The sequence below is a fragment of the Streptomyces sp. NPDC051738 genome (assembly GCF_044453205.1).
Classification (GTDB): domain Bacteria; phylum Actinomycetota; class Actinomycetes; order Streptomycetales; family Streptomycetaceae; genus Streptomyces.
In genome coordinates this window covers 1-54,687 of sequence record NZ_JBITCM010000035.1, presented here as the reverse complement: position 1 = coordinate 54,687, position 54,687 = coordinate 1, and the positions used below count along the sequence as shown (strand labels likewise).

Sequence of the window (54,687 nt, the reverse complement as noted above, 5' to 3'; positions counted from 1 at the left end):
GCCCTCCGGCACCCCGTGATGACCGCACGCATCGGAGGCACCCCATGGCTTCGCCCGACCAGGACCTCGCTCCCCTGCTCGACAAGAACGGCGTACGGCTCACCGTCGACGGCGCGATCGCCACGGTGACCCTGACCAACCCGGCCAAGCGCAACGCGCAGAGCCCCGCCCTGTGGCGGACGCTCGGCGAGGCCGGGCGGGCTCTGCCGGGCAGCGTGCGGGTGGTCGTGCTGCGCGGTGAGGGCAAGTCCTTCTCCGCCGGGCTCGACCGGCAGATGTTCACGCCCGACGGGATCGAGGGCGAGCCCTCCTTCATCGAACTCGCGCGGAGCAGCGACGGCGAACTCGACGCTGCCATCGCCGAGTTCCAGGAGGGCTTCACCTGGTGGCGGCGCAACGACATCGTGTCGATCGCCGCCGTCCAGGGGCATGCCATCGGGGCGGGCTTCCAGCTCGCGCTCGCCTGTGACGTGCGCGTCGTCGCCGACGACGTGCAGTTCGCCATGCGTGAGACCAGCCTCGGGCTGGTGCCGGACCTCACGGGTACGCATCCGTTGGTCGGGCTGGTCGGATACGGCCGCGCGCTGGAGATCTGCGTGACGGGCCGGTTCGTGCTGGCCGAGGAGGCCGTGAGCAGTGGGCTGGCCAACCTCGCGGTGCCCGCCGAGCAGCTCGACGACGCCGTACGGGATCTGGCGGGGGCCATCGTGGCCGCACCGCGGGATGCCGTGATCGAGACCAAGGCGCTGCTTCGTGGTGCCGTGGATCGGACGTACGACGAGCAGCGCGGCGCCGAGCGGGCCGCGCAGGCACGACGGCTGCGGGACCTGGCCGGCCTCGGCGAGTGACCCGTGCGATCAGCCATGAGCTATGCGCCATGCGCTGATCAGGCGACGGCTGTGATCAGCACTGCCACCGTCGGGCGATCGGTCAGCGCCTCTCCTACCCACTCGCGGACCTCCCTGGCCACATCCACGGCCCGGCGGTCCGTGCTCACCGCGAGCTCCACGCGCACATGCCGGTGCGGCAGGGCGGCCTCGTCCTGCCGTTCCTCGATGTGCACCGCACGGCCCAACCCGCCCAGGGCGCCCGTCAGTTGAGTCACCCCCGGGACCATCAGGGCCGCGGTGGTGACGCGTTCCTCGTCGGGGCTCCCGGGCTCCGCGGCGCGCGGCGGCTCGGGCTGCCGTACGGGAGTGGGTTCGGCGTCCTCGTCGAGCAGGGCCGTCACCCGTAGGTCCACCTCGGTCACCGTCAGGCCGAGGCGGTCCTTCGCCGCTGCGGCCAGCAGACCGCGCAACCGTTCCGCCGTCGTCGGCAGCGGCTCGGTCGCCGTCGCCGCGAACTGTGCCGTCACGCGCAGGGGGCCCGGTGGCAGGGCGCTCGGCGGAGGCGGTACGGCGGCCTCGTGTGCGTCCTCCGGGTCGGTGAGCGCGATCCGGAGCGTGTCCAGTCGTACCCCGCGCATGTCCTCGGCCACGCGCCGCAGCACTGCCTCGGCCGCCCGCTCGGAGATCCACGCGCCGTCGCGCGCGGCCCCCAGGGGCAGCAGCCTGCCGAGCCCGAGCTGATGCCGGACTGCTTGCGTCCATCGGTCCGCCGTCGTCATTCCTCCAGCCTGCCGCATCCCTGGCGCGCGATCGCGTAACCGTGCTTACCGTGGTCAAGGGACGACAACCGAAAAGGACGAACGGCCATGACTGAGACGACGGAGCAGAACCGGGGGACGGAGGGCGAGACCCCCGTCACGCGGAAGACGCAGGTGACCAAGCGCGGTGGGGGAGACCCCGGCGCCCGGGGTCGGACGACCATCGCGGACGGCGTCGTGGAGAAGATCGCCGGGATGGCCGCACGCGATGTGGACGGCGTGCACGCCATGGGCAGCGGGCTGTCGCGGACCTTCGGGGCCGTGCGCGACCGGGTGCCGGGCGGGGCGAAGTCGGTGAGCCGGGGGGTGAAGGTCGAGGTCGGCGAGGTACAGGCCGCGCTCGACCTGGAGATCGTCGTCGAGTACGGCGTCTCGATCGCCGATGTGGCCCGGGACGTGCGCGAGAACGTGATCACCGCCGTCGAGCGGATGACCGGCCTCGAAGTCGTCGAGGTCAACATCGCGGTGAGTGATGTGAAGCTTCCGGAGGAAGAGGAAGAGGAACCGGAGCGCCGGATCCAGTGATGCGCCGGCGACCGGACAACACAGCGGCCGAGGAGTCGCTGAGAAGCTGAGGAGCGCATCATGAGCATGGCCGTGGTCGGCATGATCGCCGGCATGGCACTGGGCTTCGCCGGGTATTTCGGCGGATTCGGAGCCTTCTTGCTGGTGGCGGCCCTGGGCGCCGTCGGTTTCGTCGTCGGGCGGTTCCTGGAGGGCGAGTACGAGTTCGGTGACTTCTTCCGGCGCCGTGACGAACGGCGGAGGTGACGTCCGTGAGCGGCGGGGCCGCCGAGCTCCGCAGACCGCCGGCCACCGTCGCGCCCGGTGAGCGCGGGGCGACGCGGATCGCCGACCGGGTCGTCGTGAAGATCGCCTCACAGGCCGCACGCGAGGCGGTGGGGGAACTGGCCGAGGGCGCCGCACGGCCGCAGGCCAACGTCGTCGTCGCCCACGAGAGCGCCCGGGTCCGGGTCCACGTCGAACTCGACTACCCCACCGACATCGGCGCCCGGTGCGCGGCCGTGCGTCGGCATGTCGCCGAGCGGGTAGGCGCGTTGGTGGGCATGGAGGTGCCGGAGGTCGCCGTGCACGTGGAGCGGCTGCATCCGGCGCCCGTGCAGGGCACGGCACAGGGGAGGACGCGATGAGCGAGTCCCAGGGCTCCGAGGGCACCACACAACGACTGCCGGTCATGGAGAAGACGACCGGACCCGACACCCTCGACCAGTCGGCGTCGGCGGCGGACTACGAGCCCCCGCGCGCAGCCGACGGCGAGGGCGGCAAGGACGGCCGCTTCTGGTCGGCACGCCGGATCACGGCCGCGATCATGGCGCTCCTGATCTTCCTCGCCGCCGGCTTCTTCCTCTACGACATCGCCTCGGTGCGCGCCGACCGGCCCGCCATGCGCTGGCGCCGGGAACTGGCCGACCAGCTCGCGACACGTCCCCTCGACGACATCTGGGTGCTCGTCGGCGCGGGCGTCGCCGCCGTCCTCGGACTCTGGCTGCTCGTCCTGGCGACCACGCCCGGCCTGCGGGCCGTCCTGCCGATGCGGCGCACCCACCCCGACGTCCGCGCCGGACTCCACCGCGACCTCGCCGCGCTCGTCCTGCGCGACCGGGCCATGGAGGTCTCCGGCGTCCAGTCGGTACGGGTGCGGATGCGCCGGTCCCGGGCCGATGTCCGCGCCGTCTCGCACTTCCGCGAACTGGACGACGTACGAGCCGACCTGGACACCGCGCTCGCCGACGCGATCAGGGGCCTGGGGCTGTCCCGCCCGCCCTCGCTTTCGGTGCGGGTACGGCGGCTCGGACGGAAGGGGTGAGGGCCGTGCGCAGGGTGGTCAACCGGGTGCTTATCGGGATCGTCGGGCTGGTGCTGCTTGTGATCGGAGGGTCCGTACTGGCCGTGGGGTTCGGGCTGGAACCCCCGTCCTGGTGGATCCACGACGACCGGCACGACGTTCTGCTCAGCGACGCCGAGCGGACCCGCTGGCGGGACGACGGCTGGTGGTGGCCGACGGTCCTCGCCGTCCTGGCCGTGCTGGTCCTGCTCGCCCTGTGGTGGCTGACCGCGAATCTGCGCCGGCACCGCCTCACCGAGGTCCTGGTCGACACCGGCGACGGCGAGGGCGCCCTGCTGCGGGGCCGGGCCCTGGAGAGCGTGCTGGCGAGCGAGGCGGCGGGCCTGGAGGGCGTCCAGCGTGCCCATGTCCATCTGACGGGCAGGCGCAGCACTCCCGAGGCCCGCGTACGTCTCCTGCTGGAACCGCACGTGGACCCCGGGACGGCACTGAACGACCTCACCACCGAGGCCGTGGCCCATGCCCGCAATTCAGCGGGATTGGCGGAATTGCCGACGGAAGTTCGGCTGAAGGGCGTCAAACACCGTGCGGAAAGGGTCAGTTAGAAGCGCGAGGTCAGTCAGAAGCGCAAGTGTCGGCTAGAACCCGTGCCGCATGCCGCCGTCCACCGGCAGCATGATTCCCGTCAAATAGGAAGCCGCCGGCGACAGTAGAAAGGCGGCCGCGCGTCCGAACTCCTCCGGTGCCCCGTACCGCCGCAACGGAATACGTGCCTCGTGGGCGGCCCGAGTGGCCTCCGGATCCGCGGACATCCCGTCCAGTTCCCGCACCCGGTCCGTGTCGATGCGCGCCGGAAGCAACCCGACGACTCGAATACCCCGCGGCCCCAATTCGTCCGCGAGGGACTTGGCGAAACCGGCGAGCCCCGGCCGCAGTCCGTTGGAAATGGTCAGCCCCGGAATCGGTTCGTGCACCGACCCGGACAGCACGAACCCGATGACGCCTCCCGCCTCCAACTCGGCCGCCGCGGCCCGCGCCAGCCGCACGGCGCCCAAGAACACCGACTCGAACGCCGACTGCCACTGCTCGTCCGTGTTGTCGGCGGCAAAACCCGGAGCCGGCCCGCCGACGCTGATGAAAATGCCGTCGAATCCGCCGAAGGCATCCCGCGCGACAGCGATGAGCCGCCCCGCCGCCTCCGGATCGGCGTTGTCGACGGCCACCCCGACGGCGTTCGGCCCCAGCTCGGCCGCGGCTGCGGCGACCCGCTCCTCGTCCCGGCCGGTCAGGACGACCTTCGCCCCGTCGGCCACCAGTTCACGCGCGGCGGCGTTGCCCAGTCCACGGGTGGCCCCCGTGACGACGTACACCCGGTTCTTCAGTCCAAGATCCATGTCCCTATCCTGCCCCGTCGCCCCCGAACAGGGCGAGAGCGGTGTTCACCAGGCCGATGTGGCTGAAGGCCTGCGGGAAGTTGCCGAGCTGGCGGGCGGCCACGGGGTCGTACTCCTCGGACAGCAGGCCCACGTCGTTGGCGAGGCGCACCAGCCGGTCGAACAGCTCATGTGCCTCCTGCGTGCGCCCCGTCATGTGCAGCGCCTCCGCGAGCCAGAACGAGCAGGCCAGGAACGTGCCCTCGCCGCCGGGGAGTCCGTCGACCGGTGTCTCCTGGCTGTAGCGGCGCAGAAAGCCGTCATGGCTGAGCTCGGCGCGGATCGCGTCGATGGTGCCGATGACGCGCGGGTCGTCGGGCGGCAGGAAGCCGACGCGCGGGATGAGCAGCAGAGCGGCGTCGAGTTCACGGGAGCCGTACGACTGCGTGAAGGTGTTCCGCTCGGCGTCGTAGCCCTTCTCGCACACCTCGCGGTGCACCTCGTCGCGGAACTCCCGCCAGCCGGCGAGGTCGCCCTCAAGCGACGGGTTCTCCTCCAGCGTGCGCACCGCCCGGTCCGCGGCCACCCACACCATCACCTTCGAGTGCACGAAGTGCCGGCGCCCGCCCCGCACCTCCCACAGCCCCTCGTCGGGCTGCCGCCACTGCGAGCTCAGCCAGTCGATGAGGGCGGCCTGGATCGCCCAGATGTGCGGCTTGCTGGGCAGTCCCGCGTCCCGGGCCAGCGCCAGGGTGTCCATGACCTCGCCGTACACGTCCAACTGGAGCTGTTCCACGGCCAGGTTGCCGATGCGTACGGGGGCGGAGCCGGCGAAGCCGGACAGCCACGGCACCTCGAACTCGGGCAGCCGCCGCTCCCCGGCCAGGCCGTACATGATCCGCAGGTCCGCCGGGTCACCCGCGACCGCGCGCAGCAGCCAGTCGCGCCAGGCCTCCGCCTCCTCCCGGTAGCCCGCCGACAGGCCCACGTTCAGGGTGAGGGTGGAGTCGCGCAGCCAGCAGTAACGGTAGTCCCAGTTGCGGACGCCGCCGATCTCCTCGGGGAGCGACGTGGTGGGCGCGGCGACGATGCCGCCGGTCGGGCGGTAGGTGAGGGCCTTGAGGGTGATCAGGGAGCGGATGACGGCGTCGCGGTACGGACCGCCGTAGTGGCAGCGCCCCACCCACTTCTGCCAGTCACGGATGCTGAGGCGCAGCGCCTTGTACGGGTCGACGAGCGGCGGGCGCGGCTCGTGCGAGGGGTGCCAGGTGAGGACGAACGCGACCTGCTCGCCGGCCTCGACCGTGAACTCCGAGTGCGTACCGAAGTCCTCGCCCCAGGTGTGCACCGCGGGTTCGCTGCGCAGCCAGACCGAGTCCGGTCCGGCGACGGCCACCCGGTGACCGCGGGACTTGCGCACCCAGGGGACGACCGAGCCGTAGTCGAACCGGAGCCGCAGGGTGCTGCGCACCGTGACCCGGCCGCTCAGCCCTTCCACGATGCGTACGAGGTCGGGGGCGCGGTCACGTTGGGGCATCAGGTCGGTGACGCGGATCGCACCCTCGGCGGTCTCCCACTCGGTGTCCAGCACCAGGGTGTCCGGGCGGTACGCGCGGCGGGTGCAGAGACCTTTCGCGTGCCTGGGAGCGATCCGCCAGTGACCGTTGTCCTTGCCGCCGAGAAGCTTGGCGAAGCAGGCGGCCGAGTCGAACCGGGGCAGGCACAGCCAGTCGACGGATCCGTCCCTGCCGACCAGGGCGGCCGTCTGCTCGTCGCCGATGAGGGCGTAGTCCTCGATGCGCGGGTGCACGCAAGTGCGGGTTCCCCAAGGGGTGGTGGGCCAATCAGGGTGGGGCCGGGGGAGTGATACGGGGTGGGCCGGGGCCGGGGAGCGGCGTCAGGGGTGGGGCCCGGTGAGTTGCCCGCTCGCCGCGGAGCCGGTGTCCGAGAAGATGACGCCGGGATCCGACGGGGCCTGGTTGAGGACCCACAGGCCGATCAGGGTGGCCAGGGCGAACACGACCGCGATGAGGACGGCGAGGACGAGTCGGCGTCGGCGTTCCCGGCGCAGCCACTCGCCGCGCGCCGTGCGGTACGCGTCGGGCGCCGCCTGCACCCCGTCTGCGAGGGCGGAGAGCGCCTCGCGCAGCTCCCGCTCCGTGCGGTCCGGGCCGGTGCCGCGCGACGGAGTCGCATCTCGATACGTCATCGCCGGGCCTCCATCGCCTGGGTCAGGGCGGCGAGGCCGCGTGCGGTATGGGTTTTGACGGAGCCGCAGGAGATCCCCATCGCCGCGGCGATCTCGCTCTCCTTCAGCCCGAGCCAGTGCCGCAGCACCAGCGCCTCGCGCTGCCGGGCCGGCAGCTGCTGGAGCGCGTCGATCAGCACACGCTGGTCGTCGTGCAGCAGCGCGGTGCTCTCGGCGGACGCGACGACCTCGACCTGCGCCGGCTTCTCGACGTGCTTGCGGGCCACTTGGAGATGCCGTATCCGCATCCGCGTCAGATTGCACACCGTGGAGCGCAGATACGCCTCCGCCGCCTCGGCGTCCCGCAGCCGCCGCCACTTCCGGTAGATCTGGTAGTAGGCCTCGGCGACCACGTTCTCCGGATCGTCGGCGCCGAGCAGGACGGCGAGGCGCAGCATCGAGGAGTAGTGCAGCTCGAACAGCCGGGCCAGACCGGCCTCGCGCTCCAGGTCGGCCGGGTCGGTCACCGCGGGGGCGAGGGGCACGGCAGGTGCCGCGGCACTACCGGCCTCGTGTCTCAGGTGCTGTCTCACGGGTTGTTCGCTCCCGTCTCGGGGCGCCGCCTGACGCTCAGGCGTGACGGCAGGTCGGTCAGATCGGCGCCGCGCGGGACGCCGAGGCGTTCGAGCACCGCGGTCCCGGCCACGGCGACGGTCAGGTTGAGGAACAGGGCGGCGAGACCGGCGTAGATCTCCGGCCCGCTGCCGAGGGGCACGACCGAAGAGAACCCTTCCTGTACGACCATGAAGGTCCCCGCCACCATGCCCACGCCCCACCCGGCGAGCAGCGCCCGCGGATGCAGCCGCCCGGTGAACAGGCCCACCGCGACGGCCGGGAAGATCTGCAGGATCCACACCCCGCCGAGGAGCTGGAGGTTGATGGCGTCCTGGTCGCGCAGCCCGAACACGAACGCCACCGCGCCCACCTTCGCGGTGAGCGACACCGCCTTGGCGATCCGCACCTGCCGCTTGGGCGTGGCCGTCGGATGGACGTACTCGACATACACATTGCGTACGAAGCTAGTGGCGGCGGCGATCGACATCACCGCCGCCGGGACCATCGCCCCCACGGTGATCGCACCGAACACCAGCCCCGCCAGCGGCGCCGGCATCAGCCGGTCCACCAGCATCGGTACGGCCGCCTCGGCGCCGCCCGCCGGGGCGCGGACGCCCGTCGCGAGGGCCGCGATGCCGAGGAAGCCGAAGAGGGCGAGCAGCCCGGTCCAGGCGGGCAGCGCGACCGACACCTTGCGCAGGGTCCGCGGGCCGTCGGCGGCGAAACCGGCGGTGAGCACATGTGGGTACATCAGCAGGGCGAGCGCGGAGCCGAGGGCGAGGGTGGCGTAGGCGGGCTGCTGCTCGGGGGCGAGGAGCAGCGCCGGGCCGCCGAGGCGCTCGGCCGCACCGTCGAAGACGGCACCGGGGCCGCCGAGCCGGTCGAGGACCAGCCAGGTCACCGCGGTCAGTGAGACGAAGACGGCCACGGCCTTGAGCGCGGAGATGACGGTCGGGGCGCGCAGCCCATGCCGGTAGGTCGCGACGGCCAGCCCCGCGAACAGGGCCACCATCACCAGATCACCGGCCACGCCCCGCGGATACACGCCCCCGGCCGCCAGCACCGCCCTGATGCCGAGCAGCTGCAGCGCGAGATACGGCATCGTCGCGAGGATCCCGGTGAGCGCGACCACCAGGGCCAGCGGCGCCGAGCCGTACCGGCCGCGGACGAAGTCGGCCGCGGTGACGTAGCCGTGCCGACGGGCGACGGACCACAGGCGGCTCAGCAGCACGAAGGCGATCGGGCAGACGATCACCGTGTACGGCACCGCGAAGAAGGCGGGCGCGCCGTTGCCGTACGCCAGCCCCGGTATGGCGGCGAAGGTGTACGCGGTGAAGATCGTGCCGCCCAGCAGCAGCCAGGTCCACACCGGGCCGAGGCTGCGGTCGGCCAGCGCCCAGCCCTCCAGGGACGGCAGCCGGTCGCTCGGGCTGAGGCGCCGCGCGGTGACGGCGAGCAGCGACGCTCCGCCGATCACGGCGAGAAACGTCGCGGTCATGGCGCCGTCGGCCATGGGTCACCGTCCTTGGTGTGCCTGTGCCCTCGCGCGAGAGTTGCCCGAGCGGCCGGAACGGAGGACAGGAAACCGGCGGGAAATTTCCCGGAATTTCGCTGTCAACCGGCTCCGGGGGTGGGCAACTCTTGCACAGACCGACAGCTAGCGGGAGAGGAGCGCAGGTCATGGCACGGACCGGTCATCACCGGCTACGGCGCGTCGCGATCGCCGTACTGCTCCTCGCGCCCGCCGCAGGCCTGCTGTGGGTTCCCCTGTACGCCGGTGCGGATCCGCGGCTGGCGGGGACGCCGTTCTTCTACTGGTACCAGCTCGCCTGGGTGCCGGGGTGCGGCCTCTGCCTGCTCGCGGCGTACGCGCTGACGGAGCGACGTCGACATCGACATCAGCATCGAGATCGAGACTGACATCGGCATCGCTGAGCCGCACTTCCCCTTCTGCAGCACTCCCGCCCTTCTGCCGCACTCCCGCTTCGCCCACCTGTTGAGTTCAGGAGCCGCCATGCCTACGTCAGCCATGCCCGAATCCGGCCGTGAGGCGCCGGAAAAATCCCGGATGTCGCCAAAGTCGGTCGCACTCTGGATCGCCGTCGCCCTCGTCGGCGCCCTCGGCTGGGCCGTGCTCGCCCTGTCCCGGGGCGAGGAGATCTCGGCCGTCTGGCTGGTCGTGGCGGCCCTCGGCTCGTACGCGATCGCCTACCGCTTCTACTCGCGGTTCATCGCACGGCGGGTCCTGCGGGTCGACGACACCCGTGCCACTCCGGCCGAGCGGCTGGAGGACGGTGTCGACTACCACCCCACCGACAAGCGGGTGCTGTTCGGCCACCACTTCGCGGCGATCGCCGGCGCCGGCCCGCTGGTCGGTCCGGTGCTGGCGGCGCAGATGGGCTATCTGCCGGGCACGGTCTGGATCATCGCGGGCGTGATCTTCGCCGGCGCCGTGCAGGACATGATCGTCCTGTTCCTGTCGATGCGCCGGGACGGCAAGAGCCTGGGTCAGATGGCCCGTGACGAGATCGGCAAGGTGGGCGGTGCCGCCGCGCTGATCGGCGTCTTCGCCATCATGATCATCCTGCTCGCGGTCCTCGCGATGGTCGTCGTCAACGCGCTGGCCGAGTCCGCGTGGGGCACCTTCTCGGTCACCATGACCATCCCGATCGCCCTCTTCATGGGCTTCTACCTGCGCTATCTGCGCCCCGGCCGGGTCGTGGAGACCAGCTTCATCGGTGTGGCACTGCTGCTGCTCGCCATCATCGGCGGCGGCTGGATCCAGGACTCCTCGCTCGCCGAGTACTTCGTCTGGAGCCCGGAGACCCTGGTCTTCTGCCTGGTCGGCTACGGCTTCGTCGCCTCCGTGCTGCCGGTGTGGATGCTGCTGGCGCCGCGCGACTACCTCTCCACCTTCATGAAGGTCGGCACCATCGCCCTGATGGCCGTCGGCGTGGTGATCGCCGCCCCGACCCTGAAGACCGAGTCGGTGACGGAGTTCGCCTCGACCGGCGCCGGACCGGTGTTCGCAGGGTCGCTGTTCCCGTTCCTGTTCATCACCATCGCCTGCGGCGCGCTGTCCGGCTTCCACGCCCTGGTCTCCTCCGGCACCACGCCGAAGCTGATCCAGAAGGAGTCCCAGGTCCGGATGATCGGCTACGGCTCCATGCTCACGGAGTCCTTCGTCGCCGTCATGGCCCTGATCGCCGCGTGCGTGCTCGAACCGGGCCTGTTCTACGCCATGAACTCCCCGGCCGCGCTGCTCGGCCCGACCGTGGACACCGCAGCCGAGGCGGTGAAGAACCTCGGCTTCACCATCACCCCGGACCAGCTCACCGCGGCGGCCAAGGCCGTCGAGGAGGAGACGCTGGTCGGCCGCTCCGGTGGTGCTCCCACTCTGGCCGTGGGCATGTCGGAGATCTTCGCCGGGGTGTTCGGCGGGGCCGGGATGAAGGCCTTCTGGTACCACTTCGCGATCATGTTCGAGGCCCTGTTCATCCTCACCACCGTGGACGCGGGCACACGCGTGGGCCGCTTCATGCTCCAGGACATGCTGGGCAACGTCTGGAAGCCGATCGGCCGGGTCACCTGGAAGCCGGGCATCTGGATCACCAGCGCCCTGGTCGTGGGCGCCTGGGGATACTTCCTCTACGCCGGTGTCACCGACCCCCTCGGCGGCATCAAGCAGCTGTTCCCGCTGTTCGGCATCGCCAACCAGCTGCTGGCCGCGGTCGCCCTGGCCGTCACCACCACCGTACTGATCAAATCCGGCAAGCTGCGCTGGGCCTGGGTCACCGGCATCCCGCTGGCCTGGGACGTGGCCGTCACCTTCACCGCGGGCTGGCAGAAGATCTTCTCGGACAACCCGGCGATCGGCTTCTTCGCCCTGCGGGACAAGTACGCGCAGGCCATCGAGGGCGGCCGGCTGCTGCCGGGCGCCACGAACATGGACGACATGCACACCATCGTGCTCAACAACACGGTGGACGGCGTGATCATGGCGATCTTCCTGCTGCTGGTCCTCACGGTCCTGGTCAACTGCGCGGTGGTGTGCGTCCGCGCCATCCGGTCCGGGAAGCCCCTGCCGACCACCGAAGCACCGTACGTCGAGTCCCGCATCGACGTGCCGGAGCGGCCCGAAGAGCCGCTGGTGGGGGCGCGCTCATGAGCCCCGTGAGGAAGGTGCTGGGGGCGCTGCGCTGGTACGCGCGCGAGCTGACCGGCGAGGCGGAGTACGACCGCTACTGCGACCGGCACCGCCGCCGTCACCCCGAGGCCCCGGTACCGACCCGCCGGGAGTACGAGGTGCTGCGCACCCTGCGCCGGGAGGAACACCCGCAGAGCCGCTGCTGCTGACGCCTCCGGCGTTCGCGCGCCACTGCCACTCCATGTCAGAGGGCGTCTGCGGGTGGTCGGTGGCTGGTCACGCAGGTCCCCGCGCCCCTTGGGTACCCGCAGCGGACGTACCTAAAGGGGCGCGGGGCTGTGTCGATATGTGGCTCCGCCGCGTGGGCGCGAGCAACCACGAACCACCCGCAGCCGCCCAGAACCAGAACCCTCACGGCGAGACGCAGATGCTGAGAAGCCGCTCCCTGATAATCCGCCCCGAACTCGACGACGCCCCCCTGCACAGAACCCTGCGCGAACTCCGCCCCACCCAACAGCTCCACGGCCTCGGAGCCGGCCGCACAAGCCCCGCATGGGAACCCGTGGCCGAACTGCTGCGCGCCACCGGACGCGACTGGGACCGCCGAGCCCACCGCGTCTCCGTCCTCGCCCGGCGCCTGCCGCCCGTGGTCTCCCAGAGATGGGCCGCCGACCGGCCCGACGACGGTGACGCCCTGGTCCTGCGCGCGTTCGTCCAGTCGGCCCGCGCCCCGGCCGAGGGGCACTCCGCGGTCCGCCAGGCCGAGCAGACGTGTCTGCACGCCGCCGCGGCCTGCCCGGAGGATCCGACGCCCTGGCTGGCGCTGCTGTCCCTGATGCACTCCAGTGCCGTACCGGTGCAGGACGCGGTGCCGGTGTGGACCCAGGCCGTCAACCGTGCGCCCTGGCATCGCACGGCCTACCACCTGTTACTGCGGTACCTGTCCCCGCGCGGGCACGGCGCGGTCCCCGACATGATGGACTTCGCCTGGCAGGTCGCCTTCCAGGCGCCGCACGGATCCCCGATCGCCCTGCTGCCGGTCGCGGCCCGCGTGGAACTCGTCGCCCACCGCCAGGGGCGGACGGGTCTCGACGCGCTCGGCGCGAGCGGCCACTGGAACGAACCCAGGGCGGCGAGGGAGATCGACACGGCCCTCTCGCGCTGGTTCCACACGGCCGCCGCGCCGCACGCAGAAGCCGTCGCCGACCTCAACGTCCTCGCCTTCGCGCTGACCCGCGCCCACCGCCCGGCCGAGGCGGGCCCCGTCTTCCAGCGCATCGGCCGCCACATGACCCACCACCCGTGGGACCTGCTGCCCGAGCCGGAACGCACCTTCCGCTACTGGCAGGACCAGCTGAGCGGCCGCCGGAAGTGACCGCGTGAACGGCCACCAAAAGTGAGCGTGGCGTGCGTCGCGCTGGGGACTGCACCGGGGCCGGCGGACTACACCGGGGCCGGCGCCGTCTCCGTCTCCTCCGGAGCGGCCGCGTCCGCCTGCTCGCGGGCCTCGCGGCGGGCCAGGATCAGCCAGCCGACGGGGACGCCCGCCGCGAACAGCCACCACTGGATGGCGTACGCGTAGTTCAGCGGAGCGTTCTCGTTGCCGGGCTTGCCGATCAGCTCGGGCGTGTCCCCCTTCGGCTCGGGCGCCGACTGCACGATGTACCCGCCGAGCACCTGGGCGTCGAGGCGCCGCGCCTCCTGCTCGCTGTTGATCAGCATGACCTGCCGGTCGGGCAGGCCCTTGAGGTTCTTGATGCCGCTCGCCTCGGTCGTTTCGTCGGGCATCAGCCGCCCGGTGACGGTGACCTGGCCGCTCGGCGGGGCGGGGATCTTCGGGAACGCCGTCTGGGTCGGCCCGTCCGCGGGAATCCAGCCCCGGTTGACCAGCAGGACCTTGCCGTCCGTCAGGACGAAGGGGGTGAGGACGTGGAAGCCGACCTCTTCGTCGGCGTTGACGCGCCGCCTGACGACGACTTCCTGCTCGGTGTCGAAGTGGCCCACCGCGCTCACGCTGCGGTACCGCTCCTTGGTGGTGACGGTGTGCCCCGGGGAGGTCAGCTTCTCGGCGGGCTCCGGCTTCGCGCCGAGCGCGTCGGCGACCAGCTGGTTGCGGGCGGAGCGCTCCTCGTAGCGGTGCATCTGCCAGATGCCCAGCCTGATCATCGTGGGGATGAGGAGCAGGGCGACCAGCGTGAGGATCACCCACTGCCGGGACAACAGGAAGCGGTACACCCCACGACCGTACAACTCGGTCGTGGGGTGTTCTCAGGCGGGTACCGGGTCATACTTTGTCGACGATCCCCACCTTCCCCTCCGCGCGGGCGCAGTGGGCGCCGCAGTACCAGTGGCCCTCGACCTCCACGCCCTGGCCGATGATCTGGACGCGGCAGTGCTCGCAGACCGGGGCCATGCGGTGGATCGCACAGGAGAAACAGTCGAAGACGTGCACCGCGCCCTGCGCGTGCACCTCGAAGCTCATGCCGTAGTCGTTTCCGCATACTTCACATGTCGCCATGCGCCACAGGGTGAGCCGTCACCGCGGCCCGGGCGAGAGGGCTCCGGGCGAGTCGCGCGGAATCACCCGTCCGTACGGTCACTGCTCCGACGCCGGTTCCACATCCCTGAGGAGCTGTCCGAAGGCGGCCTCGTCGACCACGGGCGTCCCGTACTGACGGGCCTTGACCACCTTCGAGGTGCCCGCGTCCGGGTCGTTCGTGACGAGCAGGCTGGTCAGCCGGGACAGGCTCGTCGCCACATGCAGCCCGGCCTCGATCGCGCGGTCCTCCAGCAGGTCGCGCTCGACCGAGGTGTCTCCGGAGAAGGCGATCCGCATGCCCTGCTTGAGCCTTTTGCCCTCTTCGTAGCGACCCGGGTTGGGATGGGGGCAGGCGGGCCGCTTCCGGGACGGACGCCAACTGGTCGGCCGATAGCTGCCGTAGCCGCCGCCGCTGTGGCCCCCTGCCTGCTGTCCGATCCGGGGCGCGGCGGTGTCCCGCCACTCGGTCAGCGGCCGGCACTCCTGCAACGGCAGCCGCCTGCCACCCGCCGCCGCGGCCCGCAGGCTCGGCCGGAACGCCTCCGCCAGCACGCGCGCGTCATCGAGGGCGTGGTGCGCGCGCTGCTGTACGACGCCGAAGTGCGCGGCCAGTGACTCCAGCTTGTGGTTGGGCAGCGGCAGGCCCAGCTCCTTGGACAGCGCGATGGTGCACAACCGCTGCTGTACCGGCGCCTCGCGCTCCGCGCGCGCGTACTCCCGCGCGATCATCTGCCAGTCGAAGACGGCGTTGTGCGCGACGAGCACCCGGCCGTCGAGGCGGGCCGAGAACTCCTCGGCGATGTCCTGGAACAGGGGGGCGCCCTCCAGCGCCTCGCTCGTCAGGCCGTGGATCCACACCGGGCCCGGGTCGCGCTCCGGGTTGACCAGCGTGTACCAGTGGTCCTCGACCTCACCGAGCGCGTCCAGCCGGTAGACGGCCGCGGAGATTATCCGGTCGTCCCGGGCCAGGCCGGTGGTCTCCACGTCAACGACCGCGTATCCCTGCGGATACGCGGCCGGCCACGCTGTGGGGGAGGACGCTGCGGTCGTGAGGTCTTCGAGCATGGTCACTGAGGATACGGGCCGGGACTGACAGCCCTGACCGTCAGGTGCCTTGCCGGGTCCGCCTGTTCGAGAGTGGCGAACGCGTGGGCGTCAACCGGTCGGCGGACATGCCGTGTTGCCGCACCTCGGCGACCCCGTCGGCCCCGGCGCCCGGCCGGGAGCGTCGGTACGTCCTGGATGTCCCCCTCGGTGCGATCCTCCGCATGTGACCGAACCAACGCATGACGAGGCCCACGGCGGCGCGCTGGGCGAGCGGCTCAACTGGCTGCGGGCGGCCGTCCTCGGGGCGAACGACGGCATCGTGTCGACCGCGGGACTCGTCGTCGGCGTGGCCGGCGCGACGGACGAGCGCTCGGCGCTGCTCACGGCCGGGCTGGCCGGACTGCTCGCGGGGTCGATGTCGATGGCGGCGGGGGAGTACGTCTCGGTCTCCACGCAGCGTGACGCGGAGAAGGCCGCGCTGGCCGTGGAGAAGCGGGAGTTGCGGGAGCGGCCGGAGGAGGAGCTGGAGGAACTGGCGGAGCTGCTGGAGCGGCGCGGGCTGTCCCGGGGGGTCGCCAGGGAGGCGGCCGTCCAGCTGACGGAACGGGACGCGCTGAAGGCACACGCGCGCGTGGAGCTCGGTATCGACCCGGACGCGCTGACCAACCCGTGGCACGCGGCGTGGGCCAGCTTTCTGGCGTTCACGGCGGGGGCGCTGCTGCCGCTGCTCGCGATGGTGCTGCCGCCGGCGGGCTGGCGGCTGCCGGTGACCGTCGCCTCCGTCCTGGCCGCCCTCGCGCTGACCGGCTGGAGCAGCGCCCGCCTGGGCGCCGCCGCCCCGGCCCGAGCGGTCCTGCGCAATGTCGCGGGCGGCGCGCTGGCCATGGGGGTCACCTACGCGGCGGGGTCGCTGCTGGACGCGGCGGGGGTGTAGCGCCGACGGAGGAGGGGCGAGGGGCGAGCGCGTCGCGCTGAAGGTTCTGGTCGCCAACTGCGGCCGCGGAGAACGCGGCTGAGTGCGTGACCGGCTCACCAGCGGATCGGCACCGGCAGGGCCGTCAGCAGCCCCGACAGCGCGACCACCACGCCCAGGGCGATGACCTCCGCGCGCGCGGGAGCGCAGGCGCTCAGCGCGTCGGCCGCGCGGCGCAGCCGGATCCGCGCCCAGAGGGCGAGCGCGGCCACGGCCGCCACCAGGATCACCTTGGCCAGCAGCGCCCGCCCGTACCCCGTGTCCGTCAACTGCTCCAGGACCGTGTCCGGCGGCATCCGGCGCAGCGAACTCCACACCCCTGTCGCCGTGATGACGGCGAGCAGTACGGCCGCCACGCGCGCGTAGAGGCCCAGCAGCGCCGCGCCCGCCTCCGCGGCGCCCCATACGCGCAGGGTCCGCAGCGCGTACAGCAGCCCGCCGACCCAGAGCGACGCGCAGGCGAGGTGCACCAGTGTCAGGCCGGAGCCGAGCAGCGGGCTGTGCTCGGTCGTGGGGTGCGCGCGCAGCGCCTCGGCGACCACCACCGCCGCCAGCGGCCAGACCTGGGTGCCCGGCCGGCGTGAGAGCGCGCACAGCCCGGCCACGGCGAAGGCGTTGACCTCCAGCAGAGCCAGCTTGCCGTCACGCGACGCGTAGAGGCCGCCGATGTCGAGGTCGGCGGGGCTGTCCGGCACGAGGTTGCCCGTGGACACGACCGAGGCGAGGGCAAGGGCGGCGACGAAACCGGCGCCGGCCGCGTACGGCGCCCAACTGCGGGGCATGGCCCCGGTCGCGCCGGGCACCGAACGGGCCAGCCGGCGCACGAGCAGCTCGCCCACCGGGACGCACAGGGCCGCGAACAGCACCGTGCGCAGCAGCGCGATCCCACCCGCGCCGGGCGCGGCGGCCTCGCCGGTGCCGTGCAGCGCGGCCGACGGCCCGAGCAGCGGGATCAGCGCCGCCACCCCCACCAGGACGAGCACGGCGACGGCAGGGCCGACGCCGGGGCGCGGTCTCGGCGCACTCCCGTCGGACGGGGCGGGGGAGGGTCTGGTCAATGTCACCTTAAGATCATCACAAAACAACACAGATTCGGGCAAGCGCCAGTAAACAAGTGGTGGTACGGCATTCCGCCCAGGGGGACACCCAGGGATACGGCTCCGGCGGCCCCCATGCTCAGTGGCCCCACCCCGCCGTCCCCGCGCCCCAAACCCCCGGCGGCCGCGCCCAGTCGACGGGACCGCCCGCGAACGACACCGGCGACAGGGCGTACCGCAGCCGCCCGAGCGCGCTGTCCCGCTCGGTGAGCCAGGCATCGGGCGCGTCGTACGTCACGTCCCCCTCCGGGCCCGGCCGGCTCCCGTTCGTCAGCCACCACGCCGTGCGCGCCAGCGCCAGCCGCACGCACCGGCCGTACCCCTGCTCCCGCTGTTCGGTCAGCGCCCGCAGTACGGCCGCCGCCAGCAGGTACCCCGTCCCGTGGTCGAGGGCCTGCGCGGGCAGTGCGCCGGGCCGTCCGTCCGGTCCGTCGTTCGCGGCCCCCTCGGTCGCGGCGATACCGGTGGCGACCTGCACCAGGCTGTCGAACCCGCGCCGCTCGCGCCACGGCCCGTACGCGCCCCATGCCGACAGCTGCGCCACGATCAGGCCGGGCCGCCGCTCGGCCAGTTCCCGCGCCGACAGCCCGAACCGGTCGAGGGCGCCCGGCCGGTAGCCGGTGACGACGACGTCCGCCGTCGCGAGCAGTTCCTCGAAGGCGCGGCGGTCGGCCACGAGGTCCAGCGTCGCCGAGCGCTTCCCGAAGCCCGTGTCGGCGTGCTGGTCCGTCAGTTCGGGCAACTGCGGCGGGTCCAGGCGCAGGACGTCCGCGCCGAGCAGCGCGAGCGTGCGCGTGGCGACGGGGCCCGCGATGACCCGCGTCAGGTCCAGGACGCGTACTCCGGCGGCGGGCAACAGGGGAGTGCCGTCGAGAGGCGGGAGCACGCGCGCGCGTGCCGTGTCGAGCCGTTCGCGCTCGACGAGCGGCCGTCGGGCCACCGCTGCCGCCTGCTCGTGGGCCGCCCACTCCTCGGGCGTACGCAGCGCCACGGCCAGTCCGCCGGCCGCGTACACGGACTCCTCGACCTCGTGCGAGGACCGCTCGGCGAGCGCCGCGGCCACGGCGTCCGGCTCGTCCTGCGTCACACCCAGCGCGGCCAGCAGCCGGGCCCGGTGGTGTGGATAGTTCGCATGCGTCCGCACCCAGCCGTCCGCCGTCCGCCAGAACCGCGACAGCGGCGCGAAGGTCACCGGTGCGCGCCCGTCGACCAGCAGATGCCGTTCGCTCACGAACGCCGTGGCGATCGCCCCGTCGTCCAGCCGCACCTCGGGCACTTCGGCGAGGCCGGCCCGCCGCGCCCCCAGTTCGGCCGCGGCCAGCGCGCACGCGCCCGCGCACGCGCGCGCCAACTCCCGTACGGGAAGGCGCGCCTGAAGCGCGCCCTCCCGCACCACCGTCGACACCCGCGGAAGGAGGGCGGGGTCGCCGCCCACCGCGGACCAAGCAGTACTGATGTCAGTCATGACTGAACTATGCAGTGTTGACCCGATCAATATGTCGACTGGATTGCCGCCGGGCTACCGGACTACATGGACCGACCCATCCGGTCAGTCGACCGCGTCTAGTGCGTCGACGATGCCGAACCCGTAGAAGCCGTTGAACAGCTCCCCGCCCTCGCACACCGCGTCCTGCTTGCCGTCGCCGTCCTGGTCGTACGACTCGGGGCAGCCCGGATTGTCCGCCTGGATCTTCAACAGCCCCTGCAGCTGGGCCGGAGTCGCCTTCGGGTACCGCGACTTCAGCAGCGCGGCCACGCCCGCCGCGTGCGGGGAGGCCATCGACGTGCCCTGCAACCAGCCGTACTCGCCGTTCGGCATGGTGGACAGGATGCGGCCGTTCGCCGACGGTGTGTCCGTCGGGGTCTGGAACTTCCGGTCACCGCCCGGCGCCGCGACATCGACGACCCGGTAACCGTAGGACGAGTAGTACGACTTGACGTTCTGCACGCCCGTCGCGCTCACCGTGACCACGCCCGGCAGCTGAGTGGGCACGTCGAAGCACTCGTGCGGGTCGATCGTGCGGGGGACCGGCTTGGAGTCGTCGGGGCTGCTCTCGTCCACGATCGCATCGGCGTCCATGTCGTGGTTGGAGTTGCCCGCCGAGGCCAGGTGCAGTGTGCCCTTCTTCTGGGCGTACAGCTGGGCGCGGTTGACCGCGTCGACGATGGCCTTCTGGTCGGGGTCGTCCAGGCAGTTGTACAGCCACGGGTCGACGTAATAGCTGTTGTTCGTGATCTCCACGCCGTGGTCGGCGGCGAACACGAAGGCGCAGACGACGTTCTCCGGGTAGAAGAGGCCGTTCTTCGGGTCGCTCACGTTGACGGCCGAGATCTTCACGCCGGGCGCGACCCCCGCGACGCCGATGCCGTTGCGGGCCGCGGCGATCTCACCCGCGACGTGCGTGCCGTGGTAGTCCTGCGGGGTGTACGGGCGCCAGGCGCCCTCGCCGGTGTCCGCGACGCCGCCGGCGCAGTTCGCCGACTGGGACGCGGAGAAGTTCGGGGCCAGGTCCGGATGGGTGTCGTCGACGCCGGTGTCGATGACGGCGACGGTGACCTTCGAACTGCCCGGGTTGATCCGCGCGGCCTTGTCGGCGCCGATGGCCCGCAGGTCCCACTGGTCGGCCTCAAGGGGCTCGCTGGCCTCCGCCGCGGCGGACGCGCGCGCGATTTTCGAGGCCTGCCCCCTCGTCAACGGCTGGACGGGGCCCTCGTCCGTCGCCCCGGCGGGGGCCAGGGCCGCCGTACGCGACGCGCCCGCCGACTGCACGCCGCGTACCGCGCGTATCGCCTTGGCGAAGTCGGGGTTCGCCGAGTGGGCGACGATCACGCCGATCTTCTCGTACGCGATCACGACGGTGCCGCCGGTCGCGGCGATCGCCTTCTTCACCGACGCGATCGTGCGATGGTCCGGTCGGGTGTTGACGACGTACGCCAGGGTGGTCGCGTCCGCGGCCCGCTCGCCGGGCTCCGCCAACGGTGTGGCGGAGGCCGCCGTCGGCAGGAAGCCGAGCGAGGCGGTCAGCGACAGGGCGAGGGATGCGGCGAGGCCGAGACGGCGTCTGGACCGCAGATGAACCATGGGATCTCCACATCATCCGGAACGGAAACCTGCCCGGGCGTGGGTGCCGCCCGGGCAGGTACATGACGAGTGGTGCTGGAGTGAAACTAACCCCGAACCACCTGGCCAGCAATCACTCACCCGGGCGACTTCGGAAAGAGACCTTCGGAGTTGAACCGGGCCTCGCGCGCCGCCGTGACCTTGGGAAGGGGGCGCGAGCAGGATCGAGCCTCTGTCGGATCACGCGCCGTGGCCCTAACATCACCACCCGGCTCACGTGATCCACATCACCACTGAGAACAGAGCCGCCATGTCCGTACCCAACCCGTCCCCACCCCCCGACCCGTCCCCGTCCACCGTCGCAACAGCGCCCGCAACGCGAGGAGACTCCGTGGCCACCGACGCACCGCCCCCCTCGAAAGAGACACACAAACTCCCCTCCACCGAGGAGTTCACCGAGGTGCAGCAGAGCGCGGAGTTCGGTGAACTGCGCCGCTCCTACCGCAACTTCGCCTTTCCGCTGACCGTCGCCTTCATCGTCTGGTACCTGCTGTACGTCCTGCTCTCCAACTACGCGGGCGACTTCATGGGCACCAAGCTGTTCGGCAACATCAACATCGCCTTCGTCTTCGGTATCGCCCAGTTCGTCACCACGTTCCTCATCGCCTGGTGGTACGCGCGGCACGCCGGTGCCAAGCTCGACCCCAAGGCCGAGGCCATCAAGACCCGTATGGAGGGCGGCGCATGAGCCCCGCGATGACCCATGTGCAGCTTGCCGCCAACGAGGCAAGCGAGCACCGGCCGCTGATCATCACCCTGTTCGCGTGCTTCGTGGTCGCGACCCTCTTCATCACCGTCTGGGCGGGCCGCCAGACCAAGGACGCCGCCGACTTCTACGCGGGCGGCCGGTCGTTCAGCGCCTTCCAGAACGGCCTCGCCGTCTCCGGCGACTACATGTCCGCCGCGTCCTTCCTCGGCATCGCGGGCGCCATCGCCCTCTTCGGATACGACGGCTTCCTCTACTCCATCGGCTTCCTCGTCGCCTGGCTGGTCGCCCTGCTCCTGGTGGCCGAGCCGCTCAGGAACTCCGGCCGCTACACGATGGGTGACGTCCTCGCCTACCGCATGCGCCAGCGCCCCGTGCGCACGGCGGCCGGCACCTCCACGATCGTCGTGTCGATCTTCTACCTGCTGGCCCAGATGGCGGGCGCCGGTGTCCTGGTCTCGCTGCTGCTCGGCATCACCTCCGACGCGGGCAAGATCCTCATCGTCGCCCTCGTCGGCCTGCTGATGATCGTGTACGTCTCCATCGGCGGCATGAAGGGCACGACCTGGGTCCAGATGGTCAAGGCCGTGCTGCTGATCGGTGGCACGATCCTGATTACGTTCCTGGTGCTGCTGAAGTTCAACTTCAACATCTCCGACCTGCTCGGCAAGGCCGCCGAGAACAGCGGCAAGGGCGCCGCCTTCCTGGAGCCCGGCCTCCAGTACGGCGCGACCGGCACCTCCAAGCTGGACTTCATCTCCCTCGGCATCGCCCTGGTCCTCGGCACCGCCGGCCTGCCGCACATCCTGATCCGCTTCTACACGGTGCCCAACGCCAAGGCCGCCCGTAAGTCCGTGAACTGGGCCATCGGCATCATCGGCGGCTTCTACCTGATGACCATCGCCCTCGGCTTCGGCGCCGCCGCGCTGATCTCCCAGGAAGAGATCATCGCGTCCAACCCGTCCGGCAACACGGCCGCACCACTGCTCGCCCTCCATCTGGGCGGCGTGGACTCGGCGTGGGGCGCGATCCTGCTCGCCACCATCTCGGCGGTGGCCTTCGCGACGATCCTCGCCGTGGTCGCCGGTCTGACCCTGGCCTCGTCCTCGTCGTTCGCCCACGACATCTACGCGAACGTCATCAGGAAGGGCGAGGCCACCGAGAAGGAGGAGGTCCGGGCGGCCCGCCTCGCCACCATCGGCATCGGCGCCGTCTCCATCCTCCTCGGCGCCCTCGCCCGCGACCTCAACGTCGCCGGCCTGGTCGCCCTGGCCTTCGCGGTCGCGGCCTCCGCCAACCTGCCGACGATCCTCTACAGCCTGTTCTGGAAGAAGTTCACCACCCAGGGCGCGCTGTGGTCGATCTACGGCGGCCTCATCGTCGCCGTCGGCCTGGTGCTGTTCTCACCCGTCGTCTCCGGCGACCCCAAGGCGATGTTCCCCGACGTCGACTTCGCCTGGTTCCCGCTGAAGAACCCGGGCATCATCTCGATCCCGTTCGGCTTCTTCATGGGCTGGCTCGGCACGGTCCTGTCCAAGGAAGAGCCCGACGCCGGCAAGTACGCGGAGCTGGAGGTCCGGTCCCTGACCGGCACCGGCGCCCACTGAGCACGCCCCCTGAGCGGCCGCGTCGTAGATCTCTACGACGCGGCCGCGTCGTACGTCGTGGGATCGGGCCGGTGTCGCTGTCAGTGCGGTCACGTAGGCTCGCAGGTGACGGAAGTTGAATCTGGTCGTGACGAGGGAGGGGGCCTCAAGTGCTCATCGACACCTACGGCCGAGTGGCCACCGACCTGAGGGTTTCGCTGACGGACCGCTGCAACCTGCGGTGCACCTACTGCATGCCCGAGGAGGGCCTGCAGTGGCTGGCCAAGCCCGACCTGCTCACGGACGACGAGATCGTCCGCCTGATCGACATCGCCGTCACCACCCTGGGCATCGAAGAGGTCCGCTTCACCGGCGGCGAGCCCTTGCTGCGCCCCGGCCTGGTCGGCATAGTCGAGCGCGTCGCCGCGCTGACCCCCCGCCCCCAGATGTCCCTGACGACCAACGGCATCGGCCTCAAGCGCACGGCGGCCGCCCTGAAGGAGGCGGGCCTCGACCGGGTCAACGTCTCCCTGGACACCCTGCGCCCCGACGTCTTCAAGGCCCTCACCCGCCGCGACCGGCACAAGGATGTCATCGAGGGCCTGTACGCCGCCCGGGACGCGGGCCTGACCCCGGTCAAGGTCAACACGGTCCTGATGCCGGGCCTGAACGGGGACGAGGCCCCCGACCTCCTCGCCTGGGCCGTGGAGCACGACTACGAACTGCGCTTCATCGAGCAGATGCCCCTGGACGCCCAGCACGGCTGGAAGCGGGACGGCATGATCACGGCCGGCGACATCCTGACGTCCCTGCGCACCCGCTTCGAGCTGATCCCCGAGGGCGAGGAGAAGCGCGGCTCGGCCCCGGCGGAGCGCTGGCTGGTCGACGGCGGCCCCCATGTCGTCGGCGTCATCGCCTCCGTCACCCGCCCGTTCTGCTCGGCCTGCGACCGCACCCGCCTGACGGCCGACGGCCAGGTCCGCACCTGCCTGTTCGCCCGGGAGGAGACGGACCTACGAGCGGCCCTGCGCTCCGGCGCCCCCGACGAGGAGATCGCCCGCATCTGGCGCCTGGCGATGTGGGGCAAGAAGGCGGGCGCGGGCTTGGACGACCCGTCGTTCGTCCAGCCGGACCGACCGATGTCCGCTATCGGCGGCTAGCTACCACGCCCTGAAGGGGCGCGGGGAACTGCGCGACCAGCCCCCACGCGCCCGCAGACGAAGACGTCAAACCTCCGGCGCTTCCCACTCTTCGAGTAGGACAACGTCCTTCAAGAACCCCCGCACCCCAAGAAACTGCGACAAATACTCGCGATGCTCCTCGCAGGCAATCCATGTCTTGCGCCGCTCCGGCGTATGAATCTTCGGGTTGTTCCAAGCCAGCACCCACACCGCATCGGCACGGCAACCCTTGGCAGAACAGATCGCGTCACTCACAGATTCGTCTCACAAAAAGGCGACGCCGAGCAGCCACGGGGGGAGCTGCCCGGCGTCGGTCCATCGCTCCGACGGGGGATGCGGAGCGTCCACGAAGTATGTCACGGGTAACCCGTCCCCCGGCACCGGAACAACACTATTGATCTGAGCTTTTCCTGAGCTTGGTACGGAGCCGACACCCCCGGACTTCCGGAGGAAACCGCTCCGCAGCGTCACGCCCCGTCGCGCGGTTTGCTTTGTCCGCCCGGCGCGGAGTCGTCCGCCACATCTTCCGGGACGGATTCCGCGGAACCGTCATTCGTCCGCGGCGGCGCGATCATCGGCCGCATCGGCGCGCTCACGAACGTCGACGGCAGACCCGGCGCGTTCTCCCGCCCCGCGTTGGCGATCACCACCGCGATGTACGGCAGGACCGCCCCAAGCACCAACGCCACGATCGCGACGTGCCGTTCGACGTTCCACAGCGTGGCAGCGAGGATCACGGACACCGTACGGACCGACATCGAGATGATGTACCGGCGCTGCCGGGCGCGCACATCGTCGTGGAGACCCGCGCGGGCCCCGGTGATCCGGAACACCTGGGCGTTGTCGCCGGCATGCAGCTTCCGCATCAGATTCCACCATCCGCCCGCATCGGACTCTCCCCAGTGCCCGTACCCGTCCGCCCCCGGTCGGGGACCCGGGCCAGGACACCTTCCACGGTACGCCCCGCCTGCGCCGCCTACGAGACCGGGGCCCCTGCCACCAGGGGGAACGCCGTCAGCCGTAACACGTACGGCGGTACCCGGCATGCGACGTACCAGCGACGGACCAAGACTGGCCGGGAGGCTCACCCCGAGCCGTAGGAGGAGGCAGAGATGGGCTGGTTGTGGGCGATCATCGTCGGATTCGTGCTGGGTCTGCTTGCGAAGGCGATCATCCCGGGCAAGCAGCACAGCCCCCTCTGGCTGACCACCATCTTCGGCATTCTCGGCGCCATCGCCGGTAACGCCATCGCCCGGGGCTTCGGCGTCGAGGAGACCAGCGGCATCGACTGGAGCCGGCACATCTTCCAGATCGTCGCCGCGGTGATCATCGTGTACGTCGGGGACATGCTGTACATGGCGACGCTGGGCAAGCGCAAGCAGCGGACGTGACCCTCGGAACATGCCGAAGGGGCGGCCCCCTGTCAGGGAAACCGCCCCTTCGCCGTGCATACGTTCCTGCAGGGCCCCGTTCCTGTACGGCCCCGTAGCTCCGTCAGACGCCGGTGACCTCGACCGCAGCCAGGTTCTTCTTGCCCCGCCGCAGGACCAGCCACCGCCCGTGCAGCAGGTCCTCCTTCGCGGGCACCGCGTCCTCGCCGGCGACCTTGACGTTGTTCACGTAGGCGCCGCCCTCCTTCACGGTGCGCCGCGCCGCGGACTTGCTGGCCACCAGGCCGACCTCGGCGAAGAGGTCGACGACCTGGCCGAGCTGCTCGACCTGGATGTGCGGCACCTCGGAGAGGGCCGCCGCCAGCGTCCGGTCGTCCAGTTCCGCCAGCTCGCCCTGGCCGAAGAGGGCCTTCGACGCGGCGATCACGGCGGCCGTCTGGTCGGCGCCGTGCACCAGCGTCGTCAGCTCCTCGGCCAGCGCACGCTGCGCGGCACGGGCCTGCGGACGCTCCTCGGTCTGCTTCTCCAGCTCCTCCAGCTCCGCACGGGACTTGAAGGACAGGATGCGCATGTACGTGGAGACGTCCCGGTCGTCCGCGTTCAGCCAGAACTGGTAGAACGCGTACGGCGTCGTCATCTCCGGGTCGAGCCAGATGGCGCCGCCCTCGGTCTTGCCGAACTTGGTGCCGTCCGCCTTGGTCATCAGCGGCGTCGCCAGAGCGTGCACATGGGCGTGCGGCTCCAGCCGGTGGATCAGGTCAAGACCGGCCGTGAGGTTGCCCCACTGGTCGCTGCCGCCCTGCTGGAGCGTGCAGCCGTGCCGCCGGTACAGCTCCAGGAAGTCCATGCCCTGGAGCAGCTGGTAGCTGAACTCCGTGTAGCTGATGCCCTCTTCGGACTGCAGCCGGCGGGCGACCGAGTCCTTGGTCAGCATCTTGTTGACGCGGAAGTGCTTGCCGATGTCCCGCAGGAACTCGATGGCCGACAGGCCGGCCGTCCAGTCCAGGTTGTTCACCATCACCGCGGCGTTCTCGCCCTCGAAGGACAGGAACGGCTCGATCTGCGCGCGCAGGCGGTTCACCCAGTTCGCGACCGTCTCCGGGTCGTTAAGCGTGCGCTCGGCCGTCGGGCGGGGGTCGCCGATCTGGCCGGTCGCGCCGCCCACCAGCGCCAGCGGGCGCAGGCCCGCCTGCTGGAGGCGGCGCATGGTGAGGACCTGCACCAGGTGGCCGACGTGCAGGCTGGCCGCGGTCGGGTCGAAACCGCAATAGAACGTGACGGGACCGTCCGCGAGCGTCTTGCGCAATGCGTCCTCGTCAGTGGACAGGGCGATCACGCCACGCCACTTCAGCTCGTCGACGATGTCCGTCACGGTTCTCGTGTCTCCTCGATGATCTTCGGGCAGTCGGGTGACAACCGACTGCGAACGCCTACGAGGTTATACGCCCTGACTGACAGAGCTCATGTTGAAATCGGGGATGCGCAGCGCGGGCATCGCCGCCCTGGTGAACCAGTCGCTCCACTCCCTGGGCAGGGTCTTCTCCGTGCGCCCCGCCTCCGTGGCCCGCCCCAGCAGGCCCACCGGCGACTCGTTGAACCGGAAGTTGTTGACCTCGCCGGTCACCTCACCGTTCTCGACGAGGTACACCCCGTCCCGGGTCAGGCCGGTCAGGAGCAGCGTCGCCGGGTCGACCTCGCGGATGTACCAGAGGCAGGTCAGCAGCAGGCCGCGCTCGGTGTTCGCGACCATCTCGTCCAGCGAACGGTCGTCGCCGCCGTCCAGGATCAGGTTGTCGATGCTCGGCGCCACGGGCAGCCCGGTCAGCCCCGCGCTGTGCCGGCTGGTCATGAGGTGCTTCAGCTCGCCCGCGCGCAGCCACTCGGTGGAGCCGAGCGGCAACCCGTTGTCGAACACCGACTGGTCGCCGCCGGAGGAGTGCGCGATCACGAAGGGCGCGGACTCAAGGCCCGGCTCGTTCGGGTCACTGCGCAGAGTCAGCGGCAGCCCGGTCAGCTTCTCACCCACGCGCGTCTTGCCGCCGGGCTTGGAGAACACCGTCCGCCCCTCGACCGCGTCCCGCCCCGACGCCGACCACAGCTGGTAGATCAGCAGGTCGGCCACGGCGGTCGGCGGCAGCAGGGTTTCGTACCGGCCCGCGGGCAGCTCCAGGCGCCGCTCGGCCCAGCCGAGGCGTACGGCCAGCTCGGCGTCGAGCGCCGTGGGGTCCACGTCCTTGAAGTCCCGGGTGGAGCGACCCGCCCACGCCGAGCGGGTACGGTCCGGCGACTTGGCGTTCAGCTCCAGCGTCCCGTTGGGCTGGTCGTGCCGCAGCCGGAGCCCCGTGGACGTGCCCACGTACGTTGACACCAGCTCGTGGTTGGCGAAGCCGTACAGCTCCCGCCCGCCCGCCCGCGCGCGTGCGAACGCCTCACCGAGCGCCGGGGCGAAGTCGGCGAACACGGTGGACGACGTCTCGGCCGGGCCGTCCGTGAAGTCCGGCGACGCCGGTACGTCCGTCACCAGCGGCTGCGCGTCCTCGGCGGGCCCGGCACCGCGCGCGGCGGCCTCGGCGGCGCGCACCAGCGGCTCCAGCTCGTCCAGGGTCACGGCGGACCGCGACACGACGCCGGAGGCCGTGCCCTCCTTGCCGTCGACGGTCGCGACGACGGTGAGCGTCCGCCCGCGCGTGACGCCGTTCGTGGTCAGCGCGTTGCCCGCCCAGCGCAGATTGGCGGTGGACTGCTCGTCGGCGATGACGACACACCCGTCGGCCTGCGACAGCTCCAGGGCCCGCTCGACGATCTCGTGCGGCTTGTTGGTACGGGCGCTCATCGACCGGCCTCCTGCGTGGTGTTCAGAATGTTGACTCCCTTGAAGAGGGCCGACGGGCAGCCGTGCGAGACCGCCGCGACCTGCCCAGGCTGAGCCTTGCCGCAGTTGAAGGCACCGCCCAGGACGTAGGTCTGCGGCCCGCCCACCGCGGCCATGGACCCCCAGAAGTCGGTGGTCGTGGCCTGATAGGCGACGTCCCGCAGCTGCCCGGTGATCCGCCCGTTCTCGATCCTGAAGAACCGCTGCCCGGTAAATTGAAAGTTGTAGCGCTGCATGTCGATCGACCAGGACCGGTCGCCGACCACGTAGATCCCGCGGTCGACGCTCCCGATCAGATCCTCGGTGGACATCCCGGCCGGATCCGGCTGGAGCGACACATTGGCCATGCGCTGCACCGGCACATGGCCGGGGGAGTCGGCGAACGCACACCCGTTGGACCGCTCGAACCCGGTCAGCTTCGCGATCCGCCGGTCCAGCTGGTAGCCGACGAGCGTGCCGTCCTTGACCAGGTCCCAGGACTGGCCCGCGACGCCCTCGTCGTCGTATCCGATGGTCGCGAGGCCGTGCTCGGCGGTGCGGTCACCGGTGACGTTCATCAGGTCGGAGCCGTACCGGAGCTTGCCGAGCTGGTCGAAGGTGGCGAAGGAGGTGCCCGCGTAGGCGGCCTCGTAACCGAGAGCGCGGTCCAGTTCGGTGGCGTGGCCGATGGACTCGTGGATGGTCAGCCACAGGTTGGACGGGTCGACGACGAGGTCGTACGGCCCCGCCTCGACGCTGGGCGCCCGCATTTTCTCGGCGAGCAGCTCGGGGATGCGTGCCAGCTCGTCGTCCCAGTCCCAGCCGGTGCCCGTCAGGTACTCCCAGCCGCGTCCGACGGGCGGCGCGATGGTGCGCATGGAGTCGAACTCGCCGCTCGACTCGTCGACCGACACGGCGGTCACCTGCGGGTGCAGCCGTACCCGCTGCTGGGTGGTCACGGTCCCGGCGGTGTCGGCGTAGAACTTGTTCTCGTGGACGGTGAGCAGCGAGGCGTCGACGTGATTGACCCCGTCCGCCGCCAGCAGCCGCCCGCTCCACTCCGCCAGCAGTTCCGACTTCTCCTCGTCGGGCACGGTGAACGGATCGATCTCGTACGACGAGATCCACGTCTTCTCGGTGTGCACGGGCTCGTCGGCGAGTTCCACCCGCTCGTCCGACCCGGCGGCCTTGATCACCTGGGCGGACAGCTTCGCCATCGCCACCGCCTGCGAGGCGACCTTGGCGGCGGCGTCCAGCGTCAGATCCACCCCGGAGGCGAACCCCCAGGTCCCGCCGTGCACGACCCGCACCGCGTACCCGAGGTCGGTGGTGTCCGACGACCCGGCGAGCCTGGCGTCCCGCAGGCGCCAGGACGCGCTGCGCACCCGCTCGAACCGGAAATCCGCATGCTCGGCACCCAGCGCACGCGCGCGTGCCAGCGCCGCGTCGGCCAGCGCGCGTAGCGGAAGCGCCGTAAAGGCTTCATCGATCGTATGGGGCACGGAGGTCTCCCTGCTGTCGTGGCCTGTCGGCACCGATCATGTCGCGCGGGCGGGGCCACGGACCACACGTTTCCGGCTGGAGTCCGCATCTTTCTGTAGGGACCCGACAGTGACACCCGTAAGCCACTGTCGGTGCCCGAATGTCCCCGGACGGGACCGGCCCGATAGGTTTTCGGAGAAGCCGCCTGTCATCCAGCTGTTCGGGCGGGTGTGTCAAGACCCCTATCGAAAGGGTGATCCGTTGAGCCGCTCGGTTCTCGTCACCGGAGGCAACCGGGGCATCGGCCTCGCCATCGCCCGCGCTTTCGCCGACGCCGGCGACAAGGTCGCGATCACATACCGCTCGGGTGAGCCGCCGGCCGGCTTCCTCGCCGTCAAGTGCGACATCACCGACACCGAGCAGGTGGAGCAGGCCTACAAGGAGATCGAGGCCGAGCACGGCCCCGTCGAGGTGCTGATCGCCAACGCAGGCGTCACCAAGGACCAGCTCCTGATGCGCATGTCCGAGGAGGACTTCACCTCGGTCATCGACACCAACCTCACCGGCACCTTCCGTGTGGTCAAGCGCGCCAACCGCGGCATGCTGCGCGCCAAGAAGGGCCGCGTCGTGCTGATCTCGTCGGTCGTCGGCCTGTACGGCGGTCCCGGCCAGGCCAACTACGCCGCCTCCAAGGCCGCCCTGGTCGGCTTCGCGCGCTCCCTCGCCCGTGAGCTGGGCTCGCGCAACATCACCTTCAACGTCGTCGCGCCCGGCTTCGTCGACACCGACATGACCAAGGTGCTCACCGACGAGCAGCGCGCGAACATCGTGTCGCAGGTCCCGCTCGGCCGTTACGCCCAGCCGGCGGAGGTCGCCGCGACGGTGCGGTTCCTCGCCTCGGACGACGCCTCGTACATCACTGGAGCCGTCATCCCCGTTGACGGCGGACTGGGAATGGGTCACTGATCACCATGAGCGGAATTCTCGAGGGCAAGCGCGTCCTGATCACCGGTGTGCTGATGGAGTCCTCCATCGCCTTCCACGCCGCCAAGCTGGCCCAGGAGCAGGGCGCCGAGGTCATCCTGACCGCCTTCCCGCGGCCCACGCTGACCGAGCGCATCGCCAAGAAGCTCCCCAAGCCCACCAAGGTCATCGAGCTCGACGTCACCAACGACGAGCACCTCGGGCGCCTTGCCGATGTCGTCGGCGAGGAGCTCGGCGGCCTCGACGGCGTCGTGCACTCCATCGGCTTCGCGCCGCAGGACGCGCTCGGCGGCAACTTCCTCAACACCCCGTTCGAGTCGGTCGCCACGGCCATGCACGTCTCGGCGTACTCCCTGAAGTCGCTGACCATGGCCTGCCTGCCGCTGATGCAGAACGGCGGCTCCGTCGTCGGCCTCACCTTCGACGCGCAGTACGCCTGGCCGCAGTACGACTGGATGGGCCCCGCCAAGGCCGCCCTGGAGGCCACCAGCCGCTACATGGCGCGTGACCTGGGCAAGCAGAACATCCGCTGCAACCTCATCTCGGCCGGCCCGATCGGCACCATGGCCGCCAAGTCCATCCCGGGCTTCGCCGACCTCGCCGCCGTGTGGGACAGCCGCTCCCCGCTGGAGTGGGACCTGAAGGACCCGGAGCCGGCCGGCCGCGGCATCGTCGCCCTGCTGAGCGACTGGTTCCCGAAGACGACCGGCGAGATCATCCACGTCGACGGCGGCCTGCACGCCATCGGCGCCTGATCTTCTCGTACGTCACCGACGCCCCGTTTCCCGCAGCGCGCGGGAAGCGGGGCGTCACCCGTTCGGCCCAGTCGGCCGGGCGGGGGAGACCCGCGACCGCGCACTCTGGAGTACGCGTTCACTACGCGAGCCCCTCCCCCGTACGGCCGAGGAGGTCCTCTTGTGCGCTTGTCCCGCCGCCTGGCCTCAACGACCGTCGCCGTCGCCCTCGTACTGCCGCTGCCGTACGAAGCGATGGCCCACACGCGCGTGCATGTCGCCGCAGCGGAGCCGGAGGAGCCGTTCGGCGCCGAGTGCCGGATCCGCGTCACCGGCTCCCAGGTGACCGCGTACTGCCACAACCCGTATCCGGAGACCGACCGGGTGAGCCTGCACGTCGAGTGCGCCCGCTGGTGGGACCTCGACAGCGACGGTTCCTCGGTGGACGCCGAACCCGCGCAGACCGTGCGGATCTCCGCGCGCTGCTGGAAAGAGGTGGGCTCGGTGTGGGTCAGTCACCTGCGGGAGAGCTGAAGCGCCCCGGGCGGCACAGGAACGGATAGCTCGCCGCCTCCGCCGCTGCCGCCGTCGCGTCACCCTGGCGGATCGCGTCGACCAGCCGCGCGTGGTCCATGTGCGTCTCCGGCGTCAGCTCCTCGCCCACGTCCTCGCGCAGCCAGTCCCGCAGCACCTCGCCGAGGTCCGCGTACATCGCGGTCATGACGTCGTTGTGCGAGGCCGCCACCACGGCCAGATGGAAGGTCGCGTCGGCCGCCACGAACGCCTCCGCGTCCCCCGACGCCCAGGCGTCCTCGCGCCGCGTCAGCAGCGCGTCCAACTGCTTGAGGTCCTTCTCCGTGCGCCGCTCGGCGGCCAGCTTCGCGGCGGCCGACTCCAGCGTGGAGCGCAGCTCGGCGATGTGCCGGGGGTCGGCGTCGGCGAACCGGCGGTGCATCACGCCGGCCAGCTCGCTGGTCGCCACCACGTAGGTGCCGGAGCCCTGGCGGATGTCCAGCAGGCCGTTGTGCGCGAGCGCGCGGACCGCCTCACGGACGGTGTTGCGGGCCACGCCGAGCTGCTCGACCAGCTCGGGCTCCGTCGGGATACGGGAGCCGACCGGCCATTCGCCCGAGGCGATCTGGTTCCGCAACGCCGCGATGACCTGCTCGGACAGCGCCGAGCGGCGGGGGTGGCTCAGGGGCATGGCACACCTTCGCACGGGAGGGCCGGGACCGGGCGGCCCGGGGGTGGACAACCAATCATCCCATGATTCTATGATGGGCGGCATGGCAAGCGAGCAGACCCGGACGACGACGTCGACATCCACGACATCCATACGCCCCGCGGAGACATCCCCACGCACCGCGGAGCCCGGCGAGCCCCCTACGGCCTCCACGCGCGCGTGGACGACACGGCTGCTCGTCCTCGGCATCGTGCTGTCCGCGCTGAACCTCCGCCCCGCCATCACCAGCCTCGGCGCCCTCCTCGAAGAGGTCCGCGACGGGCTCGGCATGAGCGGCAGCCTGGCCGGAGTACTCACCTCCGTGCCCCCGCTCTGTTTCGCCCTCTTCGGCGTCATGGCCCCCCGGCTCGCCCGCCGCTTCGGCCCCGGCGCGGTGGTGTGCGGCGGCATGGTCGCCATCGCCGCCGGACTGCTGCTGCGCCCGTACGCGGGCAGCACGGCCGGCTTCCTGGCCGCCAGCGCCCTCGCCCTCATGGGCATCGCCGTCAGCAACATCCTGATGCCGGTCATCGTCAAGCGCTGGTTCCCGGACCGGGTCGGCTCCATGACCGGCCTGTACTCGATGGCCCTCGCCCTCGGCACCGCGTCCGCTGCCGCGGTGACGGTGCCCATGACCGAGGTGATGGGCGGCAGTTGGCAGACCGGCCTCGCCGTGTGGGCGGGACTGGCCGCGGCGGCCGTACTGCCGTGGATTCCCTTCGTACGGCAGCGGGGCGCGGGTCCGGCCGACCCGGCGGCGGCGCGGCAGGGTCACGCGCGCGTGGAGCAGCCGGCGCTGCGCATCACCAGGAGTCGTACCGCCTGGGCGCTCGCCGTCTTCTTCGGGCTCCAGGCCACCGCCGCCTACATCACCATGGGCTGGATGGCGCAGATCTTCCGGGACGCCGGTGTGCCCGCGTCCACGGCCGGGCTGCTGCTCGCCGTCACGATGGTGATGGGCGTGCCCCTGGCCTTCGTCATCCCGCGCCTGGCCACCCGGCTGCCGCACCAGGGCCCGATCGCCATCGCGCTCGGTGTCTGCGGACTCGCGGGCTACGCCGGCCTGTACTTCGCGCCCGCCGCGGGCGCCTGGGCCTGGGCGCTGCTGCTCGGCGTCTCCAACTGCTCCTTCCCGCTGGCCCTCACGATGGTCGGGATGCGGGCCAGGACCGGCGCGGGCGTCGCCCAGCTGTCCGCCTTCGCGCAGAGCGCCGGCTATCTGCTCTCCATCCCGGGCCCGCTCCTGGTGGGCGTGCTCTACCAGCACAGCGGCGGCTGGGGGCTGCCCATCGCGCTGATGACCGCCTTGATGATCCCGCAGATGCTGGTGGGCGTCCTCGCGGGACGGAACCGCACGGTGGAGGACGAGGCGGCCCGCTAGGGCCTGTCCGCCGGACAGGCCCTAGGCCTCACCCCGGCGCGGTCGGCGCGGGCGGGGGGTGCGAGACTTGCCGTATGCCAGTGCTCGACCCGAACCCCCAGAACGGCCAGAAGAAGATGCTGCTCGTCTTCGGCGCGTTCTTCGCCATCTTCGTGATCATCGGCATCGTCGCGACGATCGCCTCTCCCTGACGCCCCGCAGCTTGACGCGTGCCTCCCTGGCACAGGTCGTCCAGCCGATGGTGGGGCTAGCACCACCATCCCCTAGGGGGTGAGTGTCAGGGTCAACTGGGTGGATCACCGGATGGGTTGGTGGCCGGGTGTTCCGTAGTTTCGGAGTGTGACCGCGAGAGGCGGACACGGACCACCCGAACCCTGTGGAGGCATCATGTCGGCCCCTACGCACACCCCGCCCCACCCGGCGTCCACGGGCCGTGCCGACATCCGGCTGCCCTGGTGGGCCCTCGCCCTGCCGACGCTCGCCTTCATCACGCTGCTGACGCTGATACTCAACCCGTCCGACGCGCAGGCGGCGACCGCCGAGCCCGCGATCACCCGGCTCTTCGAGCACATACAGCAGCTGATCATGCGCTGAGCACGGCCGAAGCGGCACGTCAACTACCTGCGCCCCATGGCCTGTTTCATGCGAAGCTGGGACTCATGAGCGTCGCAGAACCCCGCAGGATTGTCCTCTTCCGGCATGCGAAAGCCGACTGGCCACAGGTGACCGACCACGAGCGGCCGCTCGCAGATCGGGGCCGAATGGACGCGGCAGAGGCCGGACGCAGGCTGACCGACACCGCCATCCCCTTCGATCTGGCCCTGTGCTCCACCGCGACCCGGACCCGCGAGACCTGGAAGCTCGCCGTCCATGAGTTCCCGCACCGGCCGAAAACGGTCTACGAAGAGCGGATCTACGAGGCCTCACCCGGCGAGCTGATCGCCGTGCTCAACGAAACACCCGACGACGTGCAGAACGTCGTGCTGATCGGCCACAACCCGGGCGTACAGGGCCTCGCCGAGATCCTGTCCGGCTCGGCCGAGGGCGACGCGCGCGACCGGATGAGCCGCCGCGGCTTCCCGGCCGCAGCCTTCGCCGTGCTCTCCTTCAGCGGCACCTGGAAGACGCTGGAGCCCGGTGTGGCCACGCTGGTCGACTACTGGGCCCCGTCGGAGTGACCGACCCACGCCAAGGGGCCCGGCACCGCCCTGGTGCCGGGCCCCTGTGCATGCAAGGCACCTCGGGTGGTGCGTGCTGTCAGACGTGGGTCAGGTCAGCACCTTGCGGTTCATCAGACCTCTTCAGGTCTCTTCAGACCTCTTCGTGCATGTCCGCGGCCTCGACCTCTTCGCGGGTGACGCCCAGCAGGTACAGGACGGTGTCCAGGAACGGCACGTTCACGGCCGTGTGCGCCGCCTCCCGCACCACCGGCTTGGCGTTGAAGGCGACGCCCAGGCCGGCGGCGTTGAGCATGTCCAGATCGTTGGCACCGTCACCGATCGCCACCGTCTGGGACAGCGGCACACCCGCCTCGGCAGCGAACCGGCGCAGCAGCCGCGCCTTGCCCGCCCGGTCCACGATCTCGCCGGTGACCTTGCCCGTCAGCTTCCCGTCGACGATCTCCAGCGTGTTCGCCTGGGCGAAGTCCAGCCCGAGACGCTCCTTGAGATCATCGGTGACCTGGGTGAACCCGCCCGAGACGACGCCCACTTGATAGCCGAGCCGCTTCAGCGTACGGATGAGCGTGCGCGCGCCCGGCGTCAGCCGCACCTCGGTGCGCACCTTCTCCACCACGGAGGCGTCCAGCCCCTCAAGCAGCGCCACGCGCGCGTGCAGCGACTGCTCGAAGTCCAGCTCCCCGCGCATCGCGGCCGCCGTCACCTCGGCCACCTTGTCCTCGCAGCCGGCGTGGGCGGCGAAGAGCTCGATCACCTCGTCCTGGATGAGCGTGGAGTCCACGTCCATGACGACCAGGCGCTGCGCGCGCCGATGCAGACCGGCCGCGACGACCGCGATGTCGACACCCAGTGCCGCCGCATCGGTCACCAGGGCGGTGCGCAGCGGCTCGGTCTCCACGCCGGACACCGCGAACTCCACCGCCGTCACGGGGTACTTGGCGAGCCGGAAGATACGGTCGATGTTGCCGCCCGACTTGGTGATCCTCGCGGCGATCGCGGCGGTCGCCTCGGCGGTGAGGGGGTGCCCGAGCACGGTCACGAGGGACCGTCCGTGCCCACGGGGCCGGTTGTCACCGCGGCCGGAGATGATCTCCGCCTGCATCTTCATCGACTCCGCCCAGCTGTGGACGGTCGCCCGCAGATCGCCCTCCATCCCCGAGGGAGGCGGCGTCACGAGCGCGCACAGCGTGATCCGGCCACGGGTGACGACCTGCTCGATGTCGACCACGTCGACGGAGTAGGCGGCCAGCGTGTCGAAGAGTCCGGCCGTGATACCGGGCCTGTCCTTCCCGAAGATCTTGACGAGAAGTGTGGGGATGTCGGAGGTCTGCGAAGCGCTCATGGTGCCTCCACCGTATCCGGCACTCAGTGCCTGGCGCCGCTGAGGTCCGTCTAGCGGACACGGAACAGTGGGTGTCGCTCGGATGGCGCGAGTCTTACATTCGGGCCACGGGTGTGCCAGTGCCTGTGATTTGGCATGGGGGTGCCTGTGAGGTTGGGGGGCGGGGGCGCGGCGGGGCCTTCGGGAGGTGTGGCGGCTGTGCTCGGGGGGTTCGGGGGTGTTACGAGGTGTTCTGGCTCGCTCGGGGATTATGAGTGCGGCTTCGGTTGGGTCTGGGTCGCCGACTCGTGACGGGTGCCTCTGGGGTGTACGGCGGCTGTGCCTGGTGGTGCGCGAGGGTGCCGGCCTCCGGCTCGTGGAGCACCGTCGCCGCTTCGGTTGAGCCTGCGTCGCCGGCTCGTGCCGGATGACTCGGCGCGTACGGCGGCCGTGCCGCGGGGACTACCCCGAGGTGTGCGGGCTCGCCCACGCAGAGGTGGGCGACCCCCCGCGCACATCACGCAGCTGCAGCGGCTTCTCCGGTGAGGATCACGGGCGTCCCTTCGGCTTCCTCGGCGGCGGGGGAGGGGGTGGCGGGGGAGGCGGTGGCGGAGGCGGCGGTCCTTCGTCCGCTCCGGACGACGACCGGTTTCCACGCCGCCGGGGTGGCCGGGGCGACCTCGGGGGAGGGCCGATCGGCCGGGCGACCGTGGGCGCGCCGTACATGTCGTCGCCGGCGGGGGCGGGCGGGTCGCTGGACGCCGGGTCACTGGACTGCGCGTCACCGGGCCACCGTGCGTCCTCGCGCCCCAACCGCGCATCGTGGCCCGACCTCGCATCCCTTCCGCGTGCTTCGTCGGACCACCACGCACCCCCGGAAGGCGGGGCCGCGCCCGGCGGCCGCGCGTCCTCCGGTTCGCGCAGTTCCTCCGGCATGCGCAGGTACGGATTCGTCGCCGGGTTCGGTGGCCGGTACGGCGTGCCGGGCGTGTACGGTCCCGACGGCCCCGACTGGCTCCCGTACGGCAGCGCCCCCGTACCCTCCGTCGCCGTGGCCCCGGCACCCGGGGTCCCCGCCGCCTCCGCCGTACCCGGCCTCGCACCCACGGCCGCGCCCAGAGCCAGCGGCGCCGCCCGCTGTCCCGCCGCCCCGGTCGCCCGGGCCAGCAGCGCTCCCACGGCACCCGCAGCAGCGCCCCAGGCCGCCCCGAGGAGCAGCGCCATGCCGAGGTTCCCCCGCAGTTCCACCCCGGCGCCGAACGCGTCGAAGCCCAGCACCGACAGCGAGGCGTCCAGGGACACTTCCGTCAGCCACGCGAGCAACGGCAGCGTCAACGCCGTCGCGATCCCGAGCCGCAGCGCACACCGCCCGGCGAAACCGAGGGGTCCTGGATCCCGTACGCCCCCGATGCCCGGCCCTCCAGCGGTACCGCCAGCGGATGGCCGTACGACACCCGAATCCCGCCCCCCGACGGCTCCCGACCCCGATGCCCGCACCCCCCAGGAACCACCCGAGCCACTCACCGGCCGCGCACCCGAAGTGGGCCCCGCGCCTGAAGCCGTCCCCGCGCCCGAAGCCACCCCGGCACCCGACCCCATCCCCCCACCGGCAGCCGTCGCGCCTCGCGAGCCCCACCCCTCGCCGGCCCCGCCGACACTTGCCCCGGCCCCGGACCCACCCTCGTACCCAGACCCAACCCCGGCCCCAGACCCAACCCCGGCCCCAGACCCAACCCCAGACCCAACCCCAATCCCAGACCCGGCCCCAATCCCAGACCCGGCCTCAACCCCGGACCCAGACCCGGACCCAATCCCATGCCCGCCCCCACTCCCAACCCCGCCCCCGGCCCAGCCCCCCACCCCCACAGGCGTCCGCACAGCGGTCAGCACCCCCGCGAGCAGCGTCATCACCCCCGCCGCCACCCCCAGCAGCCACACCCGCCCGTCCAGCTCCGCCAGGCTGCTCAGGGTCACGGACTGGTCGGCGCCGCCGTTCAGCAGGTCGTCCAGGGGATCCGGCAGCAGGCCGGCCAGGACCCCCGTCGCCCTGCCGTCGAACGGGACGAACAGGCCGATCGGGATGCCGAGCCACACGCCGTTCGGGGCGCCGAGCAGGGCGGCGCCCGCGATGCGCTTGGGGTGGGCGTCGCCGATCGCCGCGTACGCCGCCGCCGCGAACCCGGCCGCGACCGCCACCAGCAGCACCGTGACGAGGGCGGACGCGGCGGGCCGTACGACGCGGTGCACGGCCTCCCAGCCGCGCGGCAGCGGGGTGCGGCGCGAGGCCAGTAGAGCGATCAGCAGGATGCCGGCGGACCAGCCCAGGCCGCCGAGCAGGGTCGGCGCCGTGTCCACCGTGAAGCCGACCGCCGCCTTCGCGTCGATCAGATCGCCGATCTGGTCCGGCAGCAGGCCACCGATGTCCCCGATGTCCCCGATGTCGCCCACCCCGGGGATCTCGACGCCACCGTCCCCGCCCCCGCCCGGCAGGTCGTCCAGCCCCAGCGAGCTCCCGTCGATCGTGATGACGTCGTGCCCCGCCCAGGCGAGCCCGCCCAGCATCGCCACGAACAGCGCGACCACCGCGCCCGCGCGCGCGAGGAGTTCGGCCGGCGCGATCACAACGCCCGCGCCCCGCAAGGACCGTAAGAAGAACCACGACAGCAGCACCGCGCCGACCAGGCTCACCCCCAGTGGCGTGATCTCGATGGCGGTCGTCGCCTCCGCGCCCGTCAATCCGAAAGCGGACACATCACCGGACGGCGTGACGGAACCACCCGCCCCAAGGGCCACCACCGCCGCGGTCATCGGGCCCAGAGAGGCGGCCTTGTCCGCCTCCAGCAGATGCAGACCGAGCGCCGCCGTGCCGGCCATCCCGATCAACGCCCAGCTCACCGCGGCGATCGCGGACAACAGGATGTCCCCCCACGGCAGCCGCGTACCGTGCCTCGCGCTCTCGACGTTCGTGGACGCGCTCATGGCAGACCCCCCGATCCGCGGCGCGGCCGGCTCGCCGCGCATGTCCCCCTCGCCTGGATTACCACTCTCCGGGCTGGTTTCAACCCCGTCAACGGAACCAGTCGAAGCACGCGCGCGTGGTCTTCATAAGGCCCGACTTTCAGTCAGGGGGCGGAGCCTGAAATAGTTCCCGACGATGTTCGACATCCCTAGACTCCCTGTGTTGGGGGTAACTCGGGGGACTACTCAGTGGGGCGTGGAGTGCCGGAACTCGTACTGGAATTGAATGGACGGACCTGGACGCTCGATCCGTCCAGGTCCTATGCACTCGGACGCGATCCGCAGGGCGACATCGTGTTCGACGACGCCAGGGTGTCCTGGCGGCACGCCACGATCAGCTGGAGCGGCCGTAGTTGGGTCATCGAGGACCACGGCAGCACCAACGGCACGTTCGTGCAGGGCCAGCGAATCCATCAGCTGGAGATCGGCGCCGGCTCGGCCGTGCAGCTGGGCAACGCGACCGACGGACCGCGCCTGAACCTCTCCGGCAGCGCGGACTCGGTCGCCTCACCGGCCTCACCGCAGGCCCAGCCACAGCCGCAGCAGCAGCCGTACGCCGCGCAGGGCGCGCAGGCCGGCTGGGCCCAGCCGGCACCGGCCCAGCAGGCACCCGCTCAGCAGATCCCGCACCAGCAAGCGTCGCCCCAGCAGGTCCCGCAGCAGCAGGCACCGCAGGCCGGATGGCAGCAGCCGCAGCAGGCCGCCGCGCACATTCCGGCCCAGCACGGCCCCGGCGGTGGCGCGGGGGCGCCGCCGGTCTACGGCGACCGCAGCCCCACCACGTTCCACCAGTTCGCCATCGGCCGTGTCATGCGCATCGGCCGTGCCCTGGAGAACGAGCTGGTCGTCTCCGACCTCCAGGTCTCCCGGCACCACGCCGAGTTCCACACGACGCCCGACGGCCGTATGGAGATCCGCGACCTCGGCTCGCACAACGGCACCTACGTCAACGGCCAGCCGATCCCCAAGGGCGGCTCGGCGATGCTCGGCCCCACCGACATCGTGGGCGTCGGCCACTCCACGTTCCGCATCGTCGGCGACCGCCTCGAGGAGTTCGTCGACACCGGTGAGGTCTCCTTCTCCGCCCGCCATCTGACCGTCACGGTGGACGGCGGCAAGCAGATCCTCAAGGACGTCTCCTTCGGCGTCCCGGAGAAGTCCCTCGTCGCGGTCATCGGCCCGTCCGGTTCCGGCAAGTCGACCCTGCTCAAGGCGCTCACCGGCTACCGCCCCGCCAACCAGGGCGACGTCCTCTACGACAACCGGAACCTCTACAAGCAGTTCGCCGAGCTGCGCCAGCGCATCGGTCTGGTCCCGCAGGACGACATCCTGCACAAGGAGCTGACCGTCAGGAAGGCGCTGAAGTACGCGGCCAAGCTCCGTTTCCCGGCCGACACCACGGCCAAGGAGCGCGAGGCCCGTATCGACGAGGTGCTGCGCGAGCTGAAGCTGGACATCCACAAGGAGAAGAAGGTCACCTCCCTCTCCGGCGGCCAGCGCAAGCGCGTCTCGGTGGCCCTGGAGCTACTCACCAAGCCGTCGCTGATCTTCCTCGACGAGCCCACCTCGGGCCTCGACCCGGGCATGGACCGCGACGTCATGCAGCTGCTGCGCGGCCTCGCCGACGACGGCCGTACGGTCCTCGTCGTCACCCACTCCGTGGCCGAGCTGGCGCTGTGCGACAAGCTCCTGGTGATGGCCCCGGGCGGCGCGGTCGCCTACTTCGGCCCGCCCGAGGAGGCGCTGAACTTCTTCGGCTACGACACCTGGGCCGACGTCTTCTCCGCCTTCGAGAACTACCGCGACTACGACTGGGCCGGACGCTGGAAGGGCTCGCAGCACTACCAGATCTACGCCGCGGACATCGACGCGATTGCTCCGCAGTCCGTACAGATGCCTCCGATGCAGGCGATGAAGCCGCCGAAGCCGCAGGGCTGGATGTCGCAGTTCATGACCCTGGTGCGTCGCTATGTCTCGGTGATCGCCTCCGACAAGGGCTTCCTGGCCCTGATGGTGATCCTGCCGGCCGTCCTCGGCGCGGTGAGCCTGCTCATCGACGCGGACAAGGACCTGCTGGTCAACACCGAGGTGAACCCGAGGACCGGCCTGCCCGTCCCGAACGGCACGGCCACGACCGTCCTGCTGATCCTCGCGGTGGGTGCCTGCTTCGCCGGTGCCGCCAACTCCGTACGTGAGCTGATCAAGGAACGGGTCATCTACGAGCGGGAACGCGCGACCGGCCTGTCCCGCTCGGCGTACCTGATGTCCAAGGTCTTCGTGCTCGGCTTCATCACCGTGCTGCAGGGCCTGCTGGTCGGCGTCATCGGCTTCTCCAGCCGCACGATCCCCGACGAGGGCCTGGTCCTCGGCAAACTGACGCTTCTGGAGCTGTCGCTGCCGATCATGGCGCTGGGCTTCACCTCGATGATGTTCGGTCTGATCATCTCGGCGCTGGTGAAGACGGCCGAGAAGACCATGCCGCTGCTGGTCATGTTCGCGATCATCCAGGTCGTGTTCACCGGCTGTCTGTTCGCCCTGAACGGCTCGATCGGCGTCAACCAGTTCTCGTTCCTGATGCCGTCGCGCTGGGCGGTCGCCGCCGCGGGCGCCACGCTGGACTTCAACAGGATCAGCCCGCCCGCCAAGGGCGAGAGCAACGACCCGCTGTGGGAGCACACCGTCGCGGCCTGGAGCATGGACATGCTCGCCGTGATCGCCCTCGGCGTGATCTGCGGCTTCTTCGTGGCCCGCTTCCTGCGTCGGCACGAGCCCGAGGTCATGCGGAACTGATCGCCGTCTGACGGCTCTGATCGCTGCCTTACGGATCTGATCGATGTCGTACGACGCCCGAAGGGCGGCACCCCGTCAGGAGGGTGCCGCCCTTCGGCGTATGTGAGTGGAGGCCTGCGCCTACCTCACTCAGTACGCGCTGTTGACGTTGTCGATCGAGCCGTACCGGTCGGCCGCGTAGTTGGCGGCGGCGGTGAGGTTGGCGACCGGGTCGTACTGGCTCTTGGCCGTGCCCGGGACGTGGTACGCGTCGAAGGTCGGCTTGATGACCTGCAGCAGACCGATCGACGGGACGCCGTTCTGGGCGTTGATGTCCCAGTTGTTGATGGCGTTCGGGTTGCCCGAGGACTCCCGCATGGTGTTGCGGTACAGGCCGTCGTAGGTGCCCGGGATGTTGTGCTTCTTCATGATGTCCAGGGCCTCACGGATCCAGCCGTCGAGGTTGTTGGTGTAGCTCTTGGCGGCGACCGGCTGGACCTGTATGCGCTTGGCGGACCGGCTCGCGGCCTCCTTGGCCTTGCGCGCAGCCTCGGCCTTCTTCGCGGCGGCAGCTTCGGCGGCCCGGTGCTCGGCGGCAGCCTCCGCGGCCCGGTGCTTGGCGGCGGCCACGGCGGCCCGGTGCTTGGCGGCAGCCACGGCGGCCTTGTGCTTGGCCGACATCTCCTCGGCCTTCACCTTGTCGCCGGCCAGCTGGTCGGTGACGCTGCCCTTGACGTCCTTGATCTGCTCATTGCTGTATGCCACCTGGCCCGTGGAGGGCTCGGCCGTGATCGTCTGGGCGTTGCCGGGGACGGCGGAGAAGGCGAGGGCGGCGGCGCCGAGCGTGGCGACACCCGCGATCGCGATCTTGTGCCGCTGGGTCAGCGCACGAATAGGACCGCGGTTCTTGGTGTTCTTGAGCATGGCAGATTGACCTCTTCGAATAGCGCGGAGGTCGCTCGCTGTCCGGCGGGGGACACGGGTGCTTCCGGCACAAACGCCGCGGGGAGAACCCACGGCGTTGAGCGACGAGAGCAATTCTTAGCGGCCGCAAAATTGCGTGGCAAAGGTGTGACGTACGATCCTCGATAGTGGAGCCGGGAAGGGCAAAATAGGACAGACGGGACCGTCTGCGCCGTTCAAATGGGACGCCTCTACCTACTACGGACTTTCGTACGTGACGTGCGCCCTATGTGCGGGCTCACATCGGCCACGTAACGGTCTCACCAGCAGTTGCTGGCGCAATGCTCTGCGTGAGGGTCCTCCGACGGGAGGATGAGATGCACGTCGCCGAACTCGTGCCAGAGGTAGAGCCCCTGCAGCGCCTCCTCGTAGCTGCGGTCGACAGCGGCCCGCCCGGCAACCGCCTCCAGCATCAGCAGATGCGAGGCCTCCGGCTCGTGCAGCCCGGTCAGCAGCCCGTCCACCACCCGCACCCCGCGCTGCGGCGTGACGACCAGGTCCGTCCACCCTTCACGCGCGCGTACGACCCCGTCGGCGTCCGCCGCCGACTCCACGGCCCGCACGGCCGTCGTCCCGACCGCGACGACCCTCCCGCCTCCGGCCTTCACCGCATGGATCAGCCGGGCCGACGCCCCCGGCACCGCGAACCGCTCCGGATACGGCGGCTCGTGCGCCTCGGCCGAGGCCACCCCGGTGTGCAGCATGATCGGCGCGAACTGCACCCCCCTGCTCACCAGCTCCGTCACCATCCGCACCGTGAAGGGCCGCGCCGCACTCGGCATCTCCGCGCTGCCCGTCCCGTCGGCCGACGGTAGGGCGAACACCGTCTGGTAGGCGGAAAGCGGCTGGTCCCGCTCCGTGTAGGAGTAGCGGATCGGCCGCCCGTGCTCACGCATCAGCGCGAGGACCCCGGCGCCTCCTGTCCGCTCCGCAGCCCCCTCGGGCCCGGCGACCCGCGCCCACCACAGCCGCTCGCTCCCCGCGCTCAGTGGCTCCTCCAGCACGAGCCGCACTCCACCCGGCACCAGCACCTCAGTCCCCGCGGACACTCCCGCACGCACGCGCGTGGTGCCCCGCTCGTCGGGATCCCGCAGCTCGACCGCCCAGCGCCCGTCGTCCCCGCGCGTGGAGAAGTGCACCACTACGCGCGCGTGCCCGATCCGTCCGTCCACGGCGGCGGCCAGAGTCTGCGAGGTGTTGACGACCAGCAGATCCCCGGCCCGCAGCAGCCGCGGCAGCTCGCCGAACGCGTGATGCGACACCTGGGTGCCACGCGACACGAGCAGCCGTACGGCATCCCGGTCCAGGCCGGGCCCGCGCTGCTCGGCCGGCATCCGGGCCGACAGCTCCTCCGGCACCCGCACCGCCAGCGTCATCGCCGCCCCTCCAGCAGAGACGGCGCCCCATAGCGCCCGCTCGCCGGACGCTCGTCCAGCAGCCGCAGGAAAGCGGGCACCACACTGGCCGGCGCCGGCCGCGCATCGTCGTCGTCCGGTACGGCCGCCGCGTACAGGTCCGTGCCCATGTCCCCGGGGTCGACCGCCCAGACCCGCAGCCCGGCCTCCTCCTCGCCGAGCACCGCCGCGAGATGGTCCAGCGCGGCCTTCGACGCTCCGTACCCGCCCCACGTCTCATACGCCTCGGAGCCGGCGTCCGAGCTGACCGTGATCACGGTGCCCGCCGCGGACGCCCGCAGCAGCGGCAGCGCCTCCTGGACGAGGGCCAGCGCGGCGATCACGTTGACCTCCAGCGCCCTGCGCAGCCCCTGCAGCGGCAGCTCGTCCAGCCGTACCAGCGGCTCGGCGCCCAGCGCGCTGGCGTTGCTCACCAGCAGATCGACGCCGCCCAGCCTCCGCCCGGCCGCCACCAGCTCGGACCGGTGCCAGGCGTCCGTGACGTCCCCCGGCACGGCCGTCACGCGCGTGCCGTACGCCCGGAGCCCGGCCGCCGTCTCCTGGAGGACCTCCACGGTCCTGGCGTCGAGCACCAGATCCCAGCCCCGCGCGGCCAGCGCCTCGGCGAGCGCCCGCCCCAGTCCCTTCGAGGCCCCCGTGATGATCGCTACCGGCATGACAACCGTCTCCTCGTCCGAGCCCGCCTCCGATCGGCGGTGCCCTCAACGTAGGAACCGGCACGCCCGCCCCGCCTCGGACGCGGGCCGCAAAACCGCGGGGCCCTTCGTCCTACGCCGCCGAACCCGGGACCACAGCCCTAGGTCCCGGGCCTCACCCGGTGGCCACCACAGGTCCGATCCGACTGTCACACCCCGCCGGTACCGTGAGGGCATGAGTCAAGGCCCCAGGTCCGGCCTAGCCGCGGTGAGCTCCGCGCTGCTGGCCATGAGCAGGCATCTGGAGGTGCGCGACGTCCTCAAGACGATCGTCGCCTCCGCCCGCGAACTGCTCAACGCGCAGTACGCCGCGCTCGGCGTGCCCGACGACCACGGCGGCTTCGCCCAGTTCGTGGTCGACGGGGTCAGCGACCAGCAGTGGAAGGCCATCGGCCCGCTGCCCCGCCAGCACGGCATCCTCGCCGCGATGCTCCAGGACGCCAAGGTCGAGCGCCTCGCCGACGTCCGCAAGGATCCCCGCTTCGAGGGCTGGCCGTCGGCCCACCCCGACATGTCCGACTTCCTGGGCCTGCCCATCCGCGACGGCGACGAGGTCATCGGCGCGCTGTTCCTCGCGAACAAGCTGCGTTCTGTGGGGGGAAACCCCCCACACCCCCCGCGCCCCAAGCCGGAAGGCAGTTGTGGCTTCACCGAGGAGGACGAGGAACTCCTCTCCATCCTCGCCCAGCACGCCGCGATCGCCCTCACCAACGCCCGCCTCTACGAGCGTAGCCGCGAACTGACGATCGCCGAGGAACGCTCACGCCTCGCCCACGAACTGCACGACGCGGTCAGTCAGAAGCTGTTCTCCCTGCGTCTGACGGCCCAGGCCGCCGCAGCCCTCATCGACCGCGACCCGTCCCGCGCCAAGGGCGAGTTGCACCAGGTGGCCGCGCTCGCCGCCGAGGCCGCCGACGAACTGCGCGCCGCAGTCGTCGAGTTGCGCCCCGCAGCCCTCGACGAGGACGGCCTCGTCGCCACCCTGCGCACCCAGATCCAGGTCCTCGACCGCGCCCACACCGCGCGCGTGACCTTCGCCGGCCGCGGCGTGAAGGCCCTGCCCGCCGCCCAGGAGGAGGCCGTGCTGCGCGTCGCCCAGGAGGCCCTGCACAACGCCCTGCGGCACTCCGGGGCCGAGCACGTCGACGTGACGCTGGACCGGCGCGGCAGCGGAGCCGTCCTGCGGGTCACGGACGACGGCAGCGGCTTCGACCCGACGGCGATACGCCGAGCCGGGCGCCACCTCGGCCTGGTCTCCATGCGGGACCGGGCGAGCGGCGTCGGCGGCACGCTGACCGTGGAATCGGCGCCCGGCAAGGGCACCACGATCGAGATGGAGGCCCCCGGTGGCTGACGCAATCAAGGTGCTGCTCGTCGACGACCACCAGGTGGTCCGCCGGGGCCTGCGCACCTTCCTCGAAGTGCAGGACGACATCGAGGTCGTCGGCGAGGCCGCCGACGGCGCCGAGGGAGTGGCCCGCGCCGAGGAACTGAAGCCGGACGTCGTCCTCATGGACGTCAAGATGCCGGGCATGGACGGCGTCGACGCCCTGCGCAAGCTCCGCGAACTCGACAACCCCGCGCGCGTGCTGATCGTCACCAGCTTCACCGAACAGCGCACGGTGATCCCGGCCCTGCGCGCGGGCGCCGCCGGCTACGTCTACAAGGACGTGGACCCCGACGCCCTCGCCGGCGCCATCCGTTCCGTCCACGCCGGACACATCCTGCTCCAACCCGAGGTCGCGGGCGCCCTGTTGTCCCAGGAGGAGGCCAACTCGGGGCAGGGGAGAGCGGGCTCGCTGACGGAGCGGGAGCGCGAGGTCCTCGGCCTGATCGCGGACGGCCGCTCGAACCGCGAGATAGCCAGAGCCCTCGTCCTGTCGGAGAAGACCGTCAAGACCCACGTCTCGAACATCCTGATGAAGCTCGACCTGGCGGACCGCACCCAGGCCGCGCTGTGGGCCGTACGCCATGGCGTGACCGGCTGAAACGCTCTCCGCAGGACGTCACCGACGGCAATACGGAGCGTTCCGCTCCGGACTGAGATTCATACCGTCGTGGGAATGTCCCCCAGATGGCGCATCCTCCGTGGATCTCCGGCGTTCTCCAGTGCGTGCTGCGGCGACTGCCGCGGCAACCGCAAGGAGGGCTTAGAAGTGAAGAACCTGAAGAAGGCAGCGGCCGTGACGATGGTGGCGGGTGGCCTGCTGGCCGCCGGTGCCGGAATGGCCTCCGCCACCGGCCACGCGCAGGCCGACGGTGAGGCCGTGGCCTCCCCGGGCATCGCCTCGGGCAACGTCGTCCAGGCCCCGGTCAAGGTGCCGGTCAACGTCTCCGGCAACACCGTGAACGTGGTCGGTCTGCTGAACCCCGCCTTCGACAACCAGGCCGTCAACCACTGACGACCACCCCGAAGCGAGCAGTGACCTCCGGCCTCCCGGGTACCCCGGGAGGCCGGTCTGTTTACTGAAGGCCAGGGTCTTTCCAGCGCCGGCCAGCGAAATCCAGCCCGTCCGGCATTTGAGGACGAGGCCCCTTCAGGGCCGATACCGGGGTCTGGGGGGCAGAGCCCCCAGGCACGCCCACACCAACGCCGAGCACCAGGCAACCGCCCCTCACCGAACCCCCCGCTCCCGCTCCTCCACAACGGAGTTGTACGCAGCCACCTGCGCCCGCCGAGCCACCCGCTCCACCGGCCGCAACGCCTCCGCCCGAGCCCCCATCTCAGCGGAGCTCACCGCACCCCCATGCCCGTTCTCATACGCCAGCGAGACCAGCAACCCCACCCGCTGCGCCAGCTCCAGCACCCGCACCGCCCGCGGCGGATACCCCGGCGCCAACACCTCCCGCCCCCGCTCGGCCCGCGCCCGATACGCATCGATCGCCGCCTCCGCCACCGGCCCCGACCCGGCGACATCCAACCGCGACAACACCTCGGTCGCGTCCCGCAAGGCCTCAGCCAGCTCCCGCTCGGCCTCCCCCAAGGAGGGCACATCAGCAGGGGGCGCCTCCCGCACGGCCAGGCAGCGCCAGACGACCTCGACATGCACATCACCGTCGGGCCCGGCCTCGTACACCTCCGGCACCAGCCCGAACGCGGCGCCGTGACAGACGACCGCCTCCTCGGCCTCCATCGCCCGCGCATTGAACTCCGGCGGGCCACTCAGCCCCAGCGGATGCCCCGGAGCGGGCAGCGCGATCCGCAGCCCGTTCACCCCGAGCGCCCGCAGACGCCCCAGCGCCAGCGTGAGCCCGACGGGCGCCGACTCACCCGGCAGCCCTTCCACGCGGTGCACGGCGTCGTCCCCGACGATCTCGAGCACAGCGTCATCCGGCGAGACAAGTCCGGCCAAAAGGGCATTTCCCCAAGCGGCAAGGCGCCCTGAACGTGGTTCCGAAAGCATGCCTCCACCCTAAGGACCGGACCGATGGAATGAAGCGCCGGACGGGTGGCGTAGATTTCGTTGAGGGCTGCGCCCACAGGCGCACGCGACCACCGAGACGCCGAGACGCCGACACCGGTCACACTGCAAGGGGAGACAACGCGCTCATGAGCGATGTTCTGGAGCTTCAGGACGTATCCGTGGTCCGTGAGGGCCGGGCTCTGGTGGACCAGGTCTCCTGGTCGGTCAAGGAAGGCGAGCGCTGGGTCATCCTCGGCCCCAACGGCGCCGGCAAGACCACCCTTCTGAACCTCGCCTCCAGCTACCTCTACCCCAGCAAGGGCACCGCCACCATCCTCGGCGAGCCCCTCGGCAAGCCCGGCACCGACGTCTTCGAGCTGCGCCCGCGCATCGGCATGGCCGGCATCGCCATGACCGAGAAGCTGCCCAAGCGCCAGACCGTCCTCGAGACCGTGCTGACCGCCGCGTACGGCATGACCGCCACCTGGCACGAGGACTACGAGGACGTCGACGAGCAGCGCGCCCGCGCCTTCCTCGACCGCCTCGGCATGAGCGACTACGTGGACCGGAAGTTCGGCACCCTCTCCGAGGGCGAGCGCAAGCGCACCCTGATCTCCCGCGCCCTGATGGCCGACCCCGAGCTCCTCCTCCTCGACGAGCCCGCCGCCGGCCTCGACCTCGGCGGCCGCGAGGACCTCGTACGCCGCCTCGGCCGCCTCGCCCGCGACCCGATCGCCCCCTCGATGCTCATGGTCACCCACCACGTCGAGGAGATCCCCCCGGGCTTCACCCACGTCCTGATGATCCGCCAGGGCAAGGTCCTCGCCGCCGGCCCGCTGGAGCTCGAACTCACCTCCCGCAACCTCTCCCTCTGCTTCGGCCTCCCTCTCGTCGTCGAGCAGGTCGGCGACCGCTGGACCGCACAGGGCCTCCCTCTGTCCTGACCCCGCCCTCCACCCCGCGAACTCTCGGCGAAACCCCGGTAAGAAGGCCCGTCAAACTGATCGGCGCCCTGTCCGCGACAGGGCCTGCGGTCATACCATGACCATGTGGAAATCGACGCGTGGGTATGGTGGTTGATCGGAGCGGCAGCGCTCGGCATCGGGCTCGTGATCACCGCGATGCCCGAACTCGGCATGCTGGCGGTGGGCGCCGTCGCGGCCGCCGCGGTCGCCGGCCTCTTCGGTGGTGACGCCGTCGTCCAGGTCGTGGCTTTCGTCGTCATCTCGACCGCACTCATCGCCGTCGTACGGCCCATCGCGAACCGACATCGCGCACAGCGGCCCCAACTCGCCACCGGCATCGAGGCATTGAAGGGCAAACAGGCCGTCGTACTGGAGCGAGTCGACGCCTCAGGTGGCCGGATCAAGCTCGCCGGAGAGGTCTGGTCGGCACGCTCCCTCGACACCGACCGCGCCTACGAAGTAGGCCAGGAAGTGGACGTCGTGGACATCGAGGGCGCCACGGCGATCGTCATGTGACCTCGCACGACGTAAGTGGCGCGAACGCGCCACGGGTCACGCGACGGTCTGTCAGACTCGACCAGCAAGATCTTCAACAGACATAAGATCTGCCGAAGTTGCCGCAGCGAAGAAGGGATACGGGGAAACGACGATGGAACCGGTCATCATCGTCTTGATCATTCTGGTGGTGTTGGTCTTCATCGCCCTGATCAAGACGATCCAGGTCATCCCACAGGCGAGTGCGGCCATCGTCGAACGCTTCGGCCGTTACACGCGGACACTCAACGCGGGCCTCAACATCGTGGTCCCGTTCATCGACACCATCCGCAACCGCATCGACCTGCGCGAACAGGTCGTACCGTTCCCGCCGCAGCCGGTGATCACCCAGGACAACCTGGTCGTGAACATCGACACGGTCATCTACTACCAGGTGACCGACGCCCGCGCCGCCACCTACGAAGTGGCCAGCTACATCCAGGCGATCGAGCAGCTGACGGTCACCACGCTCCGCAACATCATCGGCGGCATGGACCTCGAACGCACCCTGACCTCCCGCGAGGAGATCAACGCGGCCCTGCGCGGCGTCCTCGACGAGGCGACGGGCAAGTGGGGCATCCGCGTCAACCGAGTCGAACTGAAGGCGATCGAACCCCCCACCTCCATCCAGGACTCGATGGAGAAGCAGATGCGCGCCGACCGAGACAAGCGCGCCGCGATCCTCACCGCCGAAGGTACGCGCCAGGCCGCCATCCTCACCGCCGAAGGTGAGAAGCAGTCCCAGATCCTGCGCGCCGAGGGTGAGGCCAAGGCGGCGGCACTGCGAGCCGAGGGTGAGGCTCAAGCAGTCCGCACGGTCTTCGAGGCGATCCACGCCGGCGACCCGGACCAGAAGCTCCTGTCCTACCAGTACCTCCAGATGCTCCCCAAGATCGCCGAGGGCGACGCCAACAAGCTCTGGATCGTCCCCAGCGAAATCGGCGACGCCCTCAAGGGACTCTCCGGCGCGATGGGCAACCTGGGCGGCCTGGGCGGCGGCAACGGGTCGTCCGGCAACAGCGGTTCAGGCAGGGAACGCCGAGAGAACCCGCCGATCGACTGACGCCAAGTCGGCCGTACGACAAAGGGGCCCGCCTTCTGAGGAAGGCGGGCCCCAAAGGCTTTTCAGGGACGCGGGGAACTGCGTGACAAGCCACAACGCACCCGCAGCCGACGAACTCCAGGTCCTACGGCGACTGGTTCACGCCGCGTCCAGAGCAAGCCAATCCGGCAGCGCGGCAAACTCGTCGGCGCCCAGCGCCAACAGCATCGCATCGGCAGGCGTCGGCTCGAACGGCTCCCGCAGCAGCGGCATACCCGCCTGCTCAGGCGTCCGGTCAGCCTTCCGATGGTTGTCCTCCGCACACGAGGCGACCGTATTCAGCCACGTGTCCTGCCCACCCCGCGACCGCGGCACCACATGGTCCACCGTCGTGGCCCTGCGACCGCAGTACGCGCACCTGTGCCGGTCCCGCACCAGCACACCCCGCCTCGACCACGGCGCTTGTCTTCGGAACGGCACTCGTACATACCTGCACAGCCTGATCACCCGGGGCGCGGGTATGTCGACCTCGGCTCCCCGCATACGCAGTTCGGGGTGGGCCTGCTCGACGACGGCCTTGTCCTGGAGCACCAGAACGACGGCTCGATTCAACGTCACCGTCGACAGCGGCTCGAAGCTCGCGTTCAGTACCAGCGTGTCCCGCATGACCAGCCCACCTCCCGTGTGCAACCTGCCCACCCCCTGGCGGACTGGGATCAACTCTGGCCGGGCACGCCGAGATGGACAACGAAATAAAAAATGCCCGCCCCCGATCACTTCCATGACCAGGGGCGGGCAAACGTTCCATGAACGTCAGGCTTCGGCGGGCGCCTCGTACTCACCGATCGCATGGGCACGCGCGAGGGCGTGGAACCGCAGGTTGAAGCCGACGACGGCCGGGCTGGCGTCCGAGTCCGGACCGAGTTTCTCCTGGTCCACGGCGTACACCGTGAACACATAGCGGTGCGGCCCGTCCCCGGGAGGCGGCGCGGCACCACCGAAGTCCTTCGACCCATAGTCGTTCCGCGCCTGTACGGCACCCTCCGGCAGCCCCTCGAACTTGCCGCTGCCCGCCCCCGCCGGCAGCTCGGTCACCGAGGCCGGGATGTCGAAGACGACCCAGTGCCAGAACCCGCTGCCCGTAGGGGCGTCCGGGTCGTAGCAGGTCACGGCGAAGCTCTTGGTCTCGGCCGGGAAGCCCTCCCAGCGCAGCTGCGGCGAGGTGTTGCCGGCCGCGTAGACCTGAGCGTCCTTGAGGGTCCCGCCGTGCACGACGTCCTCGCTCGCGACCGTGAAGGACGGCACGGGCGGATGGAAGTCGTGCGGCAGCGGCCGCCTCTTCAGCTCGGTCACGTCGATACCTCCTGATGGAACAGTGGAATCCGTAGTTCCGAGCCTAGAACCAGTTGCGCTTGCTGCCGACCTCGGACAGCCACTGGTTGAGATACGCCGCCCAGTCGGTCCCCTGGAAGTCGTTCAGACCCACCTGGAACGACCGGAAGGTGTCGCTGCCCTCGCTGAACAGCCCCGGCTTCTTGTCCATTTCGAGGACGACGTCCATCGCGTTCTCGTCCGCGACGAAGCTCAACTCGACCTGGTTGATGCCCCGGTACTGCTGCGGCGGGAAGAACTCGATCTCCTGGTAGAACGGCAGCTTCTGCCGCGTACCGCGGATGTGGCCGCGCTCCATGTCCGCGTTCTTGAAGCGGAAGCCCAGCTGGATGAAGGCGTCGAGGATCGCCTTCTGCGCGGGCAGCGGGTGCACGTTGATCGGGTCCAGGTCGGTGGAGTCCACGGCCCGCGCGATCGCCAGCTCCGTCGTCACACCGATGTTCATGCCGCGCAGGGTCTGACCGTCGATCGTCGTGACCGGCGTCTCCCACGGGATGTCCAGCCCGAAGGGCACCGCGTGCACGCCCCCGGCCTGCAGCTCGAAGGCACCACCCAGCGACAGCTTGGTGAACTCGATGTCCTGCTTGTACTCCGAGTCCTGCCCCTCGACCTCGACACGTGCCTGCAGGCCCACCGACAGGCCCTCGACGTTCTGGTTCACGGACCCGCCCTGAATCCGCACCTCACCCTGGACGACACCGCCCGGGACGACGTTGACCTCCGTCAGCACCGTCTCGACCGAAGCACCGCCGGCCCCCAGGCTCGCGAGCAGCTTCTTGAACGCCATGACTCTCCTCTTCTCAGAGTGGATCCCTGATCCCTACAAACGCGATCCGGCCGTGGCCGGTTCCGCGTCCTCACCCTGGCAAGGCGAGCGCCCCCTGACCACCCCGTTGCGACCACCCGTCTGCACTACCCTCGGACGGCATGATCGTGACCCCCGACCGTACGCCCCTCCCCAGGGACTTCTTCGACCGGCCCGTCCTGGAGGTCGCCCCCGACCTCTTGGGCCGCATCCTCGTACGCACCACACCGGACGGTCCGATCGCCCTGCGCCTCACGGAGGTCGAGGCCTACGACGGCCCGAACGACCCCGGCTCCCACGCCTATCGCGGCCGCACTCCCCGCAATGACGTGATGTTCGGTCCCCCCGGACACGTATACGTCTACTTCACCTACGGGATGTGGCACTGCATGAACCTGGTGTGCGGCCCCGACGGCCAAGCGAGCGCCGTCCTGCTGCGCGCCGGCGAGATCGTCGAGGGCGCCGAACTCGCCCGCCAACGTCGACTCTCGGCCCGCAACGACAAGGAACTGGCCAAGGGCCCGGCCCGCCTGGCCACCGCCCTGAAAGTGGACCGGGCCCTGGACGGCACGGACGCCTGCACCTCCGGCGAGACACCGCTGAGGATCCTTGCCGGCACCCCGATCCTCTCCGACCAGGTACGCAACGGCCCACGCACCGGGGTGGCAGGCGACGGCGGCAACGGTGACATCCACCCGTGGCGCTTCTGGATCGCCAACGACCCCACGGTGAGCCCCTATCGGGCCCATGTCCCTAGGCGCCGCTCAAGTTGACGCGCCTTGGCGGGGCGCGTAACGTAGCCCGAGCCGCTGAACCGGGTACTGCGTAGTCAGCAGCCGGAGCGGCCAACCCACTACTTACGATCACCCTCAACGGGGTCGATTTCGGCGTGCCCGCATGCCCGAATTCGAATCCACAGAGCCCGATTATGAATCGGGCGGGGGAATCAGCTAACGTAGTGAATGTCGAAAGGCCGACGGGCGAAAGTCCAGAGCCTCACGACATCCCGCCGACAGGGAATCGGATCGGAAAAGGATCTGATAGAGTCGGAAACGCAAGACCGAAGGGAAGCGCCCGGAGGAAAGCCCGAGAGGGTGAGTACAAAGGAAGCGT

The 54,687-nt window shown here is 70.7% G+C and carries 57 protein-coding genes; 30 read left to right on the top strand and 27 right to left on the bottom strand.

The window, feature by feature from the left end; translation table 11 throughout:
* Positions 1-44 precede the first annotated feature (44 nt).
* Positions 45-848 (top strand): enoyl-CoA hydratase/isomerase family protein, encoded by an 804-nt coding sequence (locus ACIA8X_RS44845; RefSeq protein WP_393443075.1) that lies wholly within the window; start codon positions 45-47, stop codon positions 846-848.
* Between the two features lie 38 nt (positions 849-886).
* Here the strand turns inward: ACIA8X_RS44845 and ACIA8X_RS44840 are convergent, their stop codons facing one another.
* Positions 887-1,609 (bottom strand): nucleopolyhedrovirus P10 family protein, encoded by a 723-nt coding sequence (locus ACIA8X_RS44840; protein ID WP_399460694.1) that lies wholly within the window; start codon positions 1,607-1,609, stop codon positions 887-889.
* An 87-nt stretch (positions 1,610-1,696) separates the two neighbouring features.
* Here ACIA8X_RS44840 and ACIA8X_RS44835 point away from each other — a divergent pair, with 87 nt between their 5' ends.
* From ACIA8X_RS44835 to amaP, 5 genes are read left to right on the top strand one after another with little or no spacing between them, the layout of a single operon-like run.
* Positions 1,697-2,173, top strand: coding sequence for an Asp23/Gls24 family envelope stress response protein (locus ACIA8X_RS44835; protein ID WP_393443079.1), 477 nt, complete (start codon positions 1,697-1,699; stop codon positions 2,171-2,173).
* A 60-nt stretch (positions 2,174-2,233) separates the two neighbouring features.
* Positions 2,234-2,419 carry a hypothetical protein gene (locus tag ACIA8X_RS44830; protein WP_393443081.1) on the top strand — a complete coding sequence of 62 codons (186 nt, stop codon included), beginning with the start codon at positions 2,234-2,236 and terminating at the stop codon, positions 2,417-2,419.
* Positions 2,416-2,799 carry an Asp23/Gls24 family envelope stress response protein gene (locus tag ACIA8X_RS44825; protein WP_399460693.1) on the top strand — a complete coding sequence of 128 codons (384 nt, stop codon included), beginning with the start codon at positions 2,416-2,418 and terminating at the stop codon, positions 2,797-2,799. Before ACIA8X_RS44830 ends, ACIA8X_RS44825 begins: the two co-directional genes overlap by 4 nt.
* Positions 2,796-3,476, top strand: coding sequence for a DUF6286 domain-containing protein (locus ACIA8X_RS44820; RefSeq protein ID WP_399460692.1), 681 nt, complete (start codon positions 2,796-2,798; stop codon positions 3,474-3,476). Before ACIA8X_RS44825 ends, ACIA8X_RS44820 begins: the two co-directional genes overlap by 4 nt.
* 5 nt (positions 3,477-3,481) lie before the next feature.
* Positions 3,482-4,060, top strand: coding sequence for an alkaline shock response membrane anchor protein AmaP (amaP, locus tag ACIA8X_RS44815; protein WP_399460691.1), 579 nt, complete (start codon positions 3,482-3,484; stop codon positions 4,058-4,060).
* A 33-nt stretch (positions 4,061-4,093) separates the two neighbouring features.
* Here amaP and ACIA8X_RS44810 read toward each other — a convergent pair whose 3' ends face one another.
* The 5 genes from ACIA8X_RS44810 to ACIA8X_RS44790 form a co-directional block, all read right to left on the bottom strand.
* Entirely contained in the window at positions 4,094-4,849 is a 756-nt protein-coding gene (locus ACIA8X_RS44810) for an SDR family oxidoreductase (RefSeq protein WP_393443089.1), read from the bottom strand.
* Positions 4,850-4,853: 4 nt separating this feature from the next.
* Positions 4,854-6,638, bottom strand: a complete 1,785-nt coding sequence (locus ACIA8X_RS44805; RefSeq protein WP_399460690.1) for a glycoside hydrolase family 15 protein — start codon at positions 6,636-6,638, stop codon at positions 4,854-4,856.
* Positions 6,639-6,725: 87 nt separating this feature from the next.
* Positions 6,726-7,037 carry a hypothetical protein gene (locus tag ACIA8X_RS44800; RefSeq protein ID WP_393443093.1) on the bottom strand — a complete coding sequence of 104 codons (312 nt, stop codon included), beginning with the start codon at positions 7,035-7,037 and terminating at the stop codon, positions 6,726-6,728.
* A complete protein-coding gene (locus ACIA8X_RS44795; protein ID WP_399460689.1) occupies positions 7,034-7,609 on the bottom strand; it encodes a sigma-70 family RNA polymerase sigma factor in 576 nt (191 codons plus the stop codon). The genes ACIA8X_RS44800 and ACIA8X_RS44795 overlap by 4 nt, the downstream gene beginning before the upstream one ends.
* Positions 7,606-9,144, bottom strand: coding sequence for a sodium:solute symporter (locus ACIA8X_RS44790; RefSeq protein ID WP_399460688.1), 1,539 nt, complete (start codon positions 9,142-9,144; stop codon positions 7,606-7,608). Before ACIA8X_RS44790 ends, ACIA8X_RS44795 begins: the two co-directional genes overlap by 4 nt.
* Positions 9,145-9,311: 167 nt before the next feature.
* Here ACIA8X_RS44790 and ACIA8X_RS44785 point away from each other — a divergent pair, with 167 nt between their 5' ends.
* From ACIA8X_RS44785 to ACIA8X_RS44770, 4 genes are all read left to right on the top strand, one after another.
* Positions 9,312-9,551, top strand: coding sequence for a DUF3311 domain-containing protein (locus tag ACIA8X_RS44785; RefSeq protein ID WP_393443098.1), 240 nt, complete (start codon positions 9,312-9,314; stop codon positions 9,549-9,551).
* A 94-nt stretch (positions 9,552-9,645) separates the two neighbouring features.
* Positions 9,646-11,799, top strand: coding sequence for a carbon starvation CstA family protein (locus tag ACIA8X_RS44780; RefSeq protein ID WP_399460687.1), 2,154 nt, complete (start codon positions 9,646-9,648; stop codon positions 11,797-11,799).
* Positions 11,796-11,987, top strand: coding sequence for a YbdD/YjiX family protein (locus ACIA8X_RS44775; RefSeq protein ID WP_393443102.1), 192 nt, complete (start codon positions 11,796-11,798; stop codon positions 11,985-11,987). Before ACIA8X_RS44780 ends, ACIA8X_RS44775 begins: the two co-directional genes overlap by 4 nt.
* Positions 11,988-12,139: 152 nt before the next feature.
* Positions 12,140-13,153 (top strand): hypothetical protein, encoded by a 1,014-nt coding sequence (locus tag ACIA8X_RS44770; protein WP_399460686.1) that lies wholly within the window; start codon positions 12,140-12,142, stop codon positions 13,151-13,153.
* A gap of 68 nt (positions 13,154-13,221) precedes the next feature.
* Here ACIA8X_RS44770 and ACIA8X_RS44765 read toward each other — a convergent pair whose 3' ends face one another.
* From ACIA8X_RS44765 to ACIA8X_RS44755, 3 genes are all read right to left on the bottom strand, one after another.
* Complete coding sequence (locus tag ACIA8X_RS44765; protein WP_393443106.1) at positions 13,222-14,013, bottom strand: SURF1 family protein; 792 nt, start codon at positions 14,011-14,013, stop codon at positions 13,222-13,224.
* A gap of 49 nt (positions 14,014-14,062) precedes the next feature.
* Positions 14,063-14,296: a hypothetical protein gene (locus ACIA8X_RS44760; protein ID WP_272122862.1), complete on the bottom strand. Its 234-nt coding sequence runs from the start codon at positions 14,294-14,296 to the stop codon at positions 14,063-14,065.
* A gap of 78 nt (positions 14,297-14,374) precedes the next feature.
* On the bottom strand, positions 14,375-15,382 hold the full coding sequence (locus ACIA8X_RS44755; protein WP_393443108.1) for a DEDDh family exonuclease: 1,008 nt from the start codon (positions 15,380-15,382) through the stop codon (positions 14,375-14,377).
* Positions 15,383-15,587: 205 nt separating this feature from the next.
* Between ACIA8X_RS44755 and ACIA8X_RS44750 the strand changes: the two genes are divergently transcribed.
* Complete coding sequence (locus ACIA8X_RS44750; RefSeq protein ID WP_393443110.1) at positions 15,588-16,298, top strand: VIT family protein; 711 nt, start codon at positions 15,588-15,590, stop codon at positions 16,296-16,298.
* A 95-nt stretch (positions 16,299-16,393) separates the two neighbouring features.
* Here ACIA8X_RS44750 and ACIA8X_RS44745 read toward each other — a convergent pair whose 3' ends face one another.
* The 3 genes from ACIA8X_RS44745 to ACIA8X_RS44735 all read right to left on the bottom strand — a co-directional run bounded on the left by ACIA8X_RS44745 (position 16,394) and on the right by ACIA8X_RS44735 (position 20,516).
* Complete coding sequence (locus ACIA8X_RS44745) at positions 16,394-17,401, bottom strand: CopD family protein (protein ID WP_393443112.1); 1,008 nt, start codon at positions 17,399-17,401, stop codon at positions 16,394-16,396.
* A gap of 112 nt (positions 17,402-17,513) precedes the next feature.
* Positions 17,514-18,899, bottom strand: a complete 1,386-nt coding sequence (locus ACIA8X_RS44740; protein ID WP_399460685.1) for a CoA transferase — start codon at positions 18,897-18,899, stop codon at positions 17,514-17,516.
* Between the two features lie 84 nt (positions 18,900-18,983).
* Positions 18,984-20,516: a S8 family serine peptidase gene (locus tag ACIA8X_RS44735; RefSeq protein WP_393443116.1), complete on the bottom strand. Its 1,533-nt coding sequence runs from the start codon at positions 20,514-20,516 to the stop codon at positions 18,984-18,986.
* Positions 20,517-20,886: 370 nt separating this feature from the next.
* Here ACIA8X_RS44735 and ACIA8X_RS44730 point away from each other — a divergent pair, with 370 nt between their 5' ends.
* The 3 genes from ACIA8X_RS44730 (at position 20,887) to moaA (ending at position 24,007) form a co-directional block, all read left to right on the top strand.
* Entirely contained in the window at positions 20,887-21,243 is a 357-nt protein-coding gene (locus ACIA8X_RS44730) for a DUF485 domain-containing protein (RefSeq protein WP_393443118.1), read from the top strand.
* A complete protein-coding gene (locus ACIA8X_RS44725) occupies positions 21,240-22,868 on the top strand; it encodes a cation acetate symporter (RefSeq protein WP_393443120.1) in 1,629 nt (542 codons plus the stop codon). The genes ACIA8X_RS44730 and ACIA8X_RS44725 overlap by 4 nt, the downstream gene beginning before the upstream one ends.
* Before the next feature lie 149 nt (positions 22,869-23,017).
* Positions 23,018-24,007, top strand: a complete 990-nt coding sequence (gene moaA / locus ACIA8X_RS44720; RefSeq protein ID WP_393443122.1) for a GTP 3',8-cyclase MoaA — start codon at positions 23,018-23,020, stop codon at positions 24,005-24,007.
* Positions 24,008-24,073: 66 nt separating this feature from the next.
* Here the strand turns inward: moaA and ACIA8X_RS44715 are convergent, their stop codons facing one another.
* Both ACIA8X_RS44715 and ACIA8X_RS44710 read right to left on the bottom strand, forming a co-directional pair.
* The gene (locus ACIA8X_RS44715; protein WP_393443124.1) at positions 24,074-24,283 is read right to left on the bottom strand and encodes a hypothetical protein; all 210 of its coding nucleotides are present in this window, start codon (positions 24,281-24,283) and stop codon (positions 24,074-24,076) included.
* Positions 24,284-24,495: 212 nt separating this feature from the next.
* On the bottom strand, positions 24,496-24,894 hold the full coding sequence (locus ACIA8X_RS44710; protein ID WP_393443125.1) for a DUF3099 domain-containing protein: 399 nt from the start codon (positions 24,892-24,894) through the stop codon (positions 24,496-24,498).
* 246 nt (positions 24,895-25,140) lie between these two features.
* On the opposite strand from ACIA8X_RS44710, the gene ACIA8X_RS44705 reads away from it, so the two are divergent.
* Positions 25,141-25,419 carry a GlsB/YeaQ/YmgE family stress response membrane protein gene (locus ACIA8X_RS44705; protein WP_393443127.1) on the top strand — a complete coding sequence of 93 codons (279 nt, stop codon included), beginning with the start codon at positions 25,141-25,143 and terminating at the stop codon, positions 25,417-25,419.
* A gap of 103 nt (positions 25,420-25,522) precedes the next feature.
* Here ACIA8X_RS44705 and tyrS read toward each other — a convergent pair whose 3' ends face one another.
* From tyrS to ACIA8X_RS44690, 3 genes are all read right to left on the bottom strand, one after another.
* Positions 25,523-26,791 carry a tyrosine--tRNA ligase gene (gene tyrS, locus ACIA8X_RS44700; protein ID WP_399460684.1) on the bottom strand — a complete coding sequence of 423 codons (1,269 nt, stop codon included), beginning with the start codon at positions 26,789-26,791 and terminating at the stop codon, positions 25,523-25,525.
* A gap of 66 nt (positions 26,792-26,857) precedes the next feature.
* On the bottom strand, positions 26,858-28,252 hold the full coding sequence (locus tag ACIA8X_RS44695; protein WP_399460683.1) for a metallopeptidase TldD-related protein: 1,395 nt from the start codon (positions 28,250-28,252) through the stop codon (positions 26,858-26,860).
* On the bottom strand, positions 28,249-29,772 hold the full coding sequence (locus ACIA8X_RS44690; protein WP_393443133.1) for a TldD/PmbA family protein: 1,524 nt from the start codon (positions 29,770-29,772) through the stop codon (positions 28,249-28,251). Before ACIA8X_RS44690 ends, ACIA8X_RS44695 begins: the two co-directional genes overlap by 4 nt.
* 241 nt (positions 29,773-30,013) lie before the next feature.
* Between ACIA8X_RS44690 and fabG the strand changes: the two genes are divergently transcribed.
* The 3 genes from fabG (at position 30,014) to ACIA8X_RS44675 (ending at position 32,004) form a co-directional block, all read left to right on the top strand.
* The gene (gene fabG / locus ACIA8X_RS44685; RefSeq protein ID WP_399460682.1) at positions 30,014-30,718 is read left to right on the top strand and encodes a 3-oxoacyl-[acyl-carrier-protein] reductase; all 705 of its coding nucleotides are present in this window, start codon (positions 30,014-30,016) and stop codon (positions 30,716-30,718) included.
* A gap of 5 nt (positions 30,719-30,723) precedes the next feature.
* On the top strand, positions 30,724-31,491 hold the full coding sequence (gene fabI / locus ACIA8X_RS44680) for an enoyl-ACP reductase FabI (RefSeq protein WP_393443137.1): 768 nt from the start codon (positions 30,724-30,726) through the stop codon (positions 31,489-31,491).
* Between the two features lie 162 nt (positions 31,492-31,653).
* A complete protein-coding gene (locus ACIA8X_RS44675; protein WP_393443139.1) occupies positions 31,654-32,004 on the top strand; it encodes a hypothetical protein in 351 nt (116 codons plus the stop codon).
* On the opposite strand, the gene ACIA8X_RS44670 is transcribed toward ACIA8X_RS44675, so the two are convergent.
* A complete protein-coding gene (locus tag ACIA8X_RS44670; protein WP_399460681.1) occupies positions 31,982-32,674 on the bottom strand; it encodes a FadR/GntR family transcriptional regulator in 693 nt (230 codons plus the stop codon). The genes ACIA8X_RS44675 and ACIA8X_RS44670 overlap by 23 nt on opposite strands.
* 70 nt (positions 32,675-32,744) lie before the next feature.
* Between ACIA8X_RS44670 and ACIA8X_RS44665 the strand changes: the two genes are divergently transcribed.
* The 4 genes from ACIA8X_RS44665 (at position 32,745) to ACIA8X_RS44650 (ending at position 35,251) form a co-directional block, all read left to right on the top strand.
* The gene (locus tag ACIA8X_RS44665; RefSeq protein WP_399460680.1) at positions 32,745-34,073 is read left to right on the top strand and encodes a CynX/NimT family MFS transporter; all 1,329 of its coding nucleotides are present in this window, start codon (positions 32,745-32,747) and stop codon (positions 34,071-34,073) included.
* Between the two features lie 74 nt (positions 34,074-34,147).
* Positions 34,148-34,264 (top strand): SGM_5486 family transporter-associated protein, encoded by a 117-nt coding sequence (locus ACIA8X_RS44660; protein ID WP_393443145.1) that lies wholly within the window; start codon positions 34,148-34,150, stop codon positions 34,262-34,264.
* A 196-nt stretch (positions 34,265-34,460) separates the two neighbouring features.
* Positions 34,461-34,667, top strand: coding sequence for a hypothetical protein (locus tag ACIA8X_RS44655; protein ID WP_393443147.1), 207 nt, complete (start codon positions 34,461-34,463; stop codon positions 34,665-34,667).
* A 65-nt stretch (positions 34,668-34,732) separates the two neighbouring features.
* The gene (locus ACIA8X_RS44650) at positions 34,733-35,251 is read left to right on the top strand and encodes a SixA phosphatase family protein (protein ID WP_393443149.1); all 519 of its coding nucleotides are present in this window, start codon (positions 34,733-34,735) and stop codon (positions 35,249-35,251) included.
* Between the two features lie 133 nt (positions 35,252-35,384).
* On the opposite strand, the gene serB is transcribed toward ACIA8X_RS44650, so the two are convergent.
* Entirely contained in the window at positions 35,385-36,593 is a 1,209-nt protein-coding gene (gene serB / locus ACIA8X_RS44645; RefSeq protein WP_393443151.1) for a phosphoserine phosphatase SerB, read from the bottom strand.
* A gap of 528 nt (positions 36,594-37,121) precedes the next feature.
* Positions 37,122-39,551: a streptophobe family protein gene (locus tag ACIA8X_RS44640; protein ID WP_399460679.1), complete on the bottom strand. Its 2,430-nt coding sequence runs from the start codon at positions 39,549-39,551 to the stop codon at positions 37,122-37,124.
* A gap of 240 nt (positions 39,552-39,791) precedes the next feature.
* On the opposite strand from ACIA8X_RS44640, the gene ACIA8X_RS44635 reads away from it, so the two are divergent.
* On the top strand, positions 39,792-42,380 hold the full coding sequence (locus ACIA8X_RS44635) for an FHA domain-containing protein (protein WP_399460678.1): 2,589 nt from the start codon (positions 39,792-39,794) through the stop codon (positions 42,378-42,380).
* Positions 42,381-42,509: 129 nt separating this feature from the next.
* On the opposite strand, the gene ACIA8X_RS44630 is transcribed toward ACIA8X_RS44635, so the two are convergent.
* The 3 genes from ACIA8X_RS44630 to ACIA8X_RS44620 all read right to left on the bottom strand — a co-directional run bounded on the left by ACIA8X_RS44630 (position 42,510) and on the right by ACIA8X_RS44620 (position 45,393).
* Positions 42,510-43,283: a transglycosylase SLT domain-containing protein gene (locus tag ACIA8X_RS44630; RefSeq protein ID WP_393443157.1), complete on the bottom strand. Its 774-nt coding sequence runs from the start codon at positions 43,281-43,283 to the stop codon at positions 42,510-42,512.
* A 299-nt stretch (positions 43,284-43,582) separates the two neighbouring features.
* Positions 43,583-44,698 carry an S-adenosylmethionine:tRNA ribosyltransferase-isomerase gene (locus ACIA8X_RS44625; RefSeq protein ID WP_399460677.1) on the bottom strand — a complete coding sequence of 372 codons (1,116 nt, stop codon included), beginning with the start codon at positions 44,696-44,698 and terminating at the stop codon, positions 43,583-43,585.
* Positions 44,695-45,393 carry an SDR family NAD(P)-dependent oxidoreductase gene (locus ACIA8X_RS44620; protein WP_399460676.1) on the bottom strand — a complete coding sequence of 233 codons (699 nt, stop codon included), beginning with the start codon at positions 45,391-45,393 and terminating at the stop codon, positions 44,695-44,697. Before ACIA8X_RS44620 ends, ACIA8X_RS44625 begins: the two co-directional genes overlap by 4 nt.
* 214 nt (positions 45,394-45,607) lie before the next feature.
* On the opposite strand from ACIA8X_RS44620, the gene ACIA8X_RS44615 reads away from it, so the two are divergent.
* From ACIA8X_RS44615 to ACIA8X_RS44605, 3 genes are all read left to right on the top strand, one after another.
* A complete protein-coding gene (locus ACIA8X_RS44615) occupies positions 45,608-46,786 on the top strand; it encodes a GAF domain-containing sensor histidine kinase (RefSeq protein WP_399460675.1) in 1,179 nt (392 codons plus the stop codon).
* Entirely contained in the window at positions 46,779-47,420 is a 642-nt protein-coding gene (locus ACIA8X_RS44610) for a response regulator transcription factor (RefSeq protein ID WP_126390802.1), read from the top strand. Before ACIA8X_RS44615 ends, ACIA8X_RS44610 begins: the two co-directional genes overlap by 8 nt.
* 168 nt (positions 47,421-47,588) lie before the next feature.
* Positions 47,589-47,834: a chaplin gene (locus ACIA8X_RS44605; protein ID WP_393443165.1), complete on the top strand. Its 246-nt coding sequence runs from the start codon at positions 47,589-47,591 to the stop codon at positions 47,832-47,834.
* Between the two features lie 213 nt (positions 47,835-48,047).
* On the opposite strand, the gene ACIA8X_RS44600 is transcribed toward ACIA8X_RS44605, so the two are convergent.
* Entirely contained in the window at positions 48,048-48,836 is a 789-nt protein-coding gene (locus tag ACIA8X_RS44600; protein ID WP_393443167.1) for a hypothetical protein, read from the bottom strand.
* Positions 48,837-48,982: 146 nt separating this feature from the next.
* On the opposite strand from ACIA8X_RS44600, the gene ACIA8X_RS44595 reads away from it, so the two are divergent.
* From ACIA8X_RS44595 to ACIA8X_RS44585, 3 genes are all read left to right on the top strand, one after another.
* On the top strand, positions 48,983-49,780 hold the full coding sequence (locus tag ACIA8X_RS44595) for an ABC transporter ATP-binding protein (protein WP_393443169.1): 798 nt from the start codon (positions 48,983-48,985) through the stop codon (positions 49,778-49,780).
* A gap of 105 nt (positions 49,781-49,885) precedes the next feature.
* On the top strand, positions 49,886-50,317 hold the full coding sequence (locus tag ACIA8X_RS44590) for an NfeD family protein (RefSeq protein WP_399460674.1): 432 nt from the start codon (positions 49,886-49,888) through the stop codon (positions 50,315-50,317).
* Between the two features lie 133 nt (positions 50,318-50,450).
* On the top strand, positions 50,451-51,398 hold the full coding sequence (locus ACIA8X_RS44585; RefSeq protein ID WP_399460673.1) for an SPFH domain-containing protein: 948 nt from the start codon (positions 50,451-50,453) through the stop codon (positions 51,396-51,398).
* A 138-nt stretch (positions 51,399-51,536) separates the two neighbouring features.
* On the opposite strand, the gene ACIA8X_RS44580 is transcribed toward ACIA8X_RS44585, so the two are convergent.
* From ACIA8X_RS44580 to ACIA8X_RS44570, 3 genes are all read right to left on the bottom strand, one after another.
* A complete protein-coding gene (locus tag ACIA8X_RS44580) occupies positions 51,537-52,043 on the bottom strand; it encodes an HNH endonuclease (protein ID WP_093907365.1) in 507 nt (168 codons plus the stop codon).
* 147 nt (positions 52,044-52,190) lie between these two features.
* Positions 52,191-52,730, bottom strand: a complete 540-nt coding sequence (locus tag ACIA8X_RS44575) for a YbhB/YbcL family Raf kinase inhibitor-like protein (RefSeq protein WP_399460672.1) — start codon at positions 52,728-52,730, stop codon at positions 52,191-52,193.
* Positions 52,731-52,773: 43 nt separating this feature from the next.
* Entirely contained in the window at positions 52,774-53,556 is a 783-nt protein-coding gene (locus ACIA8X_RS44570) for a sporulation protein (RefSeq protein ID WP_393443177.1), read from the bottom strand.
* Between the two features lie 140 nt (positions 53,557-53,696).
* On the opposite strand from ACIA8X_RS44570, the gene ACIA8X_RS44565 reads away from it, so the two are divergent.
* A complete protein-coding gene (locus tag ACIA8X_RS44565) occupies positions 53,697-54,347 on the top strand; it encodes a DNA-3-methyladenine glycosylase (protein ID WP_393443179.1) in 651 nt (216 codons plus the stop codon).
* The last annotated feature ends 340 nt before the right edge of the window (positions 54,348-54,687 follow it).

What these genes read in the sequence shown, in the direction of transcription:
- ACIA8X_RS44845 (WP_393443075.1), top strand. Translation starts at nt 45, where the DNA reads ATGGCTTCGCCCGACCAGGACCTCGCTCCCCTGCTCGACAAGAACGGC.
- ACIA8X_RS44840 (WP_399460694.1), bottom strand. Translation starts at nt 1,609, where the DNA reads ATGACGACGGCGGACCGATGGACGCAAGCAGTCCGGCATCAGCTCGGG.
- ACIA8X_RS44835 (WP_393443079.1), top strand. Translation starts at nt 1,697, where the DNA reads ATGACTGAGACGACGGAGCAGAACCGGGGGACGGAGGGCGAGACCCCC.
- ACIA8X_RS44830 (WP_393443081.1), top strand. Translation starts at nt 2,234, where the DNA reads ATGAGCATGGCCGTGGTCGGCATGATCGCCGGCATGGCACTGGGCTTC.
- ACIA8X_RS44820 (WP_399460692.1), top strand. Translation starts at nt 2,796, where the DNA reads ATGAGCGAGTCCCAGGGCTCCGAGGGCACCACACAACGACTGCCGGTC.
- ACIA8X_RS44810 (WP_393443089.1), bottom strand. Translation starts at nt 4,849, where the DNA reads ATGGATCTTGGACTGAAGAACCGGGTGTACGTCGTCACGGGGGCCACC.
- ACIA8X_RS44800 (WP_393443093.1), bottom strand. Translation starts at nt 7,037, where the DNA reads ATGACGTATCGAGATGCGACTCCGTCGCGCGGCACCGGCCCGGACCGC.
- ACIA8X_RS44790 (WP_399460688.1), bottom strand. Translation starts at nt 9,144, where the DNA reads ATGGCCGACGGCGCCATGACCGCGACGTTTCTCGCCGTGATCGGCGGA.
- ACIA8X_RS44785 (WP_393443098.1), top strand. Translation starts at nt 9,312, where the DNA reads ATGGCACGGACCGGTCATCACCGGCTACGGCGCGTCGCGATCGCCGTA.
- ACIA8X_RS44780 (WP_399460687.1), top strand. Translation starts at nt 9,646, where the DNA reads ATGCCTACGTCAGCCATGCCCGAATCCGGCCGTGAGGCGCCGGAAAAA.
- ACIA8X_RS44775 (WP_393443102.1), top strand. Translation starts at nt 11,796, where the DNA reads ATGAGCCCCGTGAGGAAGGTGCTGGGGGCGCTGCGCTGGTACGCGCGC.
- ACIA8X_RS44760 (WP_272122862.1), bottom strand. Translation starts at nt 14,296, where the DNA reads ATGGCGACATGTGAAGTATGCGGAAACGACTACGGCATGAGCTTCGAG.
- ACIA8X_RS44755 (WP_393443108.1), bottom strand. Translation starts at nt 15,382, where the DNA reads ATGCTCGAAGACCTCACGACCGCAGCGTCCTCCCCCACAGCGTGGCCG.
- ACIA8X_RS44740 (WP_399460685.1), bottom strand. Translation starts at nt 18,899, where the DNA reads ATGACTGACATCAGTACTGCTTGGTCCGCGGTGGGCGGCGACCCCGCC.
- ACIA8X_RS44735 (WP_393443116.1), bottom strand. Translation starts at nt 20,516, where the DNA reads ATGGTTCATCTGCGGTCCAGACGCCGTCTCGGCCTCGCCGCATCCCTC.
- ACIA8X_RS44725 (WP_393443120.1), top strand. Translation starts at nt 21,240, where the DNA reads ATGAGCCCCGCGATGACCCATGTGCAGCTTGCCGCCAACGAGGCAAGC.
- ACIA8X_RS44710 (WP_393443125.1), bottom strand. Translation starts at nt 24,894, where the DNA reads ATGCGGAAGCTGCATGCCGGCGACAACGCCCAGGTGTTCCGGATCACC.
- ACIA8X_RS44705 (WP_393443127.1), top strand. Translation starts at nt 25,141, where the DNA reads ATGGGCTGGTTGTGGGCGATCATCGTCGGATTCGTGCTGGGTCTGCTT.
- ACIA8X_RS44695 (WP_399460683.1), bottom strand. Translation starts at nt 28,252, where the DNA reads ATGAGCGCCCGTACCAACAAGCCGCACGAGATCGTCGAGCGGGCCCTG.
- fabI (WP_393443137.1), top strand. Translation starts at nt 30,724, where the DNA reads ATGAGCGGAATTCTCGAGGGCAAGCGCGTCCTGATCACCGGTGTGCTG.
- ACIA8X_RS44670 (WP_399460681.1), bottom strand. Translation starts at nt 32,674, where the DNA reads ATGCCCCTGAGCCACCCCCGCCGCTCGGCGCTGTCCGAGCAGGTCATC.
- ACIA8X_RS44665 (WP_399460680.1), top strand. Translation starts at nt 32,745, where the DNA reads ATGATGGGCGGCATGGCAAGCGAGCAGACCCGGACGACGACGTCGACA.
- ACIA8X_RS44660 (WP_393443145.1), top strand. Translation starts at nt 34,148, where the DNA reads ATGCCAGTGCTCGACCCGAACCCCCAGAACGGCCAGAAGAAGATGCTG.
- ACIA8X_RS44655 (WP_393443147.1), top strand. Translation starts at nt 34,461, where the DNA reads ATGTCGGCCCCTACGCACACCCCGCCCCACCCGGCGTCCACGGGCCGT.
- ACIA8X_RS44650 (WP_393443149.1), top strand. Translation starts at nt 34,733, where the DNA reads ATGAGCGTCGCAGAACCCCGCAGGATTGTCCTCTTCCGGCATGCGAAA.
- serB (WP_393443151.1), bottom strand. Translation starts at nt 36,593, where the DNA reads ATGAGCGCTTCGCAGACCTCCGACATCCCCACACTTCTCGTCAAGATC.
- ACIA8X_RS44640 (WP_399460679.1), bottom strand. Translation starts at nt 39,551, where the DNA reads ATGAGCGCGTCCACGAACGTCGAGAGCGCGAGGCACGGTACGCGGCTG.
- ACIA8X_RS44630 (WP_393443157.1), bottom strand. Translation starts at nt 43,283, where the DNA reads ATGCTCAAGAACACCAAGAACCGCGGTCCTATTCGTGCGCTGACCCAG.
- ACIA8X_RS44625 (WP_399460677.1), bottom strand. Translation starts at nt 44,698, where the DNA reads ATGACGCTGGCGGTGCGGGTGCCGGAGGAGCTGTCGGCCCGGATGCCG.
- ACIA8X_RS44620 (WP_399460676.1), bottom strand. Translation starts at nt 45,393, where the DNA reads ATGCCGGTAGCGATCATCACGGGGGCCTCGAAGGGACTGGGGCGGGCG.
- ACIA8X_RS44615 (WP_399460675.1), top strand. Translation starts at nt 45,608, where the DNA reads ATGAGTCAAGGCCCCAGGTCCGGCCTAGCCGCGGTGAGCTCCGCGCTG.
- ACIA8X_RS44600 (WP_393443167.1), bottom strand. Translation starts at nt 48,836, where the DNA reads ATGCTTTCGGAACCACGTTCAGGGCGCCTTGCCGCTTGGGGAAATGCC.
- ACIA8X_RS44595 (WP_393443169.1), top strand. Translation starts at nt 48,983, where the DNA reads ATGAGCGATGTTCTGGAGCTTCAGGACGTATCCGTGGTCCGTGAGGGC.
- ACIA8X_RS44585 (WP_399460673.1), top strand. Translation starts at nt 50,451, where the DNA reads ATGGAACCGGTCATCATCGTCTTGATCATTCTGGTGGTGTTGGTCTTC.
- ACIA8X_RS44580 (WP_093907365.1), bottom strand. Translation starts at nt 52,043, where the DNA reads ATGCGGGACACGCTGGTACTGAACGCGAGCTTCGAGCCGCTGTCGACG.
- ACIA8X_RS44570 (WP_393443177.1), bottom strand. Translation starts at nt 53,556, where the DNA reads ATGGCGTTCAAGAAGCTGCTCGCGAGCCTGGGGGCCGGCGGTGCTTCG.
- ACIA8X_RS44565 (WP_393443179.1), top strand. Translation starts at nt 53,697, where the DNA reads ATGATCGTGACCCCCGACCGTACGCCCCTCCCCAGGGACTTCTTCGAC.